The sequence below is a fragment of the Jatrophihabitans sp. genome (assembly GCA_036389035.1).
GTDB lineage: Bacteria > Actinomycetota > Actinomycetes > Mycobacteriales > Jatrophihabitantaceae > Jatrophihabitans_A.
Window position 1 is genome coordinate 57672 of sequence record DASVQQ010000025.1, and the last position, 55754, is coordinate 113425.

Consider the following 55754-nt stretch of genomic DNA (forward strand, 5'->3'; position numbering starts at 1 on the left):
CTCGCGGCTGTGCGGCTCGCTCAGCCGGCTCGAGGTCAGCTGCCAGCGCCCCGAACCGGGCTGCCAACGCGCCGACGGGGCCGGCCCGAACGGCGCCGAGGCCACCCCGGCCTCCAGCAACGCCAGCAGTTCCAGGTGCCGCTCGTACTGCGGGCCGACCACCGCGCGGTTGAACACCGGCACGACCCGGGCCGCGAACTCCTCCAGCGAGGCCGGCGTCAGGCCGCCGAAGTCCACGACGTAGCGAAACTGCTCGCGCAGGTCGCGCAGCACGTCCAAGGCCCCCTTCAGCGGGCTGCGCAGGAACCCGTGCACTCCCTCGCGCAGGTCCTGACCGACCGCTGTCGACAGCCATCGCTGGTAGGAAGCGCTGCTGTGCAAGGACATCCCGGCTGAGCCGTCCAGGGCCGACACCGGGTCGAAGCGGCCGAGCCGGGCGTCCAGGGCGTCCAGCGCCGCCACGATCCCGGTGGCGCCCGCCAGGTCCGCCGCTTGGCTGAGCTCACCGGCCAACGCCGCCTCAGCAGCCGTACCGGCACACCGGGCCTGCGTGCGCCGGTACGCGATCCGCAGCTCGGTCAGCACCAACGGCCAGACATCCCGGTCGAAATCCAGCGGGCCCTGCCGCTGCAGCCGGGCCAGGTCGATGGCGTCCCGGGTGAAGACCAGCGGCCGGTACCGGGCGCCGAACTCGACGACCTTGGGCCGGGCCCGGCACGGCAGGCCCGAGCGCGAGTAGAACAGCAGCTCCGGTTCCCGTCCGCTGGCCTGGTAGCGCAACCGGTCGCCGTCCGGCGTGAACCGACCGCCCCGGCCGACCGTGAGGCAAGACATCACGTCCATCGCCGACAGCCCGAAGCCGCCGATCGCGACCCCCTGCCCGCCGGTCACCGCGGCCAGCCGCTCCGGCAGCGGGTACGGCTCGGCGATGATCCTCTCAGCTCCGGGCCCCTCGGACCCGGCCCGCAGGTTCGGGGTGTAACCGGTGGTCAGAAAGGCGTGCTGGACCGACAGCCGGGAGCCGTCGGACAGCGTGATTTGCAGCCCGCCATCGAGGTCGGAGTGCAGGTCCAGCGCCTCGGCCTGGTGCAGGCGCACCGTCACCTGATCGGGCAGCCGGGTCAGCAGGCAGTCCAGAAACCACTGCAGGTACTGCCCGAGCAGCCGGCGCGGCAGAAAGTCGGTCGGCCTGATCGGCCGTCCCGTCGCGCCCACCGTGAACCCGTCCTCGGCGATGCGCAGGCCGCGCCCGACTGCCCATTCATAGAGCGAGGGACCCGGGTCGCGCACCTGGTCACCGACTGTGCAGGCATCGGGGAACATCGACACCTGGGCGCAGGTGGTGTTAAGCAGCAGGTAGTCCGGCTGGTGCTGGGCGTGCACCCCCGCGCCGTCGCCGACCGGGTCGATCACCTCGATCCGGACCGGCCGGTCCGACCCCGCCAGGGCGATCAGCCGTTCCAGGACGCCGAGCCCCCGCGAGCCCAAGCCGATGATGGCCACCGACGTCTCAGCGGTCATGACCTACCTCCTCGCCACCATCAGGAATCAACCGGATCAGCTGCTGAGCCGGATGCGCACCCGGCGGTTCTGCCGGCCCTTGTTCTCCACCTTGTAGACCTGCACCCGACCGATCTGGCGGGTCGAGGCGACGTGCGTGCCGCCGTCGGCCTGGGCGTCCAATCCGACGATGTCCACGATCCGCAGCTCCTCAGTCTCAGGCGGAAAGACCGCCTGGGTGCGGATGATGTCGGGAATGGCCAGCGCCTGCTCGCGTGGCAGGTACCGCACCTCGATCGCCCGGTCAGCGGCGATCTCGGCGTTCACCGCGTCTTCCAGGCTCTGCTTGAAGTCCGCGGGGATGTCGGGCAGGTTGAAGTCCATCCGGGCCTCGCCGGGCTCCATGTTGCCGCCGGTGACCAGGGCGCCGAAATCGCGAAACACCGTTCCGCACAGCACATGCAGCCCGGAATGGGTTCGCATCAGGGTGCTGCGCCGGACGTCGTCCAGCGCGCCGTGCACCGCGGTGCCGGCCGGCGGAACCGGGTCCTGCGGGGCCGGCAGCAGGTACAGGTCATCGCCCTTGCGGGTGCCCACGATCCGGGTCTGCACCCCGCCCCACAGCAGCACGCCGTGATCGGGCGGCTGGCCGCCACCGCCGGGATAGAAGGCCGACCGGTCCAGCACGATGCCCGCCTCGGGGTCAGCGGGATCAGACCACAGGACGGTGCAGTCCCACTCCCGCAGGGTGGCGTCCTCCCAGTCCAGCCGATGAGTGCCGTGCGAATGCTCTTTCACGTGTTGTCAAATACCTCTTCCGGCCAGCGAGGCAGGGACGATCCCGACCTCGATCAACGCCATCGCGCGCTCGGCTCGCTCCGCCGAGACCCAGCCATCCTCGCCGGTGCTGATCAGGTAGCCAAATCGGTCCTTGAACGAGTTGCGGACGCTGAGCTGCTGACCGAGCTCGACCGTCAGGACCACGTCGCGCACCCCCGGCTGCCGGCTCGCCTCGGCCAGCCCGCCCAGCTGGCTGAGCCGCCCGTCCTGCTCCGGCAACAGGAACCGGATCGAGGCCCCGCCCGAGCGCACCGGCGTCACCGGCATCGGCAGGCCGGCTGCCCGGGCCACCGTGTGCCGCACCAGGTCCACGCCGCAGGCGAGTTCGACGATCCGCGGGATCATCCCGCCCGCCAGCCTCGGGTTGACCTCGATGATCCGGATTCCATCGCTGGTCCAACGCAGTTCGGTGTGCGCCGGACCCCAGCCCAGGCCGAGGGCGCGCAGCGCGGCCACCGCCGCCTCACTGAGCTGGCGCCGGTGGTCGGCGGTCAGCCTGGCCGGAAAGTCATGGCCGGTCTCGACGAAGTACGGCTCGGGACCCAGATGCTTGCCGGTCACGCCGACCACCTGGTCATCCAGCGTCTCCACCGAGAACTCCGCGCCGTCGAGGTATTGCTCGATGAGCACCTCTGACTGCGGCGGCAGGCCGAGGGTTGCCGGGTCGGCGTCGAGCACCGCGGCCGCGGCGGCCTCAACCTGCTCGGCATCGGCGCAGCGGCGCACCCCCACCGAGCCGGAGCCGGCGGTCGGTTTCAGCACCACCGGAAAGCCGATCCGGTGAGCGGCGGCGACAGCGTCAGCACAGCTGCGGGCGGCGGCGAAGCGTGGACCGGCCAGGCCCGCGGCCCGCAGGATGCGTCGCTGGCCGGCCTTGTCGCGGCAGGCTCGCACCGCTGCCGGGTCCGGGTGCGGCAGTCCCAGTGCGCGGGCGGCCTCGCTGGCCGTGGCCACCGAGTACTCCGAGCTGCTGGTCACCGCCGACACCGCGCCCGCCAGGTCCGCGCAGGCGCCGAGCACCGCATCGATTCTGGTGGTGTCGAGCACCCGGTACTCGATGTCGTCCGTGCTCAGGTAGGGGTAGCGGTCCGGGTCGCGGGTCAGCACCACCGGCCGCATGCCCAGTTCCCGCGCCACCGTGCAGAACAGCCGTCCGGAACCGGTGGTGTTGCTCTCGACGAGCACGAACCAGCCGCCGGTCATCCGGCGCCGTCCGGCCGGGACAGCAGGGACCGCACCGCCGTGTCCAGCTCGACAGCCGACTCCTCGACCGTTCGACGCCAGTCGCCCAGCCACTGCCGGTAGCTCTGCCAGCTCGCGCACGCCTGGCCGAACGGAGCCTCGAAGTCACCGGGGCCGCCGCCGTAGCGCTGTGACGCGACCAGCTCGCCCAGGTCGAGGTCGGTCAGGCCGATGCCGTCCAGCCAGCCGGGCGGCCCGAACTCGGCCAGCTTGGTGGAGCCCGCCTCGACGGCCCGGCGCACCGCGTCACCGACCAGGTGGTGCGCGCTGCGAAATGGCATTCCTTGGGACACCAGTCGATTCGCGATCGCCGTCGCCGCCGTGAAGCCGCTCTCGGCGCGCTCGGCCATCCGCTCGGGCACCGGCCTGGCGCCGCTGATCAGCACCTGGCTCAGCAGCACCGCCTGCTCGCCGGCCCGCAATCCCTGCCAGATGCTGGCCATCGCCTCGGTGCCGACCTCGATGGAGTTGCTGAACGGGGCGCCGGCCATCATGCCGGCCGCCGCCGTCCAGGCGCCGATCGCCTGACCCGGCTTGGCCTTGAGGTGCTCGAGCAGGAACGCGTTGCGCTTCTGCGGCATTGCCGAGCTGCCGCCGACCAGCCGGTCCGGAAACTGGATGAAGCCGAACTCTGCGGTGCTCCACAGCTGCAGGTCACTGGCCAGCCGGCTCAGGGTGATCGTCAGGCCGCTCACCGCGCCGAGCATCCTCAGCGCGGCGTCACGGCTGGCGATCGCGTCCAGCGCATGCGGGTTGCCGCGACTGAAGCCCAGCAGCCGGGCGGTCAGGGCCGGGTCGATCGCGAGGTCGGTGCCCGCGACCGCGCCCGCGCCGAGCGGGCAGCTGCGCAGTCCGGCCGCGGCCTGGGCCAGCGCCTCGAGATCGCGCTCGACCGCCAGCGCCACTCCCAGCAGGTAATAGCCGTAGCTGACGGGCATCGCCGCCTGGTAGTGGGTGTAGATCGGCATCACCACCGACCGGTAGGCCCTGGCCCGCGACAGCAGACCTGCCTTCACCCTGGCCGCCTGCTCGCCGAAGTCCAGCAGCCAGTCGCGCAACCGCAGGGTGGTGACGCAGGCCTTGAGATCGTTGCGCGAACGCCCGGTATGCAGCACGCCGCCGATGTCGGGGCCGAGCTTGTCGATGAGGTATCCCTCATACATCAGGTACAGACCGCGTGGCGCCGGCCGCCCGAACAGCGGCTGGAATCCCTGCTCGGACAGCTCGGCGATGCAGCTGAGCAGGCTGCCGGCCGCCGCCGGTGAGATCAGCCCGCTGGCGGCGAGCATGGCCAGGTGCGCCTGGTCGACCCGGACCATCAGCTCGAGCTCGGCCGCCACCTCGGCCGGCGTCAGCTCGCCGTAGACCACCTGCCGGGTGCGCGGTGAGATCTCGGCTACCAGCCGACCGGTTCCGCTCACGGCAGACCCCGGCGCCCGTTCCGGTTCACCGGGCGCCCTGGGCGCTGCGAGCACCGTCCTGCCCCGCGGCCGCCATCACCTCGGCGTAGCTGCGCCGGTTCCAGTCGAAGGTCGTCCAGGAGCCGGCGGGCCGGGTCGGATCCTGCACCCGCACCGGTTCGGCCGCCGCCGGGGCGTCGAGGTGACCGGCGCTGCGCAGCCAGCTGTCGTCATACACCGTGTCCTGATAGCGATAACCCTCATCGGGCAGCATCACCACGGTGAGCGCGCTCGGGTTGGCCGCGGCCCACCAGCGGGCCGCGAGGTAGGCAGCGCCACCGGACGGGCCCATGAACAGGGCGTGCTGCTGGTGCAGTTGCCGGGTCGCGGCATAGGCCGCCGTCGCCGAGCACCAGTGCACCTGATCGAAGACCCGGTGATCCAGATTCGCCGGCATCAGGCTCATGCCCAGCCCGCGCAGTTCGCGGTGACCGTCGGCGTGGCCGAACAGCACGCTGGAATGGGTGTCGACACCGATCGCGCGGCACTCGGGCAGCACGGTTCGCAGGTTGCTGACCGTGCCGCACATCGAGCCGCCCGAGCCGACCGGGCCGACCACGCAGTCGACCTGGCCCAGGCACTCCAGGAACAGCTCGGCCACCGTGGCATAGGACCGGGGGTTGTCCGGATTGGAGTACTGCTCAGGGCAGAAGGTCGACTCGTGCTCGGACTTGACCTCAGCGAGCCGGGCCAGCCTGGCGGCCTGATAGCCACCGGGCACGGCGCCGGCCGCGGCCGGCACCCGGTCCACCACCGCGCCCAGGTCGACCAGCCGCCGGTACAGCCGCTCGTCGATCACCGGGTCGCTGACCAGCACCACCCGGCGGTTCATGTGCACGCCCTGCATGGCCAGGGCCAGCCCGAAGGTGCCCGAGGTCGTCTCCACGATGACCGTGTCCGGACCCAGCAGGCCCTGCGCCTCAGCCCGCCGCAGGATGTACCTGGCCGGAATCATCTTCATCAGGGTGAAACAGGCCCCGTACAGGTTCGGAGCCAGCCGGATCAGCCGGGGCACCTGATAAGTCTCGGTCGCCTCCTCGAACGCGGTCTGGATGCTCATCCGGTCAGGACCTCCATGTTCAGGCTCGATCCGTGGGTCAGGGTCGCCGAGACCCCGATCAGGCCGAGGATCGAGATGCCGGTGGTGGCCGCGCTCAGTTCGAGTTCGGCGGCACACTGGCGCAGCCGGCTCTCGGCGTCGGCAGGCAGGGCGTCGAAGATCAGCCCGGCTACGGTGCCGCTGTGCGCCACCTGAATGCCGCAGCCGCCGTGGCGCAGGCACAGCCGCAGCAGGAACTCCAGATGGGGTTTGGGAAGGTAACGCTCGTTGATGCGCGAGCTCGCCGTCGCCACCCGCCCCAGCAACGCGGTGTCGCCCAGGGCCACCGCGCGCCGCAGCGCCGCTCGCAGCACCCCGAAGCCGGCGATCTCGGCCTCGTCGTAGTCCGCCGGGTGCAACCGGAGGGTGTCGACCCGGGCGCCCGGCTCGGTGTCGCAGCTGATCACGAACATCGGCGGCAGGCGGTGACCGAAAGTCTCGAGCACCACGCCGTCCCGATGGCCGAACAGCACCACCCGGTCATCGATCATGATGGAGTCAGAGGCGCATTCGGCCAGCACCGCGAGCCGCGCCACCTCGTCCTTGGACAGCTCGACTCCGTGGAAGTCGGCCACCGCGCGGATGGTGGCGGTGACGTCACTGGTGGAGGACCCCATTCCGATTCCACGGGGGACGTCACTGGTGATCTCGACCCGCCCCCCTTTGGCAGCCGCCGGGTGGGTGGCAAACCGCCGGAGCGTCAGCATCGCGGCCCGCCTGACCTTGGTCAGCTCGGGCGGTCCGAGGACTCCGGCGTGGCTGTAACTGGGGTAGAACGCGGCCCGGGTGCCCCGGTCGGGTTGCGGCAACGTCACCAGCGCGCGGCGGACCTCACCGGCGTCGTCGTAGAACATGCCTTGCAGCAACTCGCCATGATGGGCCGGCGCGTGACCGACACCGGCATCCAGGCTCGCCAGCTGACGCTGGCGGTCATCGGCCGGTGACCGTTGGAGAACAGGTGCCGACATCCACCACTCTTTCCCGCGCCGGAGCCTTCTCCAGCGCCCTCGATGCGGTCAGACCGCTGCCTTGGTGACCCTGAAGATCAGGCTCTCGTGCTGGTGGACGTAATCGCGGTACCCGACATGCGGTGGCTCCCACCAGCTGGCGACCTCGACCGACTCGGCGCTCATGCCGACCGAGGTCAGCAGCTTGGTCAGGTCGTCGGCGTCGAAGAACCGGCAGTAGAAGTCGAAGTGATCGATGTACTCCTTGGGAGCGATCTCGCGGATGTTCGGATCCGACACCTGGCAGTCGTTCATCGTCCACATGTTGGCGATCAGGCTGCCGCCCGGCGCCAGTACCCGGTGGAGCTCGCGAAGCGCGTCCTCGGGGTTGGTCAGGTGCCCGAGCAGGTCCCAGCAGAAGATGCCGTCGAGCGAGTCGTCGAGAAATCCGGTGGCGAACGCGTCGACCTCGACGAACACGACCCTGTCACCGACGCCGGCCTTGTCGGTCACCGTCCGGGCGATCGCCATCGCGTTGGCCGAGGTGTCACCGCCCAGCAGGATCGGAGCCCCGGCGGCCAGTGGCGGCAGGTTTCGCCCGTCACCGCAAGGCAGATCGAGTATCACCGAGGCAGAGTTCTGCTTGAACAGCGCCGCGGCGGTCTCGGCATAGGGAACCGGCGGATCACCCCACAGGTTGGAGTGCCCGTTCAACGCGGGCTCGTACGCGCCGTTCCACAGGGGAATGGCGGCTTCGTCCCGAGAAAGTGAGTCTGTGTCCACCGAAGCTCCCGAATGCTGGCCTGACGGCGGTCCGCGAACAGCGCACCGTGAACGTCATGAAATAAAAGGTGAAGCAATCACTGTGATGAAAGCTCGAAATCCACTGCCAATGGCTGAAAATCACCGGCGGGATGTCGTTGAAGGCTACAAGGGTAAGGTCTTCTTCCGCAATGCCCCGAAATGATCTGTGAGTGGGTTTCTCCTTTACTTTCCGTGATATCTAGGTGACTAGCTATGCCGCGACCCACCCGCGCGGCGCGGGCTAGCGGGCCGTGCCGTCACGTCCGGTCAATGCGGCCAGCGCGACCGAGTCGGCGCCATGACCGGCGCTCAGGGATCCCAGCAGGCAACGCAGGGCTAGCGCGGTGTCGAAGTTGGCCAGTCGCAAGGACTGCTCGGCTCTCTCCAACTCACCTGCCGCCAGCTCAGCAGGCAGGCCGGCGCCGGTGAACGTCCCGTCCAGCAACGGCCGGACGTATTCGCTGAAGGCTCTGAAAGCTTCGTCGGTGAAGTTCGTCTCGTAACGATCCGGGCGGTGCCAGGACAGGAACAGCCTTACCAGCTCGGGGTCTTCGGCCGCCAGGAACTCATTGGCCCACAGTGCGTGGTTGCGACTGCTGGAGAACTTCAAGCCCTCCAGCAGGAACAGCTCGTTCACCGTGGCTCCCTGCATCTTGGGCTCGGCCACCCCGGCCGCCGCGAAGATGGCCGGGTACAGGACCGCGAAGTAGAAGGCGTTGTCAATGCCGTTGAAGTGCCAGAGCCCGTCGAACTGCTCCTCCCAGGTGCGCACCCACTCGGCGAGGCCGTCGGCTTGCGGGTTCACGGTATGGGCCGGACCGTAGAGGTAGCTCAGGCCCAGCTCGGCGGGAAAGTCGATCCGTAAACCAGAAAGCGCGCCGGTGCCCTCGATACCCCAATCGGTGGGATAGGCGACGGGGTAGTCCGGTAGCGGTGAGTTGAGGTACTGGCCGATCACCGACCGGACCCGGCCAGGCAGTTCCGCCCGGGTCCACTCAGCGATCAGCTGCTCCCGGTGATTCTCCAGGCGTAACACCGCGACTTCTGCCACCATCGCCTTGGGATCACCGCCGCACCTGGCGCAGCTGGGGTGGATGAGAGTGCTGGCCGAGGTGAATCCGCCGCAGGGCTCGCAGGACAGCCCGTTGGCGCCACTGCCGCAGCTGGGGCACTTGCCTACCACGTAAGCGTGATGCAGTGTCCGGCCGCAGTCTGAACACTGGTGCAGCACCATCTCGCGCATCTCCAGGCTGCCGTTGACCAGCATCTGGTTCAGCATGGAGTTGATCGCTTGCTCGAACGCCGGTTGCTCGGGATCGAGAAAGACGTCGTAGCCGATCCGGGCCAGTTCGAAGGCGACCTTGATCTGCGAGCGGTAGTCGGCGACCAGCTCGTGGACATCGACGCCGAGGTTCTCCGCCTTGGTCATCACGAAGTTCGGGTGCACGTCCACGCCGGCGAGGGCGAACACCCGCTCGCCGCGGCCGCGCGCCGCCCGCGAGGCTATGTCGGCGGCCAGGAAGGGCCCGGAGAGGTGCCCCACGTGCAGCGGCCCGTTGAGGGTCGGCTGGGGGATCACGATGACTGTCATGCCGGTGGAACGCTCGGTCATCGAGGCGACTCCAGTTCAAGAGAGTGGGTGGACATCTGGGAGAGTTCGATGTCGAGCCGCGCGGTGCTTGACGGCCTCGCCAGATCAGAGCTCGGGACACGGTCATCCAGGAGCTCAAGGGTGCAGCACTTGACCGCCCCGCCGGCCTTGAGCAGCTCGGAGGTATCCACCCCGATGGGGTTGTAACCCCGTTCGCGCAGCAGCTGGATGAGCCCGGTGGCCGTCTGCGGCAGCACTACGTTGTAACCGTCGGACAGCGCGTTGAGTCCGAAGGCCAGCGCGTCGGCCAGACCGGCGTGAATCGCGCCGGGGTACAGCCTGCGCAGGACCAGTTGGCTGCCGGGCGAGAAGGCGGCCGGGAAGTACATCACCTGGCCGGCGCCGAGCACCGCCAAGGCGGTGTCGAGGTGGTAGAACCGCGGATCTACCAGCGTCAGGCTCACCACCGGGCAACCGAAGATCTCCTGCACCTGGCCGTGCGACAGCCGATCGGTCCGAAAGCCGGTTCCGGCCAGCATCCGCTGGCCGTCATAGAGGTAATCCCCCTGGCCCTCGTTGATGTATTCGGGCTGCTCGACCTGAACGAGGCCATCGGCCACCAACCAGTCCCGGTAGGCCGGCGCCTCAGCGGTGCGCTGGGAGTAGCGGTACTTGGCGATCAGGAACCGGCCGTCCAGCACTGTCGCGCCGTTGGCGGCGAAGACCATGTCGGGCAACCCCTCGACCGGTTCGATCAGCTCGACCACGTGACCGAGATCCCGATAGACCTCGGTCAGTCGCTCCCACTGCGCTGTGGCCAGCGCGGTGTCGACGGGCTTGCTCGGGTTCATCCAGGGATTGATCCGATAGGTCACGTCGAAGTAGGTCGGCGGGCACATCAGATAGCGCTTGGTTTGCATCGGCACATCGTTGTGTCGCATGCGCAACCTCCTAGGATGACGGGGCGATGCTCGACGCGAGGTCTCGACTTCTCGAGTCGCTCCACGGCGTATCTGTCATGGTCGCCGGTTGGCCGACCAGCTTTACCTCGATCTTGGAGGCGTAGTCCTCCAAGGTCTGCTTGACCTCGTCCGCGCTGTCGCCGGTGACCACCAGGAAGCCCAGGATGTTGTTGCCGTCCGGCGGGCGCTGGATGATCGCGCCCGGATGCGCGGTGATCCGGGCCAGCAGCGTCCGATCGGACTCGCTGACCTCCGCGGGGACCGAGACGTACTCCAGCTCGCCGGCCTGGCAGATCAGGCAGGTGCCCATCATGTGGACCCCGGTCGGGCGGTAGTCCCCCACCTGCGGCCGGATACCGCGAGCCACGTCCATGGTGGCGAGGATCGGGCAGTAGCCAGCGGTCACCCGCGCCACCATGTCCAGGCCACCGCCCCCTGGCCGGACCGCGATCTCCACCAGATAGGGCTTGTCGCGGTGGAACCGGATCTCGGCGTGCATGACGCTGCGGTGCAGGCCATGGGCGAGCGCCGCGGCGGTGATGACCTGCTTGATCTCAGCGAGTTGATCGCCGGTCAGGGTCGTGGGCGCCACGTGGACGTCGTCGTCGAAGGTCGCGCCCTCCACGGTGGCCCGGTCGACGATCGAACCGAGAAAGACCTCGTCGTCCCAGATCACCGCCTCGAACAGGTATTCCCGACCATCCAGGAACGATTCGACCAGCAGGCCGTGCGGCCCGCAGTCGACTCCTTCGGGCTCCAACTGGTAGGTCACGATCCCATCGATGCCTTCGGCGGCGTCCTGGTAGCGCTGTTCCAACTCCTGGGGGCTGTCGACCCGGAACACGAAGAAACTGGCTGCCCCCAGGGTTGGCTTCAGCACCACCGGATAGCCGAATTCAGCTGCCGCGTCCAAGGCCGCCTGCAGATCGGTGACGAACCGGAATCGCGGGTGCGGCACTCCGCCACGCTCGTGGGCCTGCCGCATCCGCAGCTTGTTGCGGCTGTTCAGGGCTGCTTCCAGCCCGATGCTGGGCAGCCCGAGAGCTTCGGCGACCAGCGCCACGGTCGTCACCGAGGACTCGCTGAAGGTCAGCACACCGTCGAAGTCCTGCTCGGCATGCCAGTCGAGCGCTGCCGCCACGATGTCCTTGACCTCGGCGGAGTCAATCACCCGGTAGCGCGGAGCAGGCCAGTAGTCAGGCTCACCGACACCCTGCAGCAGGTGCAGATTGCCGCCGTACTCATCCACCTGCCGGTAGCGAGGCAGGTAGTAGGCGCCATATTGCTGCGCCTCGATTGCCAGGAGTTTCATGGACGTTCCTTCGGTGCCATCGACCGGCCGCTAGCGTGCGGAGATGACGGACTGGTAGCGCTCGGTCATCTGCGGGTCCCACCACACGCTGTACATCCTGAAGTCCTCGTCACCGACGTTGACGATCTGATGGGTCTCACCTGGCGGCAGGTAGGCGGTGTCGCCGGCCACGAACGGGCTCAGCTTGCCGTCGGAGGAGATCGTCGCCGTGCCGGAGGCGGCGATGAAGATCTCGAACTCGTGATGCGCGTGCGGCGTCGTGCTCGCGCCTGGTTCCAGAATCGCCCAGGCGCCTTCGAACGGCGTGTTCAGCTGCGGCCAGGGCAGCAGCCGCTGGGTCAGCACCCCGTACTCGGCGCACAGGTTGTCGCGGTCGAGACTACGGATTTCCATGGACGCTCCAGCGAGGGTTGGGAGTTGGTTGGGTGGTACGGGGTCGATTCAGACCGCGACCGCGGCCGCACTGGCCAGCGGCTGCTCCGTAGGCCGGCTCGCGAGCAGGTCGTGGACGATTTCGCCCGCGCGGATGGCGAGAACGCTGATCAACGAGTCCGCGATCCCGTGGCTCTCCTCATTGATCCCCTGCAGGTAGCAGTTCGCGGTCACCGCAGGCGGCATGATCATCCGGTACGAGCGGCTCACCAGGAACTGCTCGACACCGACCAGACCGGCGATCTGGCGCACCAGCGCGGGCAGGCTGCGCTCGAAACCGGTTCCCAGCATCACGACGTCGCAGCGCAGCTCGTCGTTCAACTCGCCGATCCGATCGGCCAGGCCGAGCACGACCTCGTCACCGTCCATCCGAGCGTGGTTGACGTCAACGGCGGTCACCATGCGCAGCCGCTGCGTCCCGGTGAGCCGCTCGAGGTACATCTGGCGGTAGATGGTGTTCAGCAGCTCGGGGGTCACGCCGGCGTAGTTGGTGCGCCGCATCTCCTGCAGCACCCGCTGCCGCGCCTCCGGGCGGGCCGCATAGAAGGAGTCGGTGAAGGACGGAAAGTATTTCTCGTTGGTGAACTTGCTGGTCTGGTAGTAGTCCAGCCCGATCGATCGCATGATCATGGAGCATTCAGCAGCCGGCATCCGCTGGTGCGTCTCCCACAGCATCTCGGCGGCGCTCTGCGCCGCGCCGACCACCGCGATCCGGTGCGGCGCGTCAGGATCCAGGTGCGCGATCCGGGATGAGTACTCGGTGCTGTGGATGACCCGCTCTCGTGGCAGATCCCGGAAAGCCTCTGGGATATGGGCATCCCGGCCGACGCCGATCACCAGGTTGCGGGCGGCGATCGCCGATCCGTCGGTGAGTCGCACCAACCACCCGGTGATCACGTCATCGCTCGACCTGATCGCTTCGATCGTCTCGCAGCGGCGGCCGTACTGGACCTGCACCCTGGACAGGGACTGGGCGACCCACTGGAGGTAGTTGGAGATCTCCAGCCGGAACGGCAGGAAGCTGGCCATGTTGATGAAGTCATGCAGCGTGCCGGTCGAGTGCAGAAAATTCACGAAGGAGAACCGACTGCACGGATTGCGCATCGTCACAAGGTCTTTGAGGAACGAGACCTGGCTCTGCGTCCAGGGAAGCATCATTCCGCGCTGCCAGACAATATTCTCATGTTGCTCGATGATTAACGTCTTGCTGGCGAAGTCGGCGGGAGCCATTTCTTCGATGGCTATCGCCAGAGCCAGGTTGGACGGTCCGGCGCCAATCGCGAGAAGCTCGACCTCTTGATGATCCAACGCAATAACCACCCTTGCTTGAATGTTTCACAGTCGGACACGACTGCGAAGCGCGGATCCGTATCGACGGAAAAGCCTCCCAATGAAGCCTGGGGCTTAGGCCTGGCAGCCTGCGGTGATGCGACAATACACCTACTATCTTGCTCGTCAATAGGCTTAACCAGTTAGCATTCCGCGCCCTGTCGATCCGCACATATGCCAGATCATGCCCCATCGGCAAATCACACGTTGGCACAGAGTTCGACGCCCGTGCCGCAGGCACCCAGCTGCCTGTGACTGCCCCACTTCGTAGCTCGGGCCCTAGAAATCCAGTCACCATCACGTGACACCGGGTCACGCATTTTGACTGCAGCATTCGCCGGCGCGTCGCCAGAATCGGCCCACCAGCATTGACCTCACCAGAGGAGTGGCGGGGTGAAACGACAGCGACGGGCGCCGCGGCTGGTTGCCGCGGCGCCCGTCGCAGGGCCTATCGCGCGAACTGGCTCGCTGCTGAACCACCTAGCGCCGAACGAGATGCCCTATCAGCCTGCTCAGGTCAGGTCAGGTTGACGATCTGGCGCATACCCATGCGGGAGTGCGAGGCGCCGGTGGTGCTGTCGGGAACGAAGCAGAGCAGCGCGTTCAACCCCGGCGGCAGATCCATCTGCGCCACCACGAACCGCCCGGGTGACAAGGCCTGCACGCCACGCACCGGGCCTGTGAACGGATTGTTCGTGCGCGGCAGGTTGTTGTTGAGCTGGTAGTAGTACAGGTCGAGGTCGGCGTTGGTGGTGCCCTCCTTGACCGTGCGCCAGAGCGCCTCGTGCAGCTGGTCGGAGTCGTTGTAGATCAAGGTGCTGCCGCTGGCGGGCATGCTGTCCGGCGCATGGAAGACCGGCATGCCGTGGTGGCCCTCACTCGCACTCGTGCCGATGACCGTGCTGAACTCGGGCATGCCTTCCCACTTCGCGTTCCCGTGCACCTTCAGCTCGTGCGTGGGTGGCGCCGCCGATCCGGGCGCACCGATCTGGTTCTGGTCGAAGAAGTAGTAGGTGCCGGCCTCCATCGGAATGGTGATCGAGATCGCCGTCTCCGGGGTGGTCAGCACGCCGCCGACCAGGGTGGCGTGGGCGAGCAGGTTGCGATGGCCTTCAGCGCGCGTCGCGGCCACCGAAGACAGGCCGAGCTGGAAGTCGGACATCACCTGATCCAGCGTGGACCCCTCGTTCACCGTAAGACCCGCGAACGCGTGGCCCCCGGCATCAGGCGAGGTGACCCGGAAGGTCACGAAGCCCGCATGCACCGCATCCGGCAGGTCGAACCCGGCGCTGGTGATGTTGACATCTATGACCGGCGCTTTCTTACCCCACGACGCCGGGATCACTACTTTGCCGTGCTCGGCGCCGATAACGGTGGACGCGGTGGCCGGGCTGGCGAACGCGACCGCTCCCATGGCGATCACCGATGCGGCTAATCTAAAAGATCGTTTGCCGACTATGGACATGGACATCTTCCTCTCGAGGAGTTCTGGCGGTTCTGAGCCGGCAAGTCAGGCACTATTAACGTCGAGAAATAGCTGAAGTGACGGAAAAGAACGCGACCGCACGGCCACGCCAGCACTCCCCGTATTTTCGATGTCGTCGACGGGCAGAAATGATTGCACCGGCAAACGTGTCGACTACCTTCGCAAGCGCTGTCAGATACGAAACCGTGCAATTCGGTCTCGTTTCTTGAACGCCTCCGATCTTGAAATCAGATGGGCCGCAGCCGACAATCTGCTAGTCGGCATCGCGGATGCTAGGACCCCACTCGAAGCATTGTCAATCCCTCGACTTAATACGGGTGCGCGTTATACCGTCACACGTCGAGGAAGCCGATGGAGCGGCAGAATGATCGCCGGACGACACCAGAAAAGATGACTGCGGCCGACGTGGGGGTCACCTAGCTGAAGGTTCTGGGCCAATCGGTGGGTAGCGTGGCCAGGTAATCCGTCGCGGCCTTCCTCGACACGACTATGCACCATGCGTCCAGGACCAGTTCAGCCATCTCAACCGGCCCGATCTCGCTGGTCCGGGCCACCACCCACTGGTATCGCTGATCGGATTTGCGGGGCATCATGAACTTCGCCGGCTCGGCCGCGATCAACGCGTCCCGCTGTTCCCGGGGATACCCGAAACCCATCGTGGACTCATCGGGAGACAGGGAGACGTAGACGATCCGACCAACCCGGAACTTGACGTGGTCGCGCACCAGGCCTTCGGTGGTGCGCGGCAGGCTCATCGCGACCCGGCGAACCTGCTCGGCGGTGACCGCCATGGTCTTTCCTCCCCCGGCATCAGTTGGGTCGAACAGTAGCAACCCGCACGCCTGCTGGCGCTGTTCGACGTGAACTGTATCTGCTGTAATCACACCGCATTCTCGATCGTCGAACCGCTAGCTGCTCATCAAGGAGACCCCGCTGCCGATGTCGAGCGCCCCCTTCCTCCGCAGCCGACCAGCCGCCGCGGCCGGTCAGCGCCGGTGGCGCGAGCCGATCAGATGACCGGTGTCAAGGCGGCCGCGCCGAAGGACGACGCCGGCGTGTGGATCACGCTGCGCGAGTCCTCGGTGCCGGTCCGGGCGATGCTGGCCGGCGTCCTGATCAACCAGCTGGGTGGGTTCATCCAGACGTTCCTGGTGCTGTTCCTGACCGAGCGCGGCTTCAGCCAGGTGCAGGCCGGGGTGGCCCTGGGCTGCTATGGCGCCGGTTGCTTCCTGGGAGTCCTGGTGGGCGGGGCCTTCTCGGACCGGCTCGGGCCGCGGTCGGCGACCTTCGCCTCGATGGCAGGCTCTGCCGTGCTGCTGATCGTGGTGCTGTACGTGCGCAACTACCCGGTGCTGCTGACCGCTGTGACGCTGGTGGGCCTGGTCAGTCGCTTCTACCGGCCGGCAGCCGCGGCGATGCTGTCGGAGCTGACTCCCCCGCACCGGCAGGTGATGATCTTCGCGGTGTACCGGCTGGCCATCAATGTCGGCACCACCGCCGCGCCGCTGCTGGGCGCGCTGCTGATCTCGGTGTCCTATGAGGCGCTGTTCTGGGCCGATGCGATCACCGCCGTGCTGTACGCCGTGATCGCCTTCCTGACCCTGCCCAAGCGACCCATGCATCCCCGCCAGTCCGACGCCGCCATCCGGCGGGCCAGTGGCTACCGGGCGGTGCTGGCAGACCGGCGCTACGCCCTGTTCCTGCTGGCCACCTTCGTCAACGTCACCGTCTACATCCAGTACGTCAGCACGCTGCCCCTGGCGATGAAGGACGCCGGCCTGGCCATGCTCTGGTACAGCGTGGCGATCTCGCTGAACGGATTCATCGTGATCACCTGTGAGCTGCTGCTGACCAAGGTCACCCAGCGACTGCGGCTGAAGTTGATCGTCAGCATCGGCTTCGGGCTGCTGGCGGTCGGCCAGTTGATGTACGCGCTGCCGTGGGGGTTGTGGGTGTTCCTGGCCGGCACCCTGATCTGGACGATCGCCGAGATCACGGCCGGGCCGACGATGTCCTCCTATCCCGGCCGGGTCGCGCCGGACCAGTTACGCGGACGCTACATCGCCTCGATGCAAACCATGTTCAACCTCGGCGCGGCGGTCGGCCCGGCGCTGGGCGTCGCGGTCTACCAGGCAGTCGGCTCCCAGCTCTGGATCTGGTGTGCGCTGGCAAGCATCCTCGGGCTGTGGCTGGCGCTGCTGGGCATGCGTGAACCTGACGCCATCATCGCCGCCCGGCTGGCGGCGGCTGAGACGGCCCGAGCCGCCGAGCCGATCGAGCCGGTCGAGCTCACCAAGCCGGTTGCGCTCACCAAGCCGGTTGCGCTCACCAAGCCGGCCGAGCCGGCCGAGCCGGCCAACCCGAAGAACCTGGCCCCGCTGGCCGGTGAGAAGTGACCAGCCACGCCGGGCTGCGAGCCCGGCCACCATCCGAACAGGACGGACCCACCATGAGCGGCGCGTCGCTGACCGAGCAGTACCTGTCCGGCTTTGCCGCCAGTGCAGTGCGGGCCGGTGAGATCCTCGACGGTGTCCGGCCCAGCACCGTCGACACCGGTTTCATGGGCCGCTCGCTGAGCCGGCCGGCCTTTCTCGACCATGCGGCCATCAGCCGGCTGAGCAGCGACCTCGAGCAGCTGCACGTGGCGCTGACCGGACTGCCCGACCGGCTGTTCGGCGGTGACATGGCCGCCTTCGCCCGCGCGGTCGGGGCCACCGAGACGCAGGCCGACATCATCCTGCGCGGGAGCGGCAGCGTCCCCTCGCGGATGGGTCGAGCCGATTTCTACCGCGACGACTCGGGTTTCCGGCTGCTGGAGATCAACTGGGGCGCGGCCCTCGGCGGCCTGGACTGCGCGATCCTGAACCGGGAGATGATGCGGCAGCCGTTCATCGGCGACTTCATCCGAGAGCACCAGCTCGGTTATGTGGATCCGATGGTGGAGCTGGTGCACACGCTGTTCACCGAGTGCAAGGTGCCGACCGGCAGCACGCCGGCGGTCGCGCTGGCCGACTGGCCGGAGAGCTACAAGACCCTGGAACCGCGGCTGCGCAGGAACGTCGAGGACTACGCCAGGTTCGGCATCGAAGCTCATCCGTGCCACATCGGACAGCTGCGCTATGCCGAGGGCCGGGTCTGGCTCGACGATGTCGCGATCGACGTGGTGTACCGGCTGTTCCTGATGGAAGACCTGCTCGACGAGGCGGGCCCGGCCCTCATCGAACCGGTGCTGCGCGCCGCCGAGCGTGGTGAGGTCACCATCTTCTCGCCGATGGATGCCGACCTGTACGGCAGCAAGGGGGCGCTGGCGCTGCTGTCCGACGAGGCGAACCGGCAGCGCTACCCCGCCGAGACGCTGGCCATCCTGGATCGGATCCTGCCGTGGACCCGGATGGTGCGCTCCGGTCCGGTGACGGTGTCCGGGGCCAGCGTCGACCTCGTCGACTACGCGCTGGCCAACCAGCGCGAGCTGATCATCAAGCCGACCCTGATGCACGGCGGCATCGGGATCGTCGCGGGCTGGCTGACCCAGCCCGCTGACTGGCGGGCCTGCCTGGCCGAGGCGATGGATCGGTCTTTCATCCTGCAGCGGCGGATCCACCCGGTCGCCGAGAAGTTCCCGACCGACTCGGGCACGGAGGACTGGACCTTGACCTGGGGCGCCTTCATGGCGCATCGAGGCTATGGCGGGATGTTCGTGCGCGGCAGCCGGGATCCTGACGGCACGGTGAACATGAGCACCGGCGCCACCGCGACCTGCTGCTTCACCGAGGTCGGGCCTCCGGCTCAGCCGGCCTGATCGACGCTGACGACGAACTGGAACACCACTGCCCGTGGCGAGTTGCCCAGCTGCCGGCCGGCCCGATCGGGGCTGCCGAGCACCGTCAACGACTGGGTGCCGGACATGGTCATCGGCACCGTGAGACGGTAGCGAAAGACACCGTGCTCATCGGCCCGGCCACCGGGAACGGCGCTCGCGCCTGTCGAGTGGCGCAGCAGGACCGGCTCGGCGGCGCTGAACCCGGTCACCACGATCTCGGTGCTGGAACCGGGTCGCAACCGCGCCGGACTGGAAAGCTGGCGTCCCCCGCCGTCGAGGCCACGCAACTGGACGCTGTGATCGACCGGTCGCAGGACGGGGAACACCCCACCGGGAGCCATCCAGAGCGAGGCGGGCACCGACAGGGACAGCGCGCCCAGGGCACCCACCGCGACCACCGCGGCGCGAAGAGACCGGGCCGAGTCTCGCGGCATGAAGGCAGGTCCTCCCTGTGGGGCGTCGGGACTCCTATCGGCCGTCCAACCCCGGGGCTGAACACAATCGCCCGACCTTTGCCAGGCCGGCCCGGTTTCTCACCGTCGGGATCTGCCCTGCCACTCCGGATGGGCGTACAGGGTGCGAGAGGTGATGCTCGCCGGCTGAGCGCCGTCGCTGAGGTACAGCACGTGCGAGCCGCCGCCGGCGGCCCTGGCCTGCACCAGCGCGGCTCGTGCCTGGGCCAGCAGCGTCGCGCTCTGACCGGCGTCGTCGCCCGGGTCACCGGTGAGCACCGACAGGCCCAGGTTGGCCGACATCGAGAACTCCCGGCCGGCGATCGCCTCGGGGGTGGCCAGGGCCTGTTCCAGCCGCCGGGCCACCGCCTGGACCTGTTCCGGGCCCACCTCTTCGGTGATGATGACGAACTGGTTGGCGCCCACCCTGCTGATCACGTCACTGCCGCGCAGGGTGGTTTGCAACCGCTGGGCCAGCGCCAGCTGCAGCTGATCGGCAAGCCCGCCGGGCTCGTCCTGGCCGGCGACCAGCTCGTCCCAGCCGTCGAGTTCGGCGAGCAGGACGGCGCAGCCGGTGCCGGTGCGGTGCGCGCGTTGCACGGTCTCGATCAGGCCCTGGTCGAGCGCGGCCGAGTTCAACAGTCCGGTGAGCGGGTCAAGTCGGGTGGCGAGTTCGACCTCGCGGTCATCGCGCCGGCTCAGGTCCTCGACCTGCTCCAGCGCGTACAGGGGCCGGTCGTCGTCGTCGAAGAGCGGCGTCGCGGTGGCCCGCACCCAGCAGACGCTGCCATCGGCGCGATAGAAACGCTTCTCGGCCCGGAACGGCGTGCGCCGGCCCGCCATCGCCCGGCGCATGGCCGAGGCGGTCAGGCCACGATCCTCGGGCAGGGTCAGCTCCTCGAACGGGCGGGCCAGCAACTGCTCGCGGGGGTAGCCGGTGAGCCGGCACAGCGCGTCGTTGACCCGCAGGTAGCGACCGGCGTCCTCCGGATCGAGGCTGATCATCGCCATGCCCACCACCGATTCCTCGAAGACGATCCGCAGTGCCTGGTCGGCGGCCCGCAGCTGGTCCAGGCGCTGGGCCAGCTTCTCCTCCTGAACGCTCAGCCGGGTTGCCAGCCCGGCGGTTTCCAGCAGCGCCCCGGCATGGGCCAGCACCAGCCGCAGCGCTGTCTCACCGGACCGGCCGGAGCCGGTGGCCGGCCCACGTTCGAAACCCAACCAGCCGAGCTGCTGACCGGCGCGACCGGTGATCGGGTGGGTCTCCGGCTCACCCGGGCCGGCCTGCTCGCGACGGCGCCAGCGGCTCCGGGCCCGCGCGGACTCCATCGACCCCTCGGGGCCGACGACCAGCGCCGCGGCATTGCGTCCGGCCAGCGCGAGAGTGTCCGGAACGCCGTCACCGTCGGAACGCCACACCGCCACGGCCGCCGCTCCCAGCAACGTCAAGGCGTCCTCGGCCAGCTGAGGCAACCCTGGTGGAACCTCTGTCATGGGGATGCCTTCTCCGGGTGGCTGTGCGCTCGTATCGAGGGTGCGTTATCAGGACACAACAACGATACGCGGCTGACTCGGGAGGAAGCGGACTTCTCTGCTGAATCAGCGGTATGTCTCGGATCAGTGGCGCGGAATGCCCAGCGCCCCGGGCCACTGGCCGTGCTCGGCCTCACCGTCGGGCAGCGGCTGCAGCACGTTGCCGGTCGAGGGCTGCGTCGGCGGACGCCGGGTCAGCGAGGCCAGGTGCAGCAACGGTGTCACCAGCGCGTCATAGATCCTGGGCGCCAACCGGAAACCCGCCACGATCAGCGGATTCGCCGGTCCGACCGAGACCCTGGCGCGGCGCCGGTCCACGCAGCTCAGCACCGCCCGGGCGACCTTCTCCGGCGAGTCCACCGGCAGCGGCGGGCGGGCCGAGCGGCCGGTGACGTTGGCCGCCTGGGAGTAGATCGGGGTGTTGACGCCGCCTGGAGACACCGAGCTGACCAGGATCTCCGGTTCGTCGCGGGTCTCCAACTGCAGCACCCGAAGCAGCCCGGCCTGCCCCCACTTGCCCACCACGTAGGCCCCCATCTGCGGGGCGGCGATGGCGCCGAGCAGCGAGTTCACCACCACCAGGTGGCCGCGGTGTTGGGACCGGAACGCCGCCAGCGTCGCGCGGGCCACGAAGAAGGTGCCCTGAATGGCGGTGTCCACCACCGCGGTGAAGATCTCGGAGGGTAGCTCCTCGATGGTGCCGTAGGCCATCACCGTGGCGGAGTGCACCACCACGTCCACCCGGCCGTGCGTCGCGACCGCGGTGTCGATCAGGTTCTGCGCCGACCGCTCCTGCACGACGTCGGTGACCACCACCTGGGCGCCGGCCGCGCCGTCTGCCAGGCACTGCGCGGCCACCACGGCCAGCCGGTCGGCGCTGCGCGAGGCAAGCACCAGTTGGGCGCCGCGAGCCGCGAACGCCCGGGCGGTGGACAGCCCGATGCCGCTGGAGGCACCGGTCACCACCACGATTTCCGGACCGGAGGAACCAGCTGTCACGGCTTCAGCACCACCTTGATGCAGCCGTCGTCCTTGTTGCGGAACATCTCATAGGCCGAGGGCGCCTCGGCCAGCGGCAGCCGGTGGGTGACCAGGTCGAGAACGCCCAGTGGATCCTGGGGATCCATCGCCGCCGCCAGCGCCTGATCGCTCCAGCGACGCACGTTCGCCTGGCCCATCCGCACCTGGACCTGCCGGTCGAACATCTCCATCATCGGCATCGGGTCCACCTCGCCGCCGTAGACACCGCTGATCGACACCGTGCCACCGCGCCGGACGCCCTTCAGCGCGGCATGCAGGGCATCCATCCGGTCCACCGCGAACTTGTCGGTGATCCGCTGGGCGATGGCGTCGGGCAGCAGCCCGGTGACCTTCTGCGCCAGCGCGACCGGCCGGTTGCCGTGCGCCTCCATTCCCACCGCGTCGATCACCGCGTCCGGGCCGCGCCCCGAGACCATCTCGATCAAGCTCTCGGCGACGTCGTCCACCTTGGCGAAGTCCAGCGGTTCGGCGCCGTAGCGGACGGCCAGTGCCAACCGCTCCGCAACCGTGTCCACCCCGATCACCCTTTCCGCGCCGAGGTGTTTGGCGATCCGGACCGCGAACTGGCCGACCGGCCCCAGCCCGAGCACGGCCACCGTGCTGCCCGGTTGCACGTCGGCATAGACCACTGCCTGCCATGCGGTGGGCAGGATGTCGGACAGGAACAGGAACTGCTCGTCCGGCGTGCCGTGCGGGACCTTGATGGGACCGAACTGCGCCTGCGGAACCCGCAGGTACTCGGCCTGGCCGCCGGGCACCGAGCCGTACAGCGAGGTGTAGCCGAACAGCGCGGCGCCCTTGCCCTGCGACCGCACCTGGGTTGTCTCGCACTGGGAGTACAGCTCGCGCGAGCACATCCAGCAGAAGCCGCACGAGATGTTGAACGGCACCACCACCCGGTCCCCCGGCGCCAGGTTGCTGATGTCCGAGCCGACCTCCTCGACGATGCCCATCGCCTCGTGGCCCAGCACGTCCCCCGCCTTGAGGTACGGGCCGAGCACGCCGTACAGGTGCAGGTCCGAGCCGCAGATCGCCGTCGAGGTGACCCGCACGATCGCGTCGGTGGGCTCCAGGATCCGCGGATCGGGCACGTCGATCACTTGAACGTTCTGATTTCCCTGCCAGGTAAGGGCTTTCACGACTTCTCCTGCTCGTTGGCGGCGACGGAAGCAGCCCTTTGCCAGCGGTGACGAGCGGCGAAGCTCGGGCGAGCGGGCAGCCTCCGGCCGGTAGGGCACGGTGCTCGCTGCTGCTCAGCGGGATGCAGCCAGTTAATCACGCCGGCACGCGGTACGGTCGAGTCCATGCGGCCCACCAGTCAGGCTCAGCGCTCAGCCGGAACCCGCTCCGACGACGCTCCGGACGCGGTGGTGATCGGCGCGGGCCACAACGGGCTGGTGGCGGCGAACCTGCTCGCAGACCAGGGCTGGGACGTCGTGGTCTGCGAGGCGACCCCGCACCTGGGCGGCGCGGTGAGGTCGGCCGAGGTGACCAGCCCCGGCTACCTTTCCGACCTGTTCAGCGCGTTCTACCCGCTGTCAGCGGCTTCGCCGGTGCTGCGAGAGCTGGCGCTGGACCGGTACGGCCTGCACTGGACGCACTCGCCCAGCGTGCTGGCCCACGTCTTTCCCGACGACCGGTGCGCGGTGCTGTCCCGCGACCTGGACCAGACCGCGGCGTCGGTCGAGGAGTTCGCGGCCGGTGACGGGGCCGCCTGGCAGGCGATGGCCCAGCAGTGGGAGCGCATCCGGCAACCGCTGATCGACGCCCTGTTCACCCCGTTACCCGCACTCGGCCCGGCCTGCCGGTTGCTGGCGGGGCTGGGCAGTGCGGAGGCGCTGCGGATGGCCAGGCTCGCGCTGCTGCCGGTCCGCCGGCTGGGTGAGGAGCGCTTCGGTGGAGCGGGCGCGCCGATCCTGCTGGCGGGCAACGCCCTGCACGCCGACCTGCCGCCTGAGGGCGCCGGCAGCGCCATCTACGGCTGGCTGCTGGCGATGCTGGGGCAGAGCTACGGGTTTCCGGTTCCGATCGGAGGCGCCGGCAAGCTGACCGAGTCGATGGCGGCCCGGCTCGCGGCCCGCGGCGGGGCCGTCCGGCTGGCCAGCCCGGTGGAATCGATCGAGGTGCAGGCCGGCGTCGCGGTCGGCGTCCGGCTGGCCACCGGCGAGCGGATCCGGGCCCGGCGCGCGGTGCTGGCCGACGTGCCGGCTCCGACCCTGTACCGATCACTGGTGGGCGAGCGGCACCTGCCGGCCGGCTTCGTCGCCGACCTCGACAACTTCCAGTGGGACAGCCCCACCGTCAAGATCGACTGGGCGTTGCGGTCCAAGGTGGGATGGACGGCGGCTGGCGCCCGGGGCGCCGGGACCGTCCACCTGGGCGTCGACCTGGACGGCCTCACCCGGTACGCCGCGGACCTGGCCACCCGGCAGGTGCCCCGGCAGCCGTTCGTGCTGTTCGGCCAGATGACCACCGCCGATCCGAGCCGCTCCCCCGAGGGCACCGAATCGGCTTGGGCCTACACCCACCTGCCGGCCGGCGTGGACTTCAGCGACGAGGTCATCGCCGAGCATGTCGAGCGGGTCGAGGCGTGCGTCGAGCGGCACGCGCCGGGGTTCGCCGGGCTGATCCTGGGCCGCTACGTCCAGTCACCCGGACGGCTGGAGCAGGCCAATCCCTCGCTGGTGCACGGCGCGGTCAACGGCGGCACGGCGCAGTTGCACCAGCAGCTGGTGTTCCGGCCGGTGCCGGGCATGGGCGGCGCCAGCACCCCGGTCGACCGGCTGTTCCTCAGCGGCTCGTCGGCCCACCCGGGCGGTGGCGTGCACGGCGGCCCCGGCTCCAACGCCGCCCGGGCCGCGCTGGCCCGCGACGGCCTGCTCGGCGGCGGCCGGCGCAAGGCCTCGCAGCTGCTGATGAACCGGCTCTACCGCGGCGCCGGCGACCAGCGGCGCTCGCTGACCAGCCGGGTCTAACCGGCGGCCGGGCCGGTCAACGTCACGGTCTCACCGCGCTCGACGTAGCGCACCAGGCCCCCGAGTCCGCGCCGGTTGACCTCGGCGCGAAAGTCGGCCAGCGGTGACTTGAACAGCCGGTAGTCGTCGTAGTGCACCGGGATCGCCAGGCCGGGCTTGATCAGCTCCAGCAGGTCCGCTCCCTGGATGGCGTCCATGGTGACCATCAGGCCGCCCGGCAACGTGGTGCCCCCCAGGTGCAGCACCGCGGCGTCGATGGCCGGGTAGCGCACCGGTATCTCACGCAGGTCATCGACGAACAGGGTGTCGCCGGTCAGGTACATCCGCAGCTCGACCGGTCGCGACAGCGAGCCAAACTCCAGCAGGCTGCCCATCACCGGCGGCAGCACCCGCCGCAGCAGCCCGGGCGCGTGCCGGCCGGGCATCGAGGTGACGCGCAACCGGGTGTCGCCCTTGACCAACTCGGTACTGCCCCAGGTGCGCAGGCCGGTGGCGCGGGTGAAGCCGCGCAACTGCAATCGCTTGGAGGCGTGCGGCGTGGTGATGACGGGCAGCTGGCGGTCCAGGCCCCGCTGAGCCTGCCGATCCCAGTGGTCACCGTGCAGGTGCGACAGCACGATGAGGTCCAGCTCCGGCAACTGCTCAGGAGTCAGCGCGGGTGCGGTCAGCCGTTTGGCGGTCAGCCCGTAGCCCAGGTAGGCCCGCTGGCCCTGATGCAGGAAGTTCGGGTCGGTGAGCAGCGTGAGCTCGCCATAGCGGATCAGCGTGGTGGCGGTGCCGATGAACAGCAGCGAGCCGGCGGTTCCGGAGACGGCAGCGGCCGCGCCGGCGGGTAACGGGTCGGTCATCGCGCCTCGATCGGATCCGGCACGCCTTGAGGGGTGTGCTGAGGGACAGCTGCGGGTCCAACCGGTTTCGAAGCTACCCGGCCGCGCTATCCAGCGTCCACCGCCGATCGTCCGTCCTCGGAGTCGCCGGCCGGTGCTATGGTCGAATTTCGGCTGGACAGCAGCCCTTGAGTCGTCCTGGCCACGGCCGGTGACGCCCCCATCCACCGGTGGCACGCCAGCTTCGCACGGCGGGTCCGTCGCGCCCGGCGAGCTGTGCTGGGTCCGGGGCTGCGAGTGACAGCTAATCGCGCCAGTGACGTCATACCCGGCCACGTTCCAAAGATCCTTCATCAACGAAAGAGGAAACTCCCGATGAACCAGCCCGAGCAGCAGCAAGAAACCCCAGGCGTCCAGTCGGAGATGACCCCGCGGCCCGATTGCGGGGAGGAAAGCTACCGCGGCTCCGGCCGCCTCACCGGCAAGGCGGCCGTGATCACCGGCGCCGACAGCGGGATCGGCCGCGCGGTGGCCATCGCCTACGCCCGCGAGGGCGCCGACGTCCTCATCTCCTACCTGAGCGAGGACTCCGATGCCAAGGAGACCGCCCACTTCGTCGAGGAGGCGGGTCGCAAGGCCGTCCTGATGAAGGGGGATCTGTCCCAGCCGCAGCACTGCCGCGACATCATCGCCAAGGCGATGAGCGAGTTCGGCCGAATCGATGTGCTGGTCAGCAATGCCGCCTTCCAGATGACGCATGAGACGCTGGAGGAGATCCCGGACGACGAATGGGACTACACCTTCGCCACCAACGTCTCGGCGATGTTCCACCTGTGCAAGGCGGCCGTGCCGCACATGAAGCCGGGCTCCAGCATCATCGGCAGCTCGTCGGTGAACTCCGACATGCCCTCGCCGACGCTGGCGCCGTACGCGGCCACCAAGGCGGCGATCGCGAACTTCTGCGCCAGCCTCGCCCAGCTGCTGGGTGAGCGGGGCATCCGGGCCAACAGCGTGGCGCCCGGACCGGTCTGGACGCCGTTGATCCCGGCCACCATGCCGCCTGAGAAGGTGAGCCAGTTCGGCAGCCAGGTGCCTCTGGGCCGCGCCGGGCAGCCGGTCGAGTTGGCGCCCGTCTACGTCCTGCTGGCCTCGGACGAGGGCAGCTACGTCTCCGGCGCCCGGATCGCGGTCACCGGCGGCAACCCCATCCTGTAGCCCGGTCCGGCCTGGGCCACCGGATGTGTGGCCCAGGTTGGATAATGTCCGAAGCCGGCGAACAGTTGCGGACGCCGGGCCCCAGCGCCTAGCGTCGATGGTGCCAGGTGCGTAATCGCCTGTGCCTAGCTGAGCCACCAGCTGCCCGCCCAGGTCGTGGGCCGAGGCAAAGACATCCGCTTCCGGCATACCCATCGCCCGCGGTACTCGCTGCTGGCCGCACACATCCCGACGAGGGGACTCATCATGAACATCGACAAGAACCAGATCATCCAACTGCTGCGTGAGCAGGGCCACCCGCAGGCCGACCAGGCTGAGCAGGAATTGCCGGACCAGGTCGACACCGAGCAGCAGGGCGGCCTGCTGGCGAAGTTCGGCCTGAACCCCCAGGACCTGCTGGGCAAGCTCGGCGGTGGCGGCGGCCTCGGAAACCTGGTCTGAGAAGGCCCTGCCAGGAGGATCCGATGAACGAGCAGATCCCGCCCGTCCCACCTTCCACCGACGGCGAGCCGGCCACCGAGTACCCGATGGTGGCCGGCGCCGGGCAGAGTTTCGATGATCTGGACAGCTCCACCCCCCTCTCGGCCGGTGATGCCGATCAGGGCGAGGCCGGGCCGTCCGGTGACGATCCCGCCGAATCGCGTGAGGTCTGACCGATGTCCATCGAACAGCTACCCGAGACTCTCCGGCTGCTGGCCGATCCGGCGCAGGAAGTGCTGATCGAGCGCCGGCCGGCATTCAGCCAACTGGCGCCCGTGCCGCTGCTCCGACTCGACGCCGAGTCGATTGCCGCCGGCGAGGAGCCCTACCTGCCGAAGACCGGAAGCCACTGGGACTGAGCCCCGTTGCCGGCAGCAGTCGCCGGCTCAGCCCTTTCGGCCCTGGCTGGCGATGCCGTTCATGATGTGGCGCTGGGCGAAGGCGAACAGCACGATCAGCGGGACGGTGGCGATCAGGCTGGCAGCCATGATGATCTCCCAGTGCTGCTCGCCGCCGTTGCCGAAGGTGTCGATCACCGCCTTGAGGCCGCGCGGAAGCGTGAACAGGTTGGGGTCCTGCAGGTAGATCAGCGGCCGCAGCAGGTCCGTCCAACTGGCCTGGATCTCGAACACCAGCACCACTACCAGGGCCGGGCGTGACAGCGGCAGCGCGATCCGCCAGAACAGGCCGAAGAAGCTGCAGCCGTCCACCCGGGCCGCTTCGAAGTATTCCCTGGGCAAGCTGAGGAAGAACTGGCGCAGCAGGAAGATGTAGAACGCCGAGCCGAACAGGTTCTGCGCCCACAGCGGCACCTGGGTGCCGGTGAGGCCGATGCGATGCCAGATCAGGTAGACCGGAATCATGGTCGCCGCGCCCGGCAGCATCATCGTGGCCAGCACCAGCCCGAACAGCAGGTTGCGCAGCGGAAAGCGGAAATAGGCGAAGCCGAAGGCCACCAGAGCGCTGCTGATGGTGACGGTAACTGCGGCGGTCAGGGCGACGACCACGCTGTTGGTCACCCATTGCAGGACCGGCGCGTAGCTCCAGACGTCGGAGTAGTTGGCCCACCGCCAGACCCGAGGCAGCAGCGAGTTGTCGAAGACCTCGGTTCTCGGTTTCAGCGAGGCGCTGATGAGCCACAGGAACGGGTACAGGAACAGCACGCTGGCCAGCAGCAGAACGGCGAGGTAGGGCAACCGCCGAAGGCTGAGGCCGCCGCCAGAGGTCCGAGCCTTGGCCGTCGGGGGCACGTCCAGAGGCTCACCGGCCGGCTCGGGTTCGATCCCGGCGCCGCGCACGGGTTGCGTCGCGGTCATCACCGATCTCCCTCGTAGTAGACGAAACGTTTGCTCAGCCGAACCTGCACCGCGGTGATCAGCAGGATGATGCCGAAGAGGAGCCAGGCCAGCGCCGAGGCATAGCCCATGTGCAACACGCCGAAGGCCTGCTGGAACAGGTAGATCACGTAGAACAGCGCCGCGTCGTTGGCATAGGTGCTCTGCTGCTGCCCCCCGAAGAACATCGTGTAAGCCTGGTCGAACATCTGCAGGGAGTTGATGGTCAGCACGATCATGGTGAAGAACAGCGCGCCGCTGATCATCGGCAGGGTGATCCGGCGGAACCGGTTGAAGCTGCCGGCGCCATCGAGCTGGGCAGCCTCGTAGAGGTCCTTCGGAACCTGTTGCAAGGCAGCCAGGTAGATCACCACGGTGCCGCCCAGCCCCCACAGCATGGTCAGCGCGAGCCCCGGCTTGATCCAGGCGCTGTCGGTGGTCCAGTTCGGCCCGTGCACCCCGATCAGCATCAGGCTGCGGTTGATCAAGCCCTTCTGACCGTTGAGCAGCAGCAGGAACAGCGCGGCCGCCGCCACGGTGGGCGTCATCACCGGCAGGTAGAACACCGTGCGAAAGAAGCCGGCCGCGCGACCCACCCGGTTGAGCACCATCGCCAGGCCGAGCGCCACCGCCATCGCGGCCGGCACGTACATCACCGCATAGATAAGGGTGTTCTTCAGAGCCAGCGCGACCTTCGGATCAGACATCAGCTGCTGGTAGTTCTGCGTGCCGACATAGTTCGGAGCGTTGATCTGGTCATAGTCGGTGAAGGACAGGTACAGGCTGATCAGCATCGGCGCCGTGGTGAACACCACGAAGCCGATGATCCACGGGGACAGGAAGCCGTAGGCGGCCCGGATCTCGCGCCAGTTGCGGCGCGGTCCGGCCGGCTGCCGACCAGCCGCTGAGCGGGCGGCGCGCTCGATCGACTTGTCAGTTAACGTCTTGGTCATCGGGTCTCACTTGAGCGCCGAGTAGGCCTTGGACGCCTCGGACTGGGCTTGCCTCATGGCCTGCTCCGGAGCCTGCCGACCGGCCAGCACCCGGTTAACGGCATCGGTCCAGGCAGTCTTGATCTCGCTGCCGGCCTTGGAGGAATTGACCGCGAAGGCGGTCTCGGTGGAGGCGTAGTAATGGCTGACTGCCTGGTCGAAGCCGGCTCGGCCACTGGGCTTGACGTACTTGTCCTGAACCTGGTGGTCGGCCTCGACGTTGGCGGTCCACAGCCCGGTGAACATGGACTTGTTCTTCGCCACGGTCGCGGCGCGAGCCGCTCCGGCCTGCATCCAGGTCTCGGTCGCCGTCATGGTCTTCATCCACTGCACGGCGGCCTTGGCGTTCTTCGCGCCCTTGGGCAAGGCCCAGGCACTGCCGTCGCAGAAGCTGATCGGCTTGCCCTGCCGGTCGGTGAACGGCACCGACTGCAGGTCCAGGTTCGGCGACGCCTGCACCAGCACATTCACATACCAGCCTTCCCAAGGGAAAGCCACCGCCTGGTTCTTGACGAAGGCGTTGCCGGCTCCGAAGATGTCCCAGGTGTCGCGGAAGGCCTTGAACTTCGACCAGCCGCCCTGTTCGGAGATCAGGCTGTAGGCGAAGGCCAACGCCTCGGCGGTCTTGGGGTCGTCCAGGTTGGGTGAGCCGTCGGAGTTCACCAGGTCAGCCCCGTTGGCCTTGGCCCAGAGCGGCAGGAACTCGGGCAGCTTGGGGTCGAAACCGATCCGGCTGATCTTCGCGCCCTTGGCCTGATAGAGCTTGGCGGCGTTGGCGTGCAGCTTGTTCCAATCGGTGGTGGACAGGTCCTGCGGACTCAAGCCGGCTTCGCGCATCGCCTTGCCGTTGATCAGGATGTTGCGGGTGTTGTAGAACTCCGGGATCCCGTACACCTTGTCATCGACGGTGACCTGTCTCATCGCCGGCCCGCGGTACTGCTCGGTGTCGATGTCCAGTTCTGAGATCAGATCATCCAGTGGCTGCAACGCTCCCTTGGCGGCGTAGGTGCCGATCAGGCCGCGCTCCAGGTAGACCAGGTCGGACGGGTTTCCGCTGGCCACCGAGCTGAGGAACTGCTGCGGGTCGAAGTCACCCTCATTGATCCGGACCGTGATGTTCGGATGCGCCTTCTTGAACGCGTCGATCCGAGCCTGGCCGACATCGTCAGGCTTGCCGAAACCCTGGGTGGTCACCGAGCCGGCGCCGCTGCTGGCAGTGGGGCTCGTCTGCTGTCTGACGCCACCACAGCCGGCGATCGTGAGCGCTGCTATGCCGCTGGCCCCGAACAGGAACGATCGACGGTCGATGCTCATGACTCACACTCCCTGATACCCGCACAACTGCGGACAGATCAGCTCGGGGTTGAGCGATGGGTACAAAGTAGGCCGAAAAACTTCGACTGGCAAACTATTGTCTGCATGTCCGTCGTCGCCGATGGGCGCCTCGGGCCACGGCAGCACCTGGCACCGGGTTCGCTGGCACCTGGCCGCGGTCGCCTCTCATTCTCACGTGGCCTTGAGCATCCGAATTCGGGTTGTCACCGAATACCTGGTAGACGCCTGACGCTCCTATGCGCTGGCGCGACTAGCCCAGGAGCTCCCGTGACCGGTACCGATTCCCGACTTGAGACCGCCAGGCCACCCACCCGCGCCGGAGCCTCCTGGCGGGTTGGGATCGGCGTCCTGCTCGCCAGCACCATCGGTGCGGCCGCGTTGGCCGGGTGCGGGTCTTCGGACTCAACCGAGGCCACGGTGCCATCCAGTGTCTCCTCGCCGGCCGGAAACGGCATGGGTTCGGCGACCGTCCCCTCGTCGCCGGCCACCTCGTCATCAGCCGCCAGCATGTCGTCGCAGCCGGCCGCACAGGCGGCCGTCATCACCATCGACAAGTTCGACTACAGCGTGCCGGCATCGGTCAGCCCGGGCGCGATGATCACGGTGGAGAACAAGGATGGCGAGAAGCACACTGTCACAGCAGACAACGCCGACGCATTCGACGTCGAGGTAGACGGTGACGGCAACACCAGCTTCAAAGCGCCGACCACACCTGGCAGCTACCCGTTCTCTTGCATTTTCCACTCGAACATGACCGGTGTGCTGATCGTCAAGTGACCGTCTATCCCTCGGTTCGCAACGGCTCAAAGCTGACCGGTATCGGGTTACGCGCGGGGACCGGGGCCGCGCTGATCATTGAGGCGGTGATTCACCTGCAACTGGCCGCAAATTATCAGCTCGCCGCACCAGCAGGGATCGGTCAGGGCAACCTGTTCCGGATCGAAGCGGCGGCTGCCATCCTCGCGGCGCTGTGGGTGCTGGTCAGCGGCAGCTGGAAGGCATACGCAGCGGCACTACTGATAGCTGCCGGCGGACTTGGCGCCGTCCTGCTCTACCGCTATTACCAGGTGCCTGCGTTCGGGCCGATGCCAGCCATGTACGAGCCGCTGTGGTACTTCAAGAAAACCGTCACCGCAGTGGCCGAGGCAATCGCCACCGTCACCGCTCTCATCGGATTTTTGCTCGTGAGGCAATCCGCCTCGTCGAGGGTGGCGAATCACTGACACGTCCTACCCATTGCCAGGCAACTCCGCCTGGCTGGCGCCCGGAGGAAATCGTATGAAGAAGTCCCTGCTCCTGTTGGCCCCGACTGTCGCGCTGGGCGCGGCAGCCCTGGCAATGCCAGGCGCGGCGTCAGCCGCCGACGGCCACTCCTACCAAGCTCAGCTGAACGCCATCAACAACTCCTCGGCCTCAGGCAACCTGACGCTCTCGCTGAACGGCTCGGAGGCGACCGTCACCCAGACCGTTTCCGGCCTGGCCGAGACGTTCGGTGGCAACCCCTACCCGCACGTGCAGCACATCCACATCGGCGCCAGGGGCGAGTGCCCGACCCAGGACGCCGACAAGGACGGCGATGACGTCGTCAGCACCACCGAGGGCGCTCCCAGCTACGGCCCGATCGGCACCACGCTGTCCACCTCCGGTGACACCAGCCCGGCGGCCGGCACCACGCTGACTGTCGCTCCCTCGGGCGGCTCGTACAACTACGAGCGCACCTTCACGCTGGACGACAAGACGATGGCGTCCTTGAAGGACGGCACGGCGGTCGTCGTGGTTCACGGTCTGGACCCCGAGACTCTCAGTGAGAAGGCTCAAGCCGCCAAGAGCGACCTGGTCCCGTCGCTGCCGCTGGCCGCCACCTCGCCGGCGCTGTGTGGAACCCTGGCCGCCTCTCAGATGGGCTCGATGCCCGGCGGTGGTGTTGACACCGGCGGCGGCAGCACCTCAGGTGTGGAGAACCAGGCAGTGCTCGGTTTCGGGGGGGCTCTTCTCGCGGCCGGCTTGGGTGCCGGTGTGTTGGCGATGCGTCGCCGGACCGCGTCCGAGAGCTGATCGAGCACAGCTGGTGCGTATCTGATGTCTGAGAAAGCGCACAACGGTCGCCGCGGCAGGCAGCTTGCTGCCGCCGCGGCGATCGTGCTGGTAGCGGCCGGGGTGATCGCGCTGCTGGTCGGCCTGCGCAGCCAACGGCAGGCGCCCCAGCCACCACCAGCTGCGGCCGTGGCCAGTTCCATCTCCCCGAGCTCAACGCCCTCGATTCCGGCGGTGCCACCTGCGCCCTCCCGCTCTGGAACGAAGTCCAGCGGCACGCCGGCACCGTCCACTGGCCTGGCCAAGCCTGCCAAGCCCAGCACCAAGGGTCCGTTGTTACCCAGGTCGGCACCCGTCCGGTTAGACATCCCGAATCTCCAGGTCAGCTCGGATCTGCTGCAGCTGGGGCTCAATCCCGACCAGACGATGCAGGTCCCGCCACTGGCCAAGAACGCCCCCGCCGGTTGGTACAAGCACTCCCCCACCCCTGGGCAGCTCGGACCCTCGGTCCTGCTCGGCCACCTGGACTCCGCCGAGCACGGCCCGGGAGTCTTCTTCAAGCTCGGCGCGCTGCGCCCCGGCGACACCCTGACCGTCACCCGTTCGGACAACACGGTCGCGGTGTTCCGGACCGACCGGGTGGTGTCCTATCGCAAGGACAAGTTCCCGACCCTCGAGGTGTACGGCAACACCGACAGCGCTCAACTGCGCCTGATCACCTGCGGCGGCAAGTTCGATCCCAGTTCCGGCGCCTATGAAAGCAACGTCGTCGCCTTCGCCACCCTGGTGTCCAGCCGACCGGCCTAGACCATCGCCCATCCTCGCCAAGAAACGAGCATCCCCATGAAGACACGGCAACTGGCCCTCGGCCTGAGCGCCCTCGCGCTCGCGGCAACCGGCTGCTCGACGGGCAAGGACTCCGGCACGCCGGCCCCGGCCGGCGCGGCGTCGTCGGTGGCGGCGGGGCAGCAGGCGGCCGGCATGTCGAAGGCGCCCGGTCAGCCGGCGGCGACGGGCCACAGCCACACGATGGCTGCCGGCGAGACGATGGCGGGCCATAGCCACCCGGCGAAGTCAGCTCAGCCGACAGCCGGCAGCGAGCCCTCGGCGGCCGCGAAGATGGTGTGCTCCGGGCGCGTCCCCGACACCGTAAGGACGGTGCTGAAACTGAGCGCGCCCGCCCCGACCAGCACCAGCTGGCAGGACCAGCTCTACACCTGCACCTACACGCTGCCGATGGGCAAGATGGTGCTGTCTGTCAAGGAGTCAGCCAGCAAGCCGGCCGCTCGTGACTACTTCCAAGCGCTGCGCGCCAAGCTGGGTGACACCGGTCCCTTGCTGGGGGTGGGCGAGCAGGCCTATGCGACCAAGACCGGAACCGCGGTGGTGCTGAAGGACAACATGACGTTGCGGGTGGACACCACCGCGTTGCCGCCAGTGTTCGGCCCGCAGCAACAACGGCGTACCGACCTCGCCTACCAGATGGCCACCATCGTGATGGGCTGCTGGGTTGACCACCAGTGAGCCGGCCTGATTGAGGCAAGGTCACCACGCCGAGAGAGGGTGGCGAGGCTTGCGCCTCGCCACCCTCTCGCGGTCTATCAGTCTTCAGCTAGCAAACCTGCGTCTACCGGCCTGGCTCAGGCCTTGCAGTTGGCCAGTTCTGCCGGCGGCGTCACCGACGGCTCACCGAAGAAGTATCCGGCGCACGCGATCAGGAAGGCCGGAACCTCTTCGGGGATGAAGTGACCCGAATCCGGTGCCACGACCTCACGGACGTCACTCGCCACTGCCCGGAACGAGGCGGCGACGCCCGGTCCGAAGACATACTGCGCGCCCATCGCCATCACCGGCAGGGTGACCTGCGGTGAGGCGTTGGCCTGGTTGTACTGGGCGTTCGCGGGGAAGGCCCGGTAGTACTCGTAACCGGCGGAGCGGCGAGCGTCGCTGCTGTAGGCCCGGTAGTAGACCTCCTTGTCGATCCCCTCAGGGTGCCGGCTGTCGTTGAACAACATGCCGAGGTAGGTCGAGACATCCCCATCGTCGACGATGTTCTCCGGGATGGGCTTGGCCGCGCCGTTCAGGCCGAAGTGGAAGCTCAGGCCGTAGACGCTCTCCAGGCCGAATCCGTTCAGCGGCGTCTCGAGCACCGCCATCCGGCTCACGCTGTTCGGGAACTGCTTGGCATAGGGGTAGGCCACCAGCGCGCCGAGGTCGTGCCCCATGAGCTGGATCTTGTCGTAACCCAGCGCCTGAACGCCCTGGTGAATCCGGCGGGCGGTGTGCGCCGCGTCATACCCGTCGGCCGGGATGCTCGACTTACCCAGGCCGGGCAGGTTGAAGGCGATCACGGTGTGGGTCTTGGCGAGCTCGGGCATCACCTTGTGCCAGGCCCAGGACGTCTCGGGCCAGCCGTGCAGCAGCACCAGCGCAGGACCCTTGCCACCCTTGACGTAGTGCAGGTTGACGCCCTCGACCGGGACCATTCCCTGGCTGAAGGTGTTGTTGAACTCGGCCAGGCTGAACTTGACCTGACCCAGCGCTTTGCCGTGCTTGGCCTTGGCCAGGGCAGCCTGGCTCTTGTTCGGGTTCTTCGACGCGCCACCGGCATCGGCGACGGCGCCGCTGACCAGCAGGGCCGAGGCGGCGACGAGCGCCCCGATGGCGGTGCGGCCCCAGCGCCGGTTGGCCGGCTTGCCTGCGGGCGCAGGGGGTGAATCTGTATCGAACGACATGGGATCTCCTTGTGGATGGATAGGGAGCGTTGGATCGGACAGCGCCTACGGGTCACAAATGGTGCGGCGTGTCTCAGTCCGCCTCACGGCACCCTTACGGCCGAAATCAGAACACTTTTCACCTGGCACGTCAACCGGAACGGAGTGACCGACACCGGCTGCTTTCAGGGAATAAACCTCGGCAGAGCCGAATCGTGCGGGCACACCCCTTCCCCAGACTGGCCACTTCCGCGACTCTCTGCCGAACGCGGTTGAGCAACGTGACTTCGCCCTGCTGCCGACAGGCAAACCCGGTCTGACCTGGCGTGCCCGATATGTGAAAGATGGTCGCTCACGACGATGCGGTACCGAGCCGGCAGCCAGCCGGCCGGTACCGCATCCACCGGAGCACTCGCGCTTGTCAGGTCATGGGCCGAGACGCCGAGCCGAGCACCGGCGCACGCTCACCCAGGTGTCCTCGCGTCACGGACACCCTCCTCGGCTCGTGGTCGGATCGCTCAGCGGCTCGGGGCAGTTCCGGACTGCGTCACAGTTGATCAGCCGCGCCTCAGCTGCTGCCCGAGTCCCATGATTGGGGACAGCGCCAAGCCACAGCACCTTCGCGATTGCCCGGCGGCTTCCGCGAGATCGGGTGGCCCCGGCAGTCGCGCGACATGTCATGATCCTTCGGTGCCCGCCGAACCGGGGCCGCTCCCGTCGCTGACGAGAGAACCGGCCTGCCCCAAGCACATGGTTTTCGGACCGTGCGGTGGAGTGCGCGCGGATCTGTCGTGTGAGATGGCCGCCCACCGGTGCCCGTTCACCGAGAAGCCGACCGTGCCGGACTGGGCCGAGCCGGTGATCGAGAACCAGCCGGCCAGCGCTCTGCTGGAGGCCACCCGGTCGGGTCCGGTGGTGATCACGGATCTGACGCTGCCGGCTTATGACGCCGGTGCGGTGGCGCGAATCACAGGCGTGCTGGCCGGCTCGTGTGACGCGCTGCTGGTCGGGGAGCACCAGAATCGCCCGGACTTCCCGCCGACCCTGATGGCGGCCCTGATCCGGCAGGCCGGCGGCGTCGGATGGCTGACCCTCACCTGCCGGGACCGCAACCGGCTGGTTCTGGAACAGGAGCTGATAGGGCTGCGGATCGCCGGCGCCGACGGGGTGCTGTGCGTGACCGGCGACGGCCGGGCCGAGGGCGTCCGACCGGGCGTCACCCAGGTGTTCGACCTCGACGGCACCCGGCTGGCGGGGCTGGCCGCGACGGTGGGGGTTCCGGTCGCGGTGGCCGAGGCTCCCGATGCCCCGCCCCGGCCACTGCGGCCGGCGCGGTTGCTGCAGAAGCAGCGCGCCGGTGCCCAGCTGGCGTTTCTCAACCATGCCGGCAGCGCCGCCGAGTTGGCGCCCTTCGTCCGAGCCTGCCGGGAAGGCGGTGTCACCATTCCGCTCATCGCCGGGGTCGCGGTGTACACCGATCCGCGCTCGGCCCAGGTCCTGCGAAACTTCCCCGGCCTGCGGTTGGATCCGGAACCGGTGGCACGGGTGCTCGGCGCCGCTGACCCGGTCGCGGCCGGTATCGAGGCGGCGGTGGCCGAGGCGGGTCAGCTGCTCGCGATCGAGGGCGTCGGCGGCGTCAACCTCTCGGGCCTGGCCTCTGACCGTGGCGAGCTCTATGCCGCCGAGGTGAAAGCCGAGATCGGACGTCGAATACGGTCCCGGTTATGACCGAAGCCGATCCGATGACCGACGAATTCGACACCATGGCTGCCTGGACGGCCGAGGCGGTCGCCGAGCTGGGATCAGATCACGCGATACCGGCTGCCTGCCGGGGCAGCGGCAGCCCGGCGGCCCTGGAGTGGCTGGCCGGCAGGTTGCGGCTGCAGCCGGGAACCCGCCTGCTCGACTGCGGCGCCGGGGTGGGCGGCCCTGCCGAGCTCGTCGCGCGGCGGTATCAGGTGGCGCCGGTGCTCGCCGAGCCGATGATCCATGCCTGCCGCGCATCGGCCCGGCTGTTCGGCCGTCCGGTGGTGGTGGCTGCCGGTGACCGGTTGCCTTTCGCGACAGGGGTGTTCGACGCGGTCTGGAGCCTCGGCGTGCTGTGCACCGTGCGGGACCAGGCCGGCCTGCTGGCTGAGCTGCGGCGGGTCAGCCGGCCCGGGGCGCGGGTGGGCCTGCTGGTCTTCTTGCGCACGGTGGCCCGGCTGCCCGAGCAACCGGAGGGCAACCACTTTCTGACTGCCGAGGAGTTGGACGCCTTGCTGGCCGGCGTCGGCCTTGCGGTCCTCGAGCACGCCGAGCTGGCCGACTTCGCCGACCCGGAGCCGGAGTGGCAGGCGGCGGCCGACCGGGTCGAGGCGGTGATCGAGCGCCGGCACGGCTCGGATCACCGCTGGCAGAACGCCCGGAGCCAGGAGCAGGTGATCGGCCAGCTCATCTCCGAGGACCTGGTGGCCGGCCGGCTGCTGGTACTCGATCCGGCCGGCTGAGCAGCGCTGCGCAGGCCGCCGCCCGCGGGCTAGCGCCCGGACTCGACGGCGCCGGCCGGAGCGGCTGGGGCGTCCCAGTCGGTGCTGTCCAGCGCCGAACGGTACCCGGCCACGGTGTCGCCCAACTCGCGCGCGGAGGCGCCGGCCAGCACGTCGCGCATCAGCGCCGAGGCCACCACCACACCGTCGGCGTGCCGGCTGACCTGCACCGCCTGGGCAGGCGAGGAGATGCCGAACCCGACCAGCACCGGCAGGCTGGTCTGCCGGCGGATGGAATCCACCGTGGGTCCCACGGTGTCCGAGACCGCGTCCCGAAGTCCGGTCACTCCCATGTTGCTCACGGCATAGACGAATCCCCTGCTCAGTTCGGCGATCCGGCTGACCCGGTGCGCCCTGGTGGACGGGGCGACCAGCAGGATCAGCTCGACCCCGGCGTCCAGGGATGCCGACAGCAACGGCTCGACCTCATCGACCGGGGTGTCGGGCACTATCAGCCCCGAGATGCCCGCGGCCGACAGCTTGTGGCAGAACGCCTGGTCGCCGTGGCGGCGCACGATATTGCTGTAGGTCATCACGATCAGCGGCGTCCCGACGTCCAGGGCGCCCACCTCGTCGAGCAGCTCGGCGGTCCGCGCGCCGCGTCCCAGCGCCTGCCCGGAGGCGGCCTGGATGACCGGGCCGTCCAGCATCGGATCGGAGAACGGCAATCCGATCTCGATGGCGTCGGCGCCGTTGTCGGCGCAAGCCCGCAGGTAGGCCGTCCAGTCGGCGGTGATCCCGGCGGTCACGAACGGCACCAGGGACTTGCCGCCGGCCTCGCGACGGCGCCGCAGGAACTGCTCCACCGAACCCATCGCCGCGCCCGGCCCGCTCATGCCAGCAACGTCATCAGCTGGCCGGCGTCCTTGTCGCCCCGACCGGACAGGGTCATCAGCACTGTCGAGCCGGCGGCCAGATCACCCGACCGGGCCGCCTTGATGATCCATGCCAGCGCGTGAGCGGACTCCAGTGCGGCCAGGATGCCTTCCATGCGGGCCAGCGTGACCACCGCTTCGACCACCTGCTCATCGGTGGCGCTGGTGTACTCCACCCGGCCTGACCTGCCGAGGCTGGCGTGTTCGGGGCCCACCCCCGGGTAGTCCAGGCCGGCCGAGATCGAATGCGCCTCGGTGACCTGGCCATCGGAGTCCTGCAGCACCTGGGAGTAGAAACCGTGCAGGATCCCCGGCGAGCCGTCGGTCATGGCCGCCCCGCCGGCTGCCTCGACACCCACCATTCGGGCCGAGGTGTCGACGAAGCCGGCGAAGGTCCCGGCGGCGTTCGAGCCGCCGCCCACGCACGCCACCACGACGTCGGGCACGCCTCGGCGCAGCAGCCCGGCGCACTGACGGCGGGCCTCGGTTCCGATCACGCTCTGGAACTCCCGGACCATCCAGGGGTAGGGATGGGGGCCCATCACCGAGCCCAGGCAGTAGTAGGCCTCGTCCACCTGCGACACCCACTGCCGCAGCGCCTCGCTGCAGGCGTCCTTCAGGGTGCGGCTGCCGCTGGTCACCGGGATGACCTGGGCGCCCAGCAGCTCCATCCGGAACACGTTGAGCTGCTGGCGCTCGGTGTCCACCTCGCCCATGTACACCGTGACGTCCAGGCCGAGCAGCGCGCCGGCGGTGGCGGTGGCAACGCCGTGCTGGCCCGCGCCGGTCTCGGCCAGCAGCCGCCGCTTGCCCATCCGCTGCGCCAGCAGGGCCTGGCCGATCACGTTGTTGATCTTGTGCGAGCCGGTGTGGGCGAGGTCCTCGCGCTTGAGCAGCAGGTTGATGCCCAGCTCCTGTGACAGCCTGGTCGCCGGTGTCACCGGCGTCGGACGCCCGGCGTAGACCTCCAGCGTCTGGCTGAGCGTGCGTTCGAAGCTCGGGTCCTCGCGCGCCTCGCGGTAGGCGGCCTCGAGCTCCTCGCAGGCCGGGATCAGCGCCTCGGGCACGTAACGGCCGCCGAAGTCCCCGAACCGGCCGAGCGCGCCCGGGTCGGCCATCGCCGACCGATCGGCCGCCAGCAGCGTCGAGGAGCCGGGCTGCCGCGACGCCGCCGGGGCGTCAACGTCCTTCTCGGGCGAATTGCCCATGATCTATCACCGAAATCTCTACCGCTGGTTGTTGCCGAGCTGGCTTCGGCAGCCACTTTACCAGCTCGCGGTCAGCCAGCCTTCTAGAAGAGTCATGGAGAAAGTAGAGCACGTCAAGCGCTGCGGATCGGTTGGCCCGGTACTAGGGTGACCTCGCCGCGGCGCAGCCGCGAGAACAGGAAGGACGCCGGGGTGCCCAGGGCAGGGATCGCGAAATACCGTCAGATCGGCCAGGATCTGGCTGCCCGGATCGGGCGGGGCGAGTTCAAGCCCGGTGAGCCGCTGCCCTCCCAAGCCGTGCTGAGCAAGGAGTACGGCGTCACCCTGATGACCTTCCGGCAGGCGTTGAGCGTGCTCGAGGCCGACGGCCTGATCGCCCAACTGCCCGGCCGCGGAACGTTCGTCACACCGGTTGCGACGCTGGACCTGCGCTCGCTGAACAGCCTGGCCGAAGACCTGCGGATGCAGGGGGTCGAGCTGGTGACCGTGGTCCTGAGCAGCCGGCAGCGAGCGCTGTCGGCCGCTGCCGCCCGAGCATTGGCCCGGACCCGGGGCGAGCCGGCCCTGCGGCTGGAGCGGCTGCGCCGGATCGGTCGGCGGCCGGCCGTCCACCAGGTCTCCTGGGTCCCGCTGCCCTGGTCCGAGGCGCTGGTGGGCGTCGACTTCGAGGTCGCCTCGTTGTACCGCTCCCTGGAACAGCGCTGCCAGCTGGCGATCGTGCGGGCCACCGAGAGCCTGCGCGCCGGGGCGCTGCCGGCCTCGCTGGCAGCAGCGGTCAACAAGCCGGCCGGCCGGCCGGTGCTGGTCGCCGAGCGCATCACCTACGACGCCCGCAACACCCCGATCGTCTATGACCTCGCGAGGATCGTCGATGACTCGATAGGCATCCTCGCGCGCCGTGCCCAGCGCGGCACCGAGCTGTCCTGGGCCGCTGAATCCTGAGCCGTCACCGCCGTCCGACGCCGGTCCCGCTCACCCGGCCGATGTTATGGTGGGGTTTCGTTCAAGACCTTCGCCCAAGCGACAGAGGTGGCCTGAATGACCGAGGACGGCTCGGCAGTCGTCGCTGGAGCAGGCGGCCCGGCGGCCGGTGGCCAGCGGGTCGAGGACCAGCCGGCCCACGGCATCGAGGCCGGCATCCGGCTGGACTTCCGCGAGGAGATGTCCTACGGCGACTACCTGCACCTCGACGAGCTGCTGAGCGCCCAGCATCCGAGATCGCGCCCCGTCGCACATGACGAACTGCTGTTCATCATCCAGCACCAGACCAGTGAGCTGTGGCTGAAGCTGCTGCTGCACGAGCTGGTCGGCGCCCGCGACGGGCTGCGCGTCGACGACGTCGGGCTGGCCCTGAAGCGGCTGGCCAGGGTCAAGAACATCCTGCACACCCTGACCGACCAATGGGCGATCCTGGCGACGCTGACTCCCAGTGAATACCTCGGTTTCCGCGACTCGCTGGCCAGCTCGTCAGGCTTTCAGTCCTTCCAGTACCGCGCGGTGGAGTTCACCCTCGGCAACAAGAACGCCGGCATGCTGCAGATGTTCGAGCAGGACCCGGCCGCCCACGCCGTGCTCACCGAACTGCTGAACGCACCCACGTTGTACGACGAGTTCCTGGCCTACCTGGTCCGGCAGGGTCACCCGATCCCCGCCTCGGTGACCGAGCGCGACGTCACCGAGGCGCACACCTTCACACCCGGACTCGTCGACACCTTCAAGGTCATCTACGACGCGCCGGCTGAGTTCTGGAGCGCCTACGAGACCTGCGAGGCACTGGTTGACGTCGAGGACGCCTTCCAGTTCTGGCGCTTCCGGCACCTCAAGACAGTCGTGCGGATGATCGGCAACAAGACCGGCACCGGCGGCTCCAGCGGAGCGTCCTTCCTACGCAAGGCGCTGGACCGGACGTTCTTTCCCGAGCTCTACTCGGTGCGCACAGCGCTGGACTGAGCACCGCCTGACCCGTTGGCCGTACCTGCCGGTTCGTCCGCGTCCGCCGAGGTGTTCGCCGAGCCCGCCGGTTTGCCGCCCGACTCCGCCGAGTGCAGCCGGTTGACGACGCTGGTCAGCAACTCACCCGGACGAGGGGTGCGGGCCAGCAGGCTGGTGATCACGCTGTGCCGCAGGATGTGACCGGGGTAGTTGCCGTGCACCTGCCCCAGACCCTCCATCGGCGCGTCGACGTTGTCGCGGCCGTTGTCGGGCCGATCCGAGCGCATGGTCTCCTTGCCCAGCCGCCGGATCGACATCAGCGCGTCGGTCAGCGCGGGCGACACCCGCTGGCCCATGTAGAACCCGACCGCGGCGCCGCCGACCGGGACCTCGCGAGTGGGGTGCTCGGCTGCCCGCACGATGGCCTCGGCGACGAGTTCGGGGGCGTACAGCGGTGGCGGTGGCTTGGGCATCGAGCCCAGCTTGCTCCGGCTGTGCTCGAAGAAGGGCGTGTCGATCGCGGCCGGCAGGATGGTGGTGACCGCGATCGGAGAGCCCTCCTGGGCCAGTTCCATCCGCAGAGCGTCGTAGAGCCCTCGCAGCGCCCACTTGCTGGCGGTGTAGGGGCCGTGCAGCGGTACCGCGCGAATGCCCTCGACCGAGGAGATGCCGATGATCACCCCGCCGCCGGCCCGGCGCAGGGCAGGCAGCGCGACATGCACGCCATACACCTGCCCGAGGAAATTGACCCGCATCACCCGGTCGAACTCCTCGTCGGAGATGTCCTCGATGCGACCCAGCACCGCGACCGCGGCCGCGTTGACCCAGGTGTCGATCCGGCCGAACCGCGCCTCGGCCAGCTCGCCGAGGGCTCGCACCTGGGCCGGGTCGGCGACATCGGTGGGCACGGCAAACGCGGTGCCGCCCTGGCCGGTGATCTCCTCGACGAGGGAATCGAGGGCCGAGACCGTCCGGGCGGCGACCGTGACAGTCGCGCCGCGGCGGGCGGACTCGAGCGCGGTGGCCCGGCCGATGCCGCTCGACGCCCCGACGATGACGACCTTCTGCTCAGAAAGTGGCTTTGTCATGAGAGATTCCTGACGCCGCCGCCCGGTGAGCATGTCGTTCCAGCTGACCGGTACCTGGGGTATGGCAGGCGGCTGTTTCACCATAGAACACCTGCCGACCCGAGCCGGACCGAAGGCGGCGCCCGGGGATGCCGGCGGGCAGAATGACAGCGGTGCCAGCCGATCCCGCGCCGTCCGGCCCCGCGCCGTCCGGCCCCGCGCCGCACCGGCTGGCGCCGGTCACCGCACTCTGGCTCACCGCCTTCGCCTTCACGGTGACGATGCTCGGCACCACCCTGCCGACGTCGCTGTACCCGCTGTACGAGCAGCGTCTGGATTTCGCGGCGCTGACGGTGACCCTGGTGTACGCCGCGTACGCGGTCGGGGTGCTCGCCGCGCTGCTGGCATTCGGCCGGGCCTCGGACCACCTGGGACGGCGGCCGGTGCTGCTGGCCGGACTGGGCATCTCGGCGATGTCTTCGGCGGTGTTCCTGGTCGCGGGCAGCATGACCAGCGGTGGCCTGGCCGCCCTGTTCGTCGGCCGGGTGCTCTCAGGCCTGTCCGCCGGGATCTTCACCGGCACCGCGACGGCCGCGCTGACCGATCTGGCCGGCCCGGGCCGGCAACGGCGGGCCAGCGTGCTCGCCGCGGTGGCCAACATCGGCGGCCTGGGCCTGGGCCCGCTGGTCAGCGGCGTGCTGGCAAGCTTCGCCGGCCGGCCGCTGCACACCAGCTACCTGGTGCACCTGGCGCTGCTGGCGGCGGCGGTGGCCGCGATCCTGGCGGTGCCTGAGCCCGCGCCGCCCACCGGTGCCCGCAGGCTGCGGTTCCAACGCCTGGAGGTGCCGGTGGCCGCCCGGCCGGCCTTCGTCCAAGCAGCCACCGCGGCTTTCGCGGGCTTTGCGATGCTGGGCCTGTTCACCGCGCTCAGCCCCAGGGTGCTGGCGCTGCTCGGCCACTCCGAACCCGCGCTGACCGGCCTGGTGGTGCTCGCCGTCTTCACCGCCTCGGCCGGCGGGCAGGTGGCCTCGACGGCGCTGTCCACCTGGCCGGCGTTGCTGGCCGGCACCGCCGTGCTGATCCTCGGGCTGGGACTGCTGGCAGCCAGCCTGGCGGTGGGCTCGCTGGCGCTACTGCTGGTCGCCGGCGTGATCGGCGGCGCCGGGCAGGGGCTCAGCTTTCGCGCCGCGCTGGGGCTGGTCACCGAGATAAGCCCGGCGCGGCAGCGGGCCGGGGTGGCCTCGAGCTTCTTCGCCGTGGCCTACATCGGTATCTCGTTGCCGGTCGTCGGCGTCGGCGCGGGAACCCAGGCCTACGGCCTGGTGAGCGCCGGCCAGGTCTTCACCGGCATTCTCGCCGTTCTCGCGCTGCTGGCCCTTGTCAGCCTGGCGCGGCGCGGCCCGGCCGGGACCTGAGTCACCAGCCCTCAGTCGGCGGCGGCCGTCAGTGGATGGCGCCGGTGGTCACTGGATGGGCGAGTCCGACGGCGGTAGCTGGAACGTCTGCACTCCCTCGATGGACATGACGCCGGGCACGGCCCGCAAATCCTGCCGCAGGTCGGAAGGGGCGAATCCGGAGATGACGCCGACCTCGTTGAGCACCTGATCGATCTGCATGCCGCTGCTGCGAAGCCTGGCGGCGAGCTCCTCGATCTTGTCGAGGTGATCGTCGTCCACGGTGACCGTTATCTCAGTCATAGCCATAGGCGGCATGCTACGCCCAGCCGCCTACTGCGGGGCCTGCAGCAGGCCGGAGCCGGCGTCGACGGAGGGCAGCTGCATCCGCTGGGCCTGCTGGGTCAGGGTCGTCCACAGCTGGCGGCCGGTGACGCCTCGGGCCTGGCACCACAAGGCGGCGACGCCGGCGACATGCGGGGTGGCCATGGACGTCCCGGAGATGCTGCGGTAGTGCCGGTCGTCGTACTCGGGCCGCGGCACGTTCCACGAGGAGAGGACCCGGACGCCGGGACCGGCGAGGTCGATGTTGCCCCCGTGCACGTCGGCCAGGCTGCGCGCGGAGAAGACCCCGATGCCCAGCTTCTCGTCCAGCGCCGCCACCGCCATGATCGACGGGCTGTTCGCCGAGATCCCGACGAAGCCATAGCGTTCGGCAGTGGGCAGCGACGGCTCATCGCGCCTGGCGTTGTTGCCGGCCGCGGCCACGATCAGCGAGCCGCGGTTCAGGGCCCGCCGCCCGACGGCCTCATAGACCTGGGAGACCTGCGGAACGTCGGCGCCGATGGACATCGAGATGATCTCGGCGCGGTTGGCCACCGCCCAGTTGATGCCGGCCAGGATGCTGGTGTCATCGCCGAAGCCCTCGTCGCTGAGCACCTTGCCGACCAGGATGTCGGCCTCGGGCGCGCAGCCGTAACGGGCCACCCCGGTGGCGGGGGCGCCCGGCCCGCACGCGGTGCCGACGCAGTGGGTGCCGTGCCCGTGGCCGTCCTCGGCGCTGGTGACCCCCTGGATGAAGGACTGCGAGATGATGTTGCGGCCGACGAAGTCCGGGTGGGCCAGGTGGAAGCCGGTGTCCAGCACCGCGATCTTGATCCCCGCGCCGGTGAACGAGCAGGACGGGATGCCGGTGGCCTGCAGCCCCCAGGTGAACTGGGCGTTGTCGGCGAAATCAGCCGCATCCTCATCACGCGCGAGCTTCACGCCGGCGTCGCCGAGCAGCCGCGCGCTGACGTCGGTGACCCCGTCGCGGTAGCCCTGCAGGTACCGATCGTCACCGGCGGCCGGCAGCACGTGCTGCACGTACTCCGGCTCGACCGAGACGACCGCGCCGCCCGCGGCTGACCGGATTCCGCTGGCCTGCCGCGGATCTGCCGAGACCACGGCCACCCCGAGTTCGGCGAACATGACCGCGTCGCTGCTGCCGGCCTCGGCCAGTTCCATCGCCTGGCCCTCGAAATCCAGCGAGCTCATCACATTGGACATGCCAGCCGAGCGCAAGGTGGCGGCGTGGGCGCTCTCGTCCCCGGCATCGGCGAAGGTGACGACCCAACGGCCGGTCGTCTGCGCTCCCCCGTCCGGCCTGGGGGACAGGCTGGTGGACACGTCTGTCGGCTGCTGATCCTCAGGCAACATCACAACCCCCGTATCGACATCTAGCACCTTAATGCCGACAGCGAGGCGATGTCACCGGGCGCCAACGCCCCACCCATCAAGCCAGGCCGCGGGCTGCCGATGTATGGCGATGTGAGCGCCTTCAGAAGAGAGCAGCGCAGCACGATGGTCGTCTCGTCGATCGCCGTGCTGGTGACCCTGCTCGTTCTGCCCCTGGGCAGCCATCAGCTGGGGGCGACCACGAGTTACGTCCCGGCGGTGCTGGCCGCGGTGGCCTGCTTCGACATCATGTCGGTCTGGTTGCTGGCCGGGGAGTACCTGGACAGCGGTGACCGCAGGATGCTGGGGATGTCCCTTGCCTACCTGTGGTCGCTGCTGGTGATGGGCGGCTACGCGCTGGCGTTTCCCGGGGTGGTGTCCAGCCACCCGCCGCTGGCCGTCACCGCCTCGGTCGCCCCGTACCTCTACATCGGCTGGCATGCCGGCTTTCCGGTGCTGCTCGGCGCCGCCTGGGGGCCCTGGGCCTTTCTAGAGCGGGTCGAGCACCGGCGACGCTCGACAGTGCTGATCTGCTCGGCGGCGGCGATGAGCGCCGTGGCGCTGCTCAGCGTGGCCGGCTGCGTGCTGTACGCCCGGCAACTGCCGGTGCTGATCCACGGCCTGGACACCAGTGCCATGGCGAGGGTGACGGCGCCGGTGGCGCTGCCGCTGGTGGTGGCGAGCCTGCTGATGTGCGCCAGGGCCGTACGCGGCCGCAGCGGGCCCGAACGCTGGAGCAGCGTCGCGATCCTGGTCTGCCTGTGCGACCTGCTGCTGACCTACTCCTCGCGCTATCGCTACAGCATGGGTTGGTACACCGGCAGGACGCTGACCGTGATGGCGTCGGCGATCGTGCTGCTGGCCATGCTGGCCTCGTTCCGGCGGCTCAAGGCCACCGCCGAGTTCAACGCCGCCTACGACGGGCTCACCGGCCTGGCCAACCGGCGCAGCGCCTATGACTCGCTGGCCGCGATGATCGCCCGGGCAAAGCGCACCCACTCCACGCTGGGCGTGGTGATGTTCGACCTGGACAGGTTCAAGCAGATCAACGACGGCCACGGCCACGCGGCCGGCGACGAGGTGCTGCGCAGCGTGGCCGCCACCCTGCGCGATACCGTCCGCGACACCGACATCTGTGCCCGGGTGGGCGGCGAGGAGTTCGTGGTGCTGCTGCCCGACGCCGGCCTGCGGGACGCCAGACAGGTCGCCGAGCGGCTACGGGCCCAACTGCGCGAACGCCAGATCCCGGCGATCGGCTGCAGCGTCACGGCCAGCTTCGGCGTCGCGGAACTGCGGCCGGACGACGCCACCGCGGAGAACCTGCTGCACCGGGCCGACCAGGCGATGTACCGGGCCAAGGGGCTGGGCCGCGACCAGGTCGCCGACCGGCCCGCCGAGGCGGTCAGGTCCGACCCGGTACTGGCGCCGTAGTCAGATCGGTTGTCAGGCTTTTCATCCCCACCGTAACTATCAGTGCTTATACCTCGTTCCTCCTAGCATGAGGGGCACGTCCCTGTCTGCTTTGGACACGTCCATTACGCAATAGGAGGACATCAGTGAGTATGTCGTTTCGTTTCAAAAGGGCCCTGGCTCTCATGACCGGCGTGGTCGTCATCCCCGCCCTCATCGCCGCGCCGTCGGCCGGCGCCGATATTGCCAAGAAAAATAACCCGGCAGCTCCGACCTGGGCGCCGGCGGCCACCGCGACGATCCACCCGGGCGTCCAGATGTTCACCGACGGCGCCCAGTGCACCGCCAACTTCGTCTTCAGCGACGGTGTGTCCGTCTACGTCGGCTACGCCGCCCACTGCGCGGGCACCGGTGCGGCCACCGACACCGACGGCTGCTCGACCGACTCGCTGCCGCTGGGCACCCCGGTCACCTTCAACAAGCGCGCCACCCTGGTCACCTCGGGCACCCAGGTCGGCACCGGAACGCTCGCGTACTCCTCCTGGATCGCCATGCAGCAGGCCGGTGAGACCAACGCAGACGCCTGCGCCTACAACGACTTCGCCCTGGTGAAGGTGGACGCGCCCTACGTGGCCAACGTGAACCCGTCAGTGCCGTTCTGGGGCGGTCCGGTCGCGCTGAACACCCAGGGCACCGCCACCGGTGACAAGGTCTACAGCTACGGCAACTCCATCTTGCGGGGCGGCATCGAACTGCTCTCGCCCAAGACCGGCGTCAGCCTCGGCGATGAGGGCAATGGCTGGTCGCACACGGTGTACACCGTGAGCCCGGGCGTCCCGGGAGACTCGGGGTCCGGCTTCCTGGACCCGTCCGGCAACGCGCTCGGCACCCTGTCGACGCTGCAGCTGGCGCCGCTGCCCGCCGCCAACGGCGTCGGCAACCTGTCCAGGGAGCTGGCCTACGCCAACGCCCACGGCATGTCCGGCGTGAACCTGGTCCCGGGCACCGAGGCCTTCGCCCCGGTCGTCTGAGTCGTCCGCACGCACGCCAAGCGGCCCGCGACCTCACCGTTGCGGGCCGCTTCGGCTTGTGCGCCCGGGCTGCCGCCTCCGTTGAGCCGTGGCTCGACCGCGCCCAACGGCGAGGCGGGGTAGCCCGGCGGATAGGCACAGCAGCTTCCGAGGTTGACTCTTCGACCGGGACTATAGGATTGCCGCCTTGGGCCGGTGAGGCCTGCTGTGATTTTGGGGTAAGGGGCCAACATGACCATCGCCGCGAACCCGCTGCCCGGAAGTCCCCGACTTCTGCTCGGGCCCGTCCTGCGCCACGTCGGCCAGGACGACGCCACCATCTGGGTCGAGACCGACCGGGCCTGCGTGGTGGAGATCCTCGGCCACCGCGAATCCACCTGGTGCATGGCGGGGCACCACTACGCCCTGGTGGTGCTGAGCGGGCTGCCGGCCGGGCAGAGCATCGACTATGACGTCCGGCTGGACGACCAGGCCGTCTGGCCGGTCGCCGAGGACCCGCGGCCGCGTCCCCGGATCCGCACCCTGGACGTCGACGCGCCGGTCCGGATCGCGTTCGGCTCCTGCCGTTACGCCCGCTCGGAAACGGTCGCCGATGACACCCACTACGAGCCGGACGCCCTGATGGTGCTGGCCCGGCAGCTGGCCGGGCAGGACGTGGCCAGCTGGCCGCACGCGCTGCTGATGCTGGGCGATCAGGTCTATGCCGATGAGACCAGTGAGGAGACCCGGCAGCGGATCCGGCAGCGTCGTGACATCACCACCGGTTCCAAGGAGCAGGTGGCCGACTACGAGGAGTACACCTGGCTCTACGCCGAGTCCTGGGATGACCCCGACGTCCGGTGGTTGATGTCGGTCCTTCCCAGCTCGATGATCTTCGACGACCACGACATCTGCGACGACTGGAACACCTCGCGGTCCTGGCGCGAGGACATGCAGGCCACCGACTGGTGGGCCGAGCGGGTCATCGGCGGGCTGGCCTCGTACTGGGTCTACCAGCACCTGGGCAACCTGTCCCCCACCGACCTGGCCGCTGACGAGCTGTACCAGCAGGTCCGCGGCCACGGCGGCGATGTCGAGCCGTTGCTGCGGGCCTTCGCCGAGCACGCCGACGCCGAGGCCGACGGCGCCAAGGGCACCCGCTGGTCCTACCGGCGTGACTTCGGACCGATCCGGCTGCTGATGATCGACTCGCGGTGCGGCCGCATACTCGACGGCCAGCGCAGCATGATCGCCGACAACGAGCTGGACTGGATCAGCGAGCAGGCCGACGGGGATTATGACCACCTGCTCATCGGCACCTCGCTGCCCTGGCTGCTGGCGCGGGCGCTGCACGATATCGAGTCGTGGAACGAGGCCCTGGCCGACGGCGTTCGAGGCGCCCGGCTGGCCCGCTGGTCGGAGACGCTGCGCCGGGCGGCCGACCTGGAGCACTGGGCAGCGTTCCACAGCTCCTTCGACAGCCTCGCCGACCTGATCCGGGAGGTCGCCCAGGGCAAGCGCGGTGAGCGTGCCCCGGCAACGGTGTGCGTGCTGTCCGGCGACGTCCATCACGCCTACGTGGCACGGGCCATCTATGACGAGCCGGTCAGCTCGCAGGTCTACCAGCTGACCTGCTCACCGCTGCACAACTACGTGCCGCTGGTGATGAAGGTGGCATTCCGGCTGGCCTGGAGCCGGCTGGCCGAGCGCACCGCCCGATCGCTGCTCAGTGTCGTGACCCGGGTCCCGCGCACCCAGTTGCGCTGGAGCCGCGAAGCCGGGCCGTACTTCGGCAACGAGATGATGACGTTCACCGCGGCCGGCCGGATAGCCCTGGTCGAGCTGGCTCGGACCCGCGCCGAGGACAGCGACTCGCTGCACGTGGTGCAGCGGGTCGCGTTGGCCAGCGACTGACCGCTGAGCGGCCCGGCAGCGACTGGTCAGCGGGCCGCTCGACAGTGACCAGTCAGCGGTCCGCCGTCAGCGCCTTGAGCAGCGGTCTAGTCGGCGGCAGGCGTCAGCTCGCTCAGCGGGGTGCCGGTGTCGGCCAACCGATCGGCGTCTATGCCGGCCTGTGAACGGATCAGGGCCTTGATGTCGTCGGTGACATCCCAGACGTTGACATTCATCCCGGCCAGCACCCGATTGTCCTTGAGCCAGAAGGCGATGAACTCCCGGCCGGGCACGTCGCCACGGAACACCACCCGGTCATAGCCGCCCGGGTCGACGTAGCCGACGTACTCCATTCCCAGGTCGTACTGATCGGTGAAGAAGTAGGGCAGCTGGTCGTAGTGCGCCCGCTGACCGAGCATCGACGCCGCGGCGGTCTTGGGCTGGTTCAGCGCGTTGGCCCAGTGCTCGACCCGGATGTGCTTGTTGTACAAGGCGTTCATCGAGTTGGCCACGTCACCGGCGGCGAAGATCCGCCAATCGCTGCTGCACAGGGACGAGTCGAGCACGATGCCGTCGTCCACGCTCAGGCCCGCGGCCTCGGCGAGCTGGCTGTTGGGGGTGACGCCGACCGCCACCAGCACCGCGTCGGCCTCGATCACCGTGCCGTCGCCGAGCGTGACGCCGCTGGCGCGGCCGGCGCTGGTGCAGATCTCGGTGATGCTGGCGTTGAACCGGAAATCCACCCCGCGCTGGAGGTGCAGGTCGGCGAACACCCGCGCCACCTCGGGCCCGAGGACCCGCAGCAGCGGCAGCTCGGCGCTCTCGACCACGGTGACCTCGACGCCCGCCTGGCGGGCCGCGGCCGCGACTTCCAGGCCGATCCAGCCGGCGCCGATCACCACCAGCCGCGAGATGGTGGGCAGCAGCGCGCGCAACCGGTCCGAGTCGTCCAGCGTGCGCAGCAGGTGCACGCCTTCGGCGTCGGCGCCCGGCACCGACAGCGTGCGGGGGCTGGCCCCGGTGGCCAGCAGCAGCATGTCGTAGCCGACCTGGTCGCCGTCGCTCAGCTCGACCACGCGCGCGTCGCGATCCAGGCGGCTGGCGGTGCTGTTCAGGCGCAGTTCGACGTCGTGTTCGGCATACCAGCTCTCGGGGTGGACGAAGGCCTTCTCACGCTCAGCCGAACCGGCCAGGTAACCCTTGGACAGCGGTGGCCGTTCGTAGGGCAGGTGCTGCTCGGCGCCGATCAGCGTGATGCGACCGCTGAAGCCCTGATCGCGAAGGGCTTCAGCCGTTTTGGCGCCGGCCAGACTGGCGCCGACGATGACGAAGTTTTCCGACGTGCTCATCGAGCGTGCCTCTCTCGTGGGGTGTGCGACATCAGCGGTCGCGGGTCAGTGCGAAGAATTCCTGGCGGGCTGCCGGGTCGATGCGCAGGTGGCCGTGCAGCGCCGAGGTGAGGGTGCGCGAGCCGTGCGCGCGGACCCCCCGCAGTGACATGCACTGGTGCTCGGCCTCGAGAACTACCCCGACGCCCTTGGGGTGCAGGTGCGCCTGCAGGCAGTCCGCGACCTGCTGGGTGAGCCGTTCCTGGACCTGCAGGCCCCGGGCGAAACGCTCGAGGACCCGAGCCAGCTTGGACAGTCCCACGATGCGCTGATCGGGAAGGTAGCCGACGTGCGCCACTCCGTGAAAGGGCAGCAGGTGGTGCTCGCACAGCGACTGGAACGGTATGCCGCAGGCCAGCACGAGCTGGTCGTAGTTCTCGTCGTTGGCGAACGTGGTCAGGTCGAAGTCGCGCGGGGTCAGCAGTTCGGCATAGGCGCCGGCCACCCGCCGCGGGGTCTGGCGCAGGTGCTCGGCCTCGGGGTCCTGGCCCAGCGCGATCAGCAGCGCTCGAACCGCGCGCTCGGCACCCGGGAGGTCGATCGGCGGGGTGGCGTTGACGATGCGCAGGGTATGGGGCGCCGTGCCGGCCGCCGGATCGTCGAAGTCCTCGGCCGGGTCAGCACCCGGGTCGGGCTGCACCGGTGCTACAACATTGACCATGGCGGGGGCTCCCCTCTATCGGAATACCAGAAGTACGTTAGACCGCTGACATTCTTTCGTCAACGGGAGTATCTTTTAGAAATATGGAGGGAGCGGCAATGCCACCGTCGCGGCACCAAGTCGCCATCCAGGCGCGGCTGCGCAGCATCGCCTCCCTCGGTGAGCCGATGCGCCAGACCCTCTACCGCTACGTCACCGAGCAGTCCGAGCCGGTCAGCCGGGAACAGGCGGCCCGCGGGGTCGGGGTCGCTCATCACGTGGCCAAGTTCCACCTCGACAAGCTGGAGGAGGATGGCCTGCTCGAGGTGGAGTACCGCCGGCCGGCCGGTCGCACCGGGCCCGGCGCCGGCCGCCCGGCGAAGTTCTACCGCCGCGCCGCCCGCGACATCGCCGTCAGCCTGCCCGAACGGCAGTACGAGCTGCCCGGGCGGTTGATGGCCGAGGCGATCACGGCCAGCACCGCCTCGGCCGAACCGGTGTCGGCCACGCTGCGCGCGGCGGCCCAGGCCACCGGCGAGCGGATGGGTCGACAGGCCGGCCAGCTCGCCGGCTGCCAGCCCGGCCCCGACGAACTGGTCGCCGCGGTGTGCGAGGTGCTGGAGGGCGTGGGCTACGAGCCCAGGGTGACCTTCGACCGCGTCACCCTGAGCAACTGCCCCTTCCACAGCCTGGCCAAGGACTACACCGGCCTGGTGTGCGGCATGAACCTGCACCTGCTGCGCGGGCTGGTCGACAGCCTCGAGGACCAGCGGCTGCAGGCCCGGCTGGACCCGGCAGCCGGACGCTGCTGCGTCACCCTCAGCCGGCCCCGGAGCGGGTCGTCTTTGGACGCGTAGCGGTTTCGCACGCCCCGGCGAGCGCGGCCGCTACGCGTTAGCTGACGCCGCGGCCCTGCCCGAAGGCAGGGCCGCGGCGTTGACCAGCGGTTGTCAGTGGGGTCAGAAGGTGATGCCCCGGTTGGCGAAAGCGGTCCGGACCGCATTGGCGGCAGCGGCGCCGTCCCGAGCCAGTGCCTTGTTGTACGTCGCCTTGGCAGCCGCGCTGAACGAGGTGCCGGGTGCGAAGTCGAACTGGGCGTCCATGATCGTGGTGTCAGCCCGGCGGGTGCCCAGACCCAGCGAGACGTAGGCGTTGCGGATGTCCCACAGCCCGCGGCTCCAGATCATCCCGTCGAAGTGGACCTGGTTGCGCCGGTCGGCCACGGTCAGGTTGCTGTCCACCCGGCGCAGGCAGTGCGGCACCGTGCTGGTGTAGGAGACCGAGTCCCAGTCCATCGTGCAGGCGTGGTCGGCCTTGACCGGCCAGCCGTACTGCTGCGCGGCGGCCAGGCCTACGGTGATGCTGAGGTAGTCGCCGAACGCCTCGCCGATGGCGCCGGCGTCCAGGCTGGTCCCGTAGCCAGGCACCTGGGACTGGTGCACCGCGTGACCGTACTCGTGCACGAGCACCTCGGCGTCCTCGGCGTCATCGACCCCGCCCTTGCCCATCCGGACCCGGAACGGCTTGTCGGTCTGGTAGGAGTTGTCGCCGCCGTACTGGTTGATCTTCACGTGGAACTGCTCGTCCAGGATCGGGCGCAGGGTCGTTCCGAAGCCGAGGGACTGCAGGTACTCCTGTGCCTGGTTGATCCAGAAGTAGGCCATCACCTGCTCGAACTGGTCCTCGTGCCGGTTGTAGAAATGGGTGTTGGTCGCGGAGTAGGCCGGCGTGCCGGTGCTGGACTGCACGCTCACCCACCTGCCGTTCAGGTAGCCCGAGCCGTCCAGGTTGCGCAGCTGAGCCGTCGCGTACTCACTGGCCGGCACCGCGGTGGCCGAGTCGTTGTCATCGACCAGGTTCTGGTTGCCGCTGGACTGCACCGGGTTGACCATGAAGACACTGGCGGTTCCGGTCGAGCCGGGGCCGGCGTCCGGCTTGGCGCTACCGGCGTGGGCAGGGCCCAGCTGCACGGTGAGGGCGGCCAGCGCGCAGCCGGCTATGGCTACGCGGGCAGTGCGGTTTCCGAGCATCTATACCTCCGTTGATCACGTGCCGGCACAGCCGGCAACGTGGTGAAATGAGCTGGGTGTCAAAGTGCGGGCGTTCAGGCCAGGGTATGCGGATTGTGTCCGGTCGGGAAGGTTCGGTCAACACATCGCCCGCGGCGCTCAGGACACCACCTCGGTCTCCACCGCTGCGCGCGTCATCTGCGGCGAGCCGAGGCAGTTGGCCAGCGGCCGGAGGGCCTGGCACCACTGGACGGGGACGGCCGGCATGTCCAGGCCCGGTCCCTTCCAGCTCACGCTCTCGCCGCTCCAGATCACCGGCGACCCGACCGGGTTCCAGACCAGGTGCGCCGACCGGTGCCCGGAGTAGGTCCCGGTCTGCAGGGTGGCGTGGATCGGGCGCCACCGGCTGGCGAAGGCCCGGTCGGCGGTGCTCGGCGGGTACCAGCACACCGTGGTCAGCACCTTGGTCCGAACCGTGACGTTGACCAGCAACTCACCCAGCAGGTCCAGGCCCAGCACCAGCCAGGAGATGCCGGTGGCCGCCACCGGCTGCGCCGCCGCCGGGGCGTACTCGTCATCGGTCTGGATGGTGGTGTCGGAGTCGGAGTCGCCGTAGCCGGCGCCCAGGTCATCGGCCTGCCCGACCGCGCTCTTGCTGCTCGGGGGCAGGTGGCCGCGAGCCTTGTCGATCACCTTGCGCAGGTTGGGATCGAGGGCGTAGGCCCGGCCCGCGTAGCCGTGCAGGGTCGCCTCGACGGTGCCGTGATAGGCCGAGGCCCAGTTCATCGCCGCGGTGGCGTTCGGCACCGAGGTGGTCGCCCGGAACAGCACCACCTGCACCCGGTCGTTGAGAAAGCCGATCCCCGCCATGAACACGCCTTCGGCGGCCAGCGGGGACAAGGTGCGGTAAAGGTCACCCCACAGCGGG

The 55754-nt window shown here is 68.9% G+C and carries 54 protein-coding genes (2 of these 54 cut by a window edge); 22 read left to right on the plus strand and 32 right to left on the minus strand.

The annotated features are described in order from the left end of the window. The 7 genes in view from VF557_14880 to VF557_14910 are tightly spaced (at most 48 nt apart) and all read right to left on the minus strand, a layout consistent with a single transcriptional unit that may run on beyond the window. Positions 1-1521 carry the 5' portion of an FAD/NAD(P)-binding protein gene (locus VF557_14880; protein HEX8081493.1) on the minus strand. The gene continues 336 nt to the left of window position 1, outside the view, so only the first 1521 of its 1857 coding nucleotides appear in the window; it begins with the start codon at positions 1519-1521; its stop codon lies beyond the left edge, outside the window. 36 nt (positions 1522-1557) lie between these two features. Next, on the minus strand, positions 1558-2298 hold the full coding sequence (locus VF557_14885) for an alanyl-tRNA editing protein (GenBank protein HEX8081494.1): 741 nt from the start codon (positions 2296-2298) through the stop codon (positions 1558-1560). A gap of 6 nt (positions 2299-2304) precedes the next feature. Next, positions 2305-3543 carry an ATP-grasp domain-containing protein gene (locus VF557_14890; protein ID HEX8081495.1) on the minus strand — a complete coding sequence of 413 codons (1239 nt, stop codon included), beginning with the start codon at positions 3541-3543 and terminating at the stop codon, positions 2305-2307. Beyond that, on the minus strand, positions 3540-5003 hold the full coding sequence (argH, locus tag VF557_14895; GenBank protein HEX8081496.1) for an argininosuccinate lyase: 1464 nt from the start codon (positions 5001-5003) through the stop codon (positions 3540-3542). Before argH ends, VF557_14890 begins: the two co-directional genes overlap by 4 nt. Positions 5004-5028: 25 nt before the next feature. Beyond that, the gene (locus VF557_14900) at positions 5029-6102 is read right to left on the minus strand and encodes a cysteine synthase family protein (GenBank protein ID HEX8081497.1); all 1074 of its coding nucleotides are present in this window, start codon (positions 6100-6102) and stop codon (positions 5029-5031) included. After that, positions 6099-7109 carry a hypothetical protein gene (locus VF557_14905; GenBank protein HEX8081498.1) on the minus strand — a complete coding sequence of 337 codons (1011 nt, stop codon included), beginning with the start codon at positions 7107-7109 and terminating at the stop codon, positions 6099-6101. The genes VF557_14900 and VF557_14905 overlap by 4 nt, the downstream gene beginning before the upstream one ends. 48 nt (positions 7110-7157) lie before the next feature. After that, the gene (locus VF557_14910) at positions 7158-7871 is read right to left on the minus strand and encodes a class I SAM-dependent methyltransferase (GenBank protein HEX8081499.1); all 714 of its coding nucleotides are present in this window, start codon (positions 7869-7871) and stop codon (positions 7158-7160) included. Between VF557_14910 and VF557_14915 the strand changes: the two genes are divergently transcribed. Next, positions 7864-8055, plus strand: a complete 192-nt coding sequence (locus tag VF557_14915; protein HEX8081500.1) for a hypothetical protein — start codon at positions 7864-7866, stop codon at positions 8053-8055. The genes VF557_14910 and VF557_14915 overlap by 8 nt on opposite strands. Before the next feature lie 78 nt (positions 8056-8133). Here the strand turns inward: VF557_14915 and VF557_14920 are convergent, their stop codons facing one another. The 7 genes from VF557_14920 to VF557_14950 form a co-directional block, all read right to left on the minus strand. After that, on the minus strand, positions 8134-9504 hold the full coding sequence (locus VF557_14920; protein HEX8081501.1) for a class I tRNA ligase family protein: 1371 nt from the start codon (positions 9502-9504) through the stop codon (positions 8134-8136). Further along, complete coding sequence (locus VF557_14925) at positions 9501-10424, minus strand: hypothetical protein (GenBank protein ID HEX8081502.1); 924 nt, start codon at positions 10422-10424, stop codon at positions 9501-9503. The genes VF557_14920 and VF557_14925 overlap by 4 nt, the downstream gene beginning before the upstream one ends. 10 nt (positions 10425-10434) lie before the next feature. Further along, positions 10435-11757 carry an ATP-grasp domain-containing protein gene (locus VF557_14930; protein ID HEX8081503.1) on the minus strand — a complete coding sequence of 441 codons (1323 nt, stop codon included), beginning with the start codon at positions 11755-11757 and terminating at the stop codon, positions 10435-10437. 30 nt (positions 11758-11787) lie between these two features. Next, the gene (locus VF557_14935; GenBank protein ID HEX8081504.1) at positions 11788-12150 is read right to left on the minus strand and encodes a cupin domain-containing protein; all 363 of its coding nucleotides are present in this window, start codon (positions 12148-12150) and stop codon (positions 11788-11790) included. Between the two features lie 48 nt (positions 12151-12198). Continuing rightward, positions 12199-13497, minus strand: coding sequence for a SidA/IucD/PvdA family monooxygenase (locus tag VF557_14940; protein HEX8081505.1), 1299 nt, complete (start codon positions 13495-13497; stop codon positions 12199-12201). 538 nt (positions 13498-14035) lie between these two features. After that, positions 14036-14983: a hypothetical protein gene (locus VF557_14945; GenBank protein ID HEX8081506.1), complete on the minus strand. Its 948-nt coding sequence runs from the start codon at positions 14981-14983 to the stop codon at positions 14036-14038. A 437-nt stretch (positions 14984-15420) separates the two neighbouring features. Continuing rightward, positions 15421-15795 carry a hypothetical protein gene (locus VF557_14950; GenBank protein ID HEX8081507.1) on the minus strand — a complete coding sequence of 125 codons (375 nt, stop codon included), beginning with the start codon at positions 15793-15795 and terminating at the stop codon, positions 15421-15423. 222 nt (positions 15796-16017) lie between these two features. Between VF557_14950 and VF557_14955 the strand changes: the two genes are divergently transcribed. Next, positions 16018-17400, plus strand: a complete 1383-nt coding sequence (locus VF557_14955; GenBank protein ID HEX8081508.1) for an MFS transporter — start codon at positions 16018-16020, stop codon at positions 17398-17400. Between the two features lie 53 nt (positions 17401-17453). Then, positions 17454-18803 carry a hypothetical protein gene (locus VF557_14960; protein HEX8081509.1) on the plus strand — a complete coding sequence of 450 codons (1350 nt, stop codon included), beginning with the start codon at positions 17454-17456 and terminating at the stop codon, positions 18801-18803. On the opposite strand, the gene VF557_14965 is transcribed toward VF557_14960, so the two are convergent. The 4 genes from VF557_14965 to VF557_14980 form a co-directional block, all read right to left on the minus strand. Then, positions 18791-19258 carry a hypothetical protein gene (locus VF557_14965; GenBank protein HEX8081510.1) on the minus strand — a complete coding sequence of 156 codons (468 nt, stop codon included), beginning with the start codon at positions 19256-19258 and terminating at the stop codon, positions 18791-18793. The two genes, VF557_14960 and VF557_14965, sit on opposite strands and share 13 nt — an antisense overlap. A gap of 99 nt (positions 19259-19357) precedes the next feature. After that, complete coding sequence (locus tag VF557_14970) at positions 19358-20770, minus strand: PAS domain S-box protein (GenBank protein ID HEX8081511.1); 1413 nt, start codon at positions 20768-20770, stop codon at positions 19358-19360. Between the two features lie 123 nt (positions 20771-20893). Next, a complete protein-coding gene (locus VF557_14975; protein HEX8081512.1) occupies positions 20894-21808 on the minus strand; it encodes an SDR family NAD(P)-dependent oxidoreductase in 915 nt (304 codons plus the stop codon). Then, positions 21805-22989, minus strand: a complete 1185-nt coding sequence (locus VF557_14980) for a zinc-dependent alcohol dehydrogenase (GenBank protein HEX8081513.1) — start codon at positions 22987-22989, stop codon at positions 21805-21807. The genes VF557_14975 and VF557_14980 overlap by 4 nt, the downstream gene beginning before the upstream one ends. A 165-nt stretch (positions 22990-23154) precedes the next feature. Here VF557_14980 and VF557_14985 point away from each other — a divergent pair, with 165 nt between their 5' ends. Continuing rightward, positions 23155-24825, plus strand: a complete 1671-nt coding sequence (locus VF557_14985) for an NAD(P)/FAD-dependent oxidoreductase (protein HEX8081514.1) — start codon at positions 23155-23157, stop codon at positions 24823-24825. Here VF557_14985 and VF557_14990 read toward each other — a convergent pair. Continuing rightward, positions 24822-25673, minus strand: a complete 852-nt coding sequence (locus VF557_14990) for an MBL fold metallo-hydrolase (GenBank protein HEX8081515.1) — start codon at positions 25671-25673, stop codon at positions 24822-24824. The genes VF557_14985 and VF557_14990 overlap by 4 nt on opposite strands. A 354-nt stretch (positions 25674-26027) precedes the next feature. Here VF557_14990 and VF557_14995 point away from each other — a divergent pair, with 354 nt between their 5' ends. The 4 genes from VF557_14995 (at position 26028) to VF557_15010 (ending at position 27706) form a co-directional block, all read left to right on the plus strand. Next, the gene (locus tag VF557_14995; GenBank protein HEX8081516.1) at positions 26028-26867 is read left to right on the plus strand and encodes an SDR family oxidoreductase; all 840 of its coding nucleotides are present in this window, start codon (positions 26028-26030) and stop codon (positions 26865-26867) included. Between the two features lie 246 nt (positions 26868-27113). Then, on the plus strand, positions 27114-27308 hold the full coding sequence (locus tag VF557_15000; protein HEX8081517.1) for a hypothetical protein: 195 nt from the start codon (positions 27114-27116) through the stop codon (positions 27306-27308). A 23-nt stretch (positions 27309-27331) separates the two neighbouring features. Beyond that, a complete protein-coding gene (locus VF557_15005; protein HEX8081518.1) occupies positions 27332-27520 on the plus strand; it encodes a hypothetical protein in 189 nt (62 codons plus the stop codon). 3 nt (positions 27521-27523) lie between these two features. Next, positions 27524-27706, plus strand: coding sequence for a hypothetical protein (locus VF557_15010; protein HEX8081519.1), 183 nt, complete (start codon positions 27524-27526; stop codon positions 27704-27706). A gap of 27 nt (positions 27707-27733) precedes the next feature. Here VF557_15010 and VF557_15015 read toward each other — a convergent pair whose 3' ends face one another. From VF557_15015 to VF557_15025, 3 genes are read right to left on the minus strand one after another with little or no spacing between them, the layout of a single operon-like run. Beyond that, a complete protein-coding gene (locus VF557_15015) occupies positions 27734-28663 on the minus strand; it encodes a carbohydrate ABC transporter permease (GenBank protein HEX8081520.1) in 930 nt (309 codons plus the stop codon). After that, positions 28663-29634, minus strand: coding sequence for a sugar ABC transporter permease (locus VF557_15020; GenBank protein HEX8081521.1), 972 nt, complete (start codon positions 29632-29634; stop codon positions 28663-28665). The genes VF557_15015 and VF557_15020 overlap by 1 nt, the downstream gene beginning before the upstream one ends. Before the next feature lie 6 nt (positions 29635-29640). Next, complete coding sequence (locus VF557_15025) at positions 29641-30987, minus strand: extracellular solute-binding protein (GenBank protein HEX8081522.1); 1347 nt, start codon at positions 30985-30987, stop codon at positions 29641-29643. Between the two features lie 474 nt (positions 30988-31461). Between VF557_15025 and VF557_15030 the strand changes: the two genes are divergently transcribed. From VF557_15030 to VF557_15050, 5 genes are read left to right on the plus strand one after another with little or no spacing between them, the layout of a single operon-like run. Further along, entirely contained in the window at positions 31462-31785 is a 324-nt protein-coding gene (locus VF557_15030) for a cupredoxin domain-containing protein (GenBank protein HEX8081523.1), read from the plus strand. After that, positions 31782-32231 carry a hypothetical protein gene (locus VF557_15035; GenBank protein HEX8081524.1) on the plus strand — a complete coding sequence of 150 codons (450 nt, stop codon included), beginning with the start codon at positions 31782-31784 and terminating at the stop codon, positions 32229-32231. The genes VF557_15030 and VF557_15035 overlap by 4 nt, the downstream gene beginning before the upstream one ends. A 55-nt stretch (positions 32232-32286) precedes the next feature. Next, positions 32287-33063 (plus strand): hypothetical protein, encoded by a 777-nt coding sequence (locus VF557_15040; protein HEX8081525.1) that lies wholly within the window; start codon positions 32287-32289, stop codon positions 33061-33063. Positions 33064-33087: 24 nt separating this feature from the next. Next, complete coding sequence (locus VF557_15045) at positions 33088-33849, plus strand: class F sortase (protein HEX8081526.1); 762 nt, start codon at positions 33088-33090, stop codon at positions 33847-33849. 36 nt (positions 33850-33885) lie between these two features. Then, positions 33886-34566 (plus strand): hypothetical protein, encoded by a 681-nt coding sequence (locus VF557_15050; GenBank protein HEX8081527.1) that lies wholly within the window; start codon positions 33886-33888, stop codon positions 34564-34566. 116 nt (positions 34567-34682) lie between these two features. Here the strand turns inward: VF557_15050 and VF557_15055 are convergent, their stop codons facing one another. Then, entirely contained in the window at positions 34683-35777 is a 1095-nt protein-coding gene (locus VF557_15055; protein HEX8081528.1) for an alpha/beta fold hydrolase, read from the minus strand. 753 nt (positions 35778-36530) lie between these two features. Here VF557_15055 and VF557_15060 point away from each other — a divergent pair. Both VF557_15060 and VF557_15065 read left to right on the plus strand, forming a co-directional pair. After that, a complete protein-coding gene (locus VF557_15060; protein ID HEX8081529.1) occupies positions 36531-37484 on the plus strand; it encodes a hypothetical protein in 954 nt (317 codons plus the stop codon). Continuing rightward, a complete protein-coding gene (locus VF557_15065) occupies positions 37481-38245 on the plus strand; it encodes a methyltransferase domain-containing protein (GenBank protein HEX8081530.1) in 765 nt (254 codons plus the stop codon). Before VF557_15060 ends, VF557_15065 begins: the two co-directional genes overlap by 4 nt. 29 nt (positions 38246-38274) lie before the next feature. Here VF557_15065 and trpA read toward each other — a convergent pair whose 3' ends face one another. Beyond that, positions 38275-39120, minus strand: coding sequence for a tryptophan synthase subunit alpha (trpA, locus tag VF557_15070; GenBank protein HEX8081531.1), 846 nt, complete (start codon positions 39118-39120; stop codon positions 38275-38277). Further along, positions 39117-40367, minus strand: coding sequence for a tryptophan synthase subunit beta (gene trpB, locus VF557_15075; protein HEX8081532.1), 1251 nt, complete (start codon positions 40365-40367; stop codon positions 39117-39119). The genes trpA and trpB overlap by 4 nt, the downstream gene beginning before the upstream one ends. Positions 40368-40559: 192 nt before the next feature. Here trpB and VF557_15080 point away from each other — a divergent pair, with 192 nt between their 5' ends. After that, complete coding sequence (locus tag VF557_15080; protein HEX8081533.1) at positions 40560-41309, plus strand: GntR family transcriptional regulator; 750 nt, start codon at positions 40560-40562, stop codon at positions 41307-41309. 96 nt (positions 41310-41405) lie between these two features. After that, complete coding sequence (locus tag VF557_15085) at positions 41406-42317, plus strand: tryptophan 2,3-dioxygenase family protein (GenBank protein HEX8081534.1); 912 nt, start codon at positions 41406-41408, stop codon at positions 42315-42317. On the opposite strand, the gene VF557_15090 is transcribed toward VF557_15085, so the two are convergent. Further along, complete coding sequence (locus VF557_15090) at positions 42290-43387, minus strand: SDR family oxidoreductase (protein HEX8081535.1); 1098 nt, start codon at positions 43385-43387, stop codon at positions 42290-42292. The two genes, VF557_15085 and VF557_15090, sit on opposite strands and share 28 nt — an antisense overlap. 152 nt (positions 43388-43539) lie before the next feature. Between VF557_15090 and VF557_15095 the strand changes: the two genes are divergently transcribed. Further along, on the plus strand, positions 43540-44781 hold the full coding sequence (locus VF557_15095) for an MFS transporter (GenBank protein HEX8081536.1): 1242 nt from the start codon (positions 43540-43542) through the stop codon (positions 44779-44781). Between the two features lie 48 nt (positions 44782-44829). Here VF557_15095 and VF557_15100 read toward each other — a convergent pair whose 3' ends face one another. Together VF557_15100 and VF557_15105 are read right to left on the minus strand one after the other, a co-directional pair. Further along, positions 44830-45069 (minus strand): hypothetical protein, encoded by a 240-nt coding sequence (locus VF557_15100; GenBank protein HEX8081537.1) that lies wholly within the window; start codon positions 45067-45069, stop codon positions 44830-44832. A gap of 24 nt (positions 45070-45093) precedes the next feature. Next, the gene (locus VF557_15105) at positions 45094-46428 is read right to left on the minus strand and encodes a S8 family serine peptidase (GenBank protein HEX8081538.1); all 1335 of its coding nucleotides are present in this window, start codon (positions 46426-46428) and stop codon (positions 45094-45096) included. Positions 46429-46602: 174 nt separating this feature from the next. Between VF557_15105 and VF557_15110 the strand changes: the two genes are divergently transcribed. The 3 genes from VF557_15110 (at position 46603) to VF557_15120 (ending at position 50810) form a co-directional block, all read left to right on the plus strand. Next, positions 46603-47907: a sensor domain-containing diguanylate cyclase gene (locus VF557_15110; GenBank protein HEX8081539.1), complete on the plus strand. Its 1305-nt coding sequence runs from the start codon at positions 46603-46605 to the stop codon at positions 47905-47907. Positions 47908-48071: 164 nt separating this feature from the next. Beyond that, positions 48072-48917, plus strand: coding sequence for a serine protease (locus VF557_15115; GenBank protein HEX8081540.1), 846 nt, complete (start codon positions 48072-48074; stop codon positions 48915-48917). 231 nt (positions 48918-49148) lie between these two features. Beyond that, entirely contained in the window at positions 49149-50810 is a 1662-nt protein-coding gene (locus VF557_15120) for an alkaline phosphatase D family protein (protein ID HEX8081541.1), read from the plus strand. Positions 50811-50896: 86 nt separating this feature from the next. On the opposite strand, the gene VF557_15125 is transcribed toward VF557_15120, so the two are convergent. Both VF557_15125 and folE read right to left on the minus strand, forming a co-directional pair. Next, a complete protein-coding gene (locus VF557_15125; protein ID HEX8081542.1) occupies positions 50897-52138 on the minus strand; it encodes an FAD-dependent oxidoreductase in 1242 nt (413 codons plus the stop codon). Between the two features lie 31 nt (positions 52139-52169). Beyond that, a complete protein-coding gene (gene folE / locus VF557_15130; GenBank protein ID HEX8081543.1) occupies positions 52170-52838 on the minus strand; it encodes a GTP cyclohydrolase I FolE in 669 nt (222 codons plus the stop codon). 98 nt (positions 52839-52936) lie between these two features. Between folE and VF557_15135 the strand changes: the two genes are divergently transcribed. Then, complete coding sequence (locus VF557_15135) at positions 52937-53674, plus strand: helix-turn-helix domain-containing protein (protein HEX8081544.1); 738 nt, start codon at positions 52937-52939, stop codon at positions 53672-53674. Positions 53675-53776: 102 nt separating this feature from the next. Here the strand turns inward: VF557_15135 and VF557_15140 are convergent, their stop codons facing one another. Further along, positions 53777-54847 (minus strand): hypothetical protein, encoded by a 1071-nt coding sequence (locus VF557_15140; protein ID HEX8081545.1) that lies wholly within the window; start codon positions 54845-54847, stop codon positions 53777-53779. Positions 54848-54985: 138 nt separating this feature from the next. Further along, on the minus strand, positions 54986-55754 hold the 3' portion of the coding sequence (locus VF557_15145; protein ID HEX8081546.1) for a hypothetical protein. The gene runs 152 nt beyond the window's last position; the window shows 769 of its 921 coding nt (coding positions 153-921); the start codon falls outside the window, past its right edge; its stop codon occupies positions 54986-54988.

What these genes read in the sequence shown, in the direction of transcription:
- VF557_14890 (HEX8081495.1), bottom strand. Translation starts at nt 3,543, where the DNA reads ATGACCGGCGGCTGGTTCGTGCTCGTCGAGAGCAACACCACCGGTTCC.
- VF557_14900 (HEX8081497.1), bottom strand. Translation starts at nt 6,102, where the DNA reads ATGAGCATCCAGACCGCGTTCGAGGAGGCGACCGAGACTTATCAGGTG.
- VF557_14905 (HEX8081498.1), bottom strand. Translation starts at nt 7,109, where the DNA reads ATGTCGGCACCTGTTCTCCAACGGTCACCGGCCGATGACCGCCAGCGT.
- VF557_14920 (HEX8081501.1), bottom strand. Translation starts at nt 9,504, where the DNA reads ATGACCGAGCGTTCCACCGGCATGACAGTCATCGTGATCCCCCAGCCG.
- VF557_14925 (HEX8081502.1), bottom strand. Translation starts at nt 10,424, where the DNA reads ATGCGACACAACGATGTGCCGATGCAAACCAAGCGCTATCTGATGTGC.
- VF557_14930 (HEX8081503.1), bottom strand. Translation starts at nt 11,757, where the DNA reads ATGAAACTCCTGGCAATCGAGGCGCAGCAATATGGCGCCTACTACCTG.
- VF557_14935 (HEX8081504.1), bottom strand. Translation starts at nt 12,150, where the DNA reads ATGGAAATCCGTAGTCTCGACCGCGACAACCTGTGCGCCGAGTACGGG.
- VF557_14945 (HEX8081506.1), bottom strand. Translation starts at nt 14,983, where the DNA reads ATGTCCATAGTCGGCAAACGATCTTTTAGATTAGCCGCATCGGTGATC.
- VF557_14950 (HEX8081507.1), bottom strand. Translation starts at nt 15,795, where the DNA reads ATGGCGGTCACCGCCGAGCAGGTTCGCCGGGTCGCGATGAGCCTGCCG.
- VF557_14955 (HEX8081508.1), top strand. Translation starts at nt 16,018, where the DNA reads ATGACCGGTGTCAAGGCGGCCGCGCCGAAGGACGACGCCGGCGTGTGG.
- VF557_14960 (HEX8081509.1), top strand. Translation starts at nt 17,454, where the DNA reads ATGAGCGGCGCGTCGCTGACCGAGCAGTACCTGTCCGGCTTTGCCGCC.
- VF557_14965 (HEX8081510.1), bottom strand. Translation starts at nt 19,258, where the DNA reads ATGCCGCGAGACTCGGCCCGGTCTCTTCGCGCCGCGGTGGTCGCGGTG.
- VF557_14970 (HEX8081511.1), bottom strand. Translation starts at nt 20,770, where the DNA reads ATGACAGAGGTTCCACCAGGGTTGCCTCAGCTGGCCGAGGACGCCTTG.
- VF557_14985 (HEX8081514.1), top strand. Translation starts at nt 23,155, where the DNA reads ATGCGGCCCACCAGTCAGGCTCAGCGCTCAGCCGGAACCCGCTCCGAC.
- VF557_14990 (HEX8081515.1), bottom strand. Translation starts at nt 25,673, where the DNA reads ATGACCGACCCGTTACCCGCCGGCGCGGCCGCTGCCGTCTCCGGAACC.
- VF557_14995 (HEX8081516.1), top strand. Translation starts at nt 26,028, where the DNA reads ATGAACCAGCCCGAGCAGCAGCAAGAAACCCCAGGCGTCCAGTCGGAG.
- VF557_15000 (HEX8081517.1), top strand. Translation starts at nt 27,114, where the DNA reads ATGAACATCGACAAGAACCAGATCATCCAACTGCTGCGTGAGCAGGGC.
- VF557_15005 (HEX8081518.1), top strand. Translation starts at nt 27,332, where the DNA reads ATGAACGAGCAGATCCCGCCCGTCCCACCTTCCACCGACGGCGAGCCG.
- VF557_15010 (HEX8081519.1), top strand. Translation starts at nt 27,524, where the DNA reads ATGTCCATCGAACAGCTACCCGAGACTCTCCGGCTGCTGGCCGATCCG.
- VF557_15015 (HEX8081520.1), bottom strand. Translation starts at nt 28,663, where the DNA reads ATGACCGCGACGCAACCCGTGCGCGGCGCCGGGATCGAACCCGAGCCG.
- VF557_15020 (HEX8081521.1), bottom strand. Translation starts at nt 29,634, where the DNA reads ATGACCAAGACGTTAACTGACAAGTCGATCGAGCGCGCCGCCCGCTCA.
- VF557_15025 (HEX8081522.1), bottom strand. Translation starts at nt 30,987, where the DNA reads ATGAGCATCGACCGTCGATCGTTCCTGTTCGGGGCCAGCGGCATAGCA.
- VF557_15030 (HEX8081523.1), top strand. Translation starts at nt 31,462, where the DNA reads ATGGGTTCGGCGACCGTCCCCTCGTCGCCGGCCACCTCGTCATCAGCC.
- VF557_15040 (HEX8081525.1), top strand. Translation starts at nt 32,287, where the DNA reads ATGAAGAAGTCCCTGCTCCTGTTGGCCCCGACTGTCGCGCTGGGCGCG.
- VF557_15045 (HEX8081526.1), top strand. Translation starts at nt 33,088, where the DNA reads ATGTCTGAGAAAGCGCACAACGGTCGCCGCGGCAGGCAGCTTGCTGCC.
- VF557_15050 (HEX8081527.1), top strand. Translation starts at nt 33,886, where the DNA reads ATGAAGACACGGCAACTGGCCCTCGGCCTGAGCGCCCTCGCGCTCGCG.
- VF557_15055 (HEX8081528.1), bottom strand. Translation starts at nt 35,777, where the DNA reads ATGTCGTTCGATACAGATTCACCCCCTGCGCCCGCAGGCAAGCCGGCC.
- VF557_15065 (HEX8081530.1), top strand. Translation starts at nt 37,481, where the DNA reads ATGACCGAAGCCGATCCGATGACCGACGAATTCGACACCATGGCTGCC.
- trpA (HEX8081531.1), bottom strand. Translation starts at nt 39,120, where the DNA reads ATGAGCGGGCCGGGCGCGGCGATGGGTTCGGTGGAGCAGTTCCTGCGG.
- trpB (HEX8081532.1), bottom strand. Translation starts at nt 40,367, where the DNA reads ATGGGCAATTCGCCCGAGAAGGACGTTGACGCCCCGGCGGCGTCGCGG.
- VF557_15085 (HEX8081534.1), top strand. Translation starts at nt 41,406, where the DNA reads ATGACCGAGGACGGCTCGGCAGTCGTCGCTGGAGCAGGCGGCCCGGCG.
- VF557_15090 (HEX8081535.1), bottom strand. Translation starts at nt 43,387, where the DNA reads ATGACAAAGCCACTTTCTGAGCAGAAGGTCGTCATCGTCGGGGCGTCG.
- VF557_15100 (HEX8081537.1), bottom strand. Translation starts at nt 45,069, where the DNA reads ATGGCTATGACTGAGATAACGGTCACCGTGGACGACGATCACCTCGAC.
- VF557_15110 (HEX8081539.1), top strand. Translation starts at nt 46,603, where the DNA reads ATGGTCGTCTCGTCGATCGCCGTGCTGGTGACCCTGCTCGTTCTGCCC.
- VF557_15115 (HEX8081540.1), top strand. Translation starts at nt 48,072, where the DNA reads ATGACCGGCGTGGTCGTCATCCCCGCCCTCATCGCCGCGCCGTCGGCC.
- VF557_15120 (HEX8081541.1), top strand. Translation starts at nt 49,149, where the DNA reads ATGACCATCGCCGCGAACCCGCTGCCCGGAAGTCCCCGACTTCTGCTC.
- VF557_15125 (HEX8081542.1), bottom strand. Translation starts at nt 52,138, where the DNA reads ATGAGCACGTCGGAAAACTTCGTCATCGTCGGCGCCAGTCTGGCCGGC.
- folE (HEX8081543.1), bottom strand. Translation starts at nt 52,838, where the DNA reads ATGGTCAATGTTGTAGCACCGGTGCAGCCCGACCCGGGTGCTGACCCG.
- VF557_15135 (HEX8081544.1), top strand. Translation starts at nt 52,937, where the DNA reads ATGCCACCGTCGCGGCACCAAGTCGCCATCCAGGCGCGGCTGCGCAGC.
- VF557_15140 (HEX8081545.1), bottom strand. Translation starts at nt 54,847, where the DNA reads ATGCTCGGAAACCGCACTGCCCGCGTAGCCATAGCCGGCTGCGCGCTG.